Here is a 55,698-nt window from a genome sequence, read left to right as displayed (position 1 = left end):
CATCGTGGAGCTAACTAGCACCTTTGCGGTGGCTAGGATGCTTGAGCGCGATGATTTCGAAAAAAGATATAAAAGCGGCGCCTCGATCTCGATTAGCGAATTTTTATATCCGCTCCTTCAGGGCTACGACAGCGTCGCGATGAAATGTGATATCGAGATGGGCGGTACGGATCAGAAATTTAACCTTTTAATGGGGCGAACCTTGCAGCGAGTTTACAACGTCGGCAAGGAACAAGCCGTCATAATGATGCCGCTTTTAGAGGGGCTTGACGGCGTAAATAAAATGAGTAAGAGCTTAGGCAACTACATCGGCGTGACCGACGAGCCAAACGATATGTTTGCTAAAGTTTTGAGCGTGAGCGACGAGCTGATGTGGCGCTGGTACGAGCTTCTAAGCGAAAAAAGCACGGAAGAAATCGCAAATTTAAAAGCAGACGTAGCTAGCGGCAAAGCTCACCCAAAAGCCGTAAAAGAGGCTCTCGCGCTAGAAATCACGGCTAGATATAATGGCGAAGCGGCGGCAAAAGAGGCGAAGGCTGAATTTGACCGCGTGCACTCGCAAAATTTGATCCCGACCGAGATGGACGAGTTTGAGCTCTCGGCTCCTGTTTGGATCGTGCAGGCGCTCACTCACTGCGGACTATGCGCTAGCAGCTCTCAGGCGCGCCGAGACATCGCGGCAAACGCCGTCAGTCTAAATCAAGAAAAGATTGCCGACGAGCAGCTAAAGCTGGGCGCTGGCGAATACGTCTTGCAGGTCGGCAAGCGTAAATTTGCAAAACTAAAGGTAACCTGATGCAACCCGTAAAAATCGGAAAATACGATATAAAATACCCGATAATCCAAGGCGGAATGGGGCTTGGTATCAGTTGGGATAGACTCGCCGGAAACGTCAGCCTAGAAGGTGGCCTAGGCGTCATAAGCTCGGTAGGAACGGGCTACTACGAAGGACGAAAATACATCACCAAAGAGCTAAACGCCAAGCCGTACGGCAGCGGAAATTTCTACTCGCGAGAGGGGCTAAAAGCCGTCATTGATAACGCGCGTAAAATTTGCGGCGACAGGCCTCTTGGGGTAAATATCCTATACGCAAGCAACGACTACGAACGCATCGTAAAAGACGCCTGCGACCACGGCATAAACGTGATCATCACGGGCGCGGGGCTACCTACGAATCTGCCTGAATTTACCGTAGATTACCCGGACGTGGCTTTGGTGCCTATCGTGTCCTCGGCAAAGGCGCTAAAAATCATCTGCAAACGTTGGCAGGGGCGCTACGGTAGGCTTCCAGACGCGGTGGTGCTCGAGGGGCCTCTTAGCGGCGGGCACCAGGGATTTACCTACGAGCAGTGTATCGATCCCGCGTACAGCCTGGAAAATTTGATAACGCCAGTTAGCGAAGAGATAAAGCAGTGGGGCGATTTTCCGCTATTTGCCGCGGGCGGCATCTGGGATAAAAACGACATCGATAGGGCTATTTCGCTTGGCGCAAACGGCGTGCAGATGGGCACTCGCTTTATCGGTACGCACGAGTGCGACGCTAGCGAAGAGTTTAAGCAGGTACTCCTTGCGGCTAAAAAAGAGGACATCGAGCTAATCAAAAGCCCCGTAGGCTACCCAGCGCGCGGCGTCAGGACAAATTTAATAAATCTAGTCGATAAACGCCAAGGGCCCAAAATCAGCTGCGTAAGCAACTGCGTAAGCCCGTGTCAGCGCGGCAAAGAGGCTAAAGAGGTAGGATACTGCATCGCGGATCGCCTCTACGACGCATTTGAGGGGCGCAAGGAGACGGGGCTGTTTTTCACGGGCGCAAACGGCTACAGGCTGAACGAGATAATAAGCGTGAAAGAACTATTTGAAAAACTGATAAATGGCGAAGATAGTTAAATTATTTTTAATACTTCTATTTTTTTTGAATAGCGCGGTTTGCGCAAGCGCTTTATCGAGTTTAGATAAATTCGATAAAAATTTTGATAGCGCAGCCAATAAAGAAAAGATCGCAATGCATCAAGAGCTAAGGACTCTTTACGTAAAATCCATAATGGAAAATAACGTAAATTTAAGAGTCCAAAGCCTAACTAGACTAATAAAAAGCTCAAAAGCCCTAGGGCTAGATACCAAACCGTATGAAAAAGAGCTCGCGAGCATACCGCAGTCTGCAAAGCCAAGCGAAGAAAAACCAAAACAAGAAATAAAGCAGGTCAAAAAAGAACAACAAAAACAAGAGCCAAAGCAAAAAGAAGTAAAGCTAAGTCAGCTTTCCTCCGCTCCGTTGGCCGTTCAAAATACTAAAACCGTCAAAAATCAAACTTTGCAGCTTCTAGAAGCTTTGGACAACGACGGAAATTTCGAGCTAAAATTTAACCGCCAGCTAAACGGCAATGATATTAAAAAAACCGACCTTAATCAAAAAGGTTCTTATAAAACGATTTATGAATTTAAAGGAATTTGGAGCGGCGGAAAACTGCAAAGATTTAAGAACTACTTGGTGGACGAGATCCGCATAAGTCAGTTTGACGAAAAAATCGTTAGGGTGGTATTCGTAAGTCAATTCGAGCCAAATTTAAAACTTAGAGTCGATAATCAGTCTTTAATTTTCTCAAAGGCTAAGCCCACGCAAAGCCAAAATTTAACGAGTCAAAACAGTAAACAAAAAAATCATCAACCGTCTATCAAGCAAGAGCTCCCCAAAATCGCTGCAAATTCGAAATCTGAAATAACTCAAATACAACAGCAAAAAGCAACTCAACACCAAGCTCAAAATCAAAAGCTCGCTCAGCAAAAGCAAGAAAAAGTTGCCGCGCAGACCAAGACGGATGCTAAAAAAACCCAAAGCACCACCGAAAAGGATGAGCAAGAAATCGTGTTAGCACCGGTAAAAACGGCGGCCACTAAAAAAACCACAAGCGCTAAAGGCAAGGTTGTCGTCCTTGACGCAGGGCACGGCGGCGACGATCCGGGGGCTATAAACGGCTCTCTAAAAGAGAAAAACATCGTGCTAAGCATCGCGCAAAAGGCGGGCAAGGAGCTGCAAGAGCGCGGCTATAAGGTTTATTACACGCGTAGCAAGGATAAATTTATCAACCTTCGCGACCGCACGAAATACGCCAACGACAAAGCTGCTGACCTCTTTATCTCCATCCACGCAAACGCCGCGCCGAGCAAAACCAAGGCGGCGACTATGCGCGGCATAGAGACGTTTTTCCTCTCGCCGGCTCGTTCCGAGCGTAGCAAAAACGCCGCTGCCCTGGAAAACAAATCCGACATCGAGGAGATGAACTATTTTTCTAAGCAGACATTTTTAAATTTCCTTAACCGCGAGAAAATCATCGCCTCAAACAAGCTCGCCATCGACGTTCAGCGCGAAGTTTTAGCGCGAGCAAAATCAGTTAGTTCAAAGGCTTCCGACGGCGGCGTTCGCGAGGCGCCTTTTTGGGTGCTAGTGGGCGCACTGATGCCTGCGGTGCTGCTTGAGGTCGGCTACATCACTCACCCTAGCGAAGGCGATCTCATAAATAACTCAAAATACCAAGATGCCCTAGCCAAGGGGCTCGCGGACGGCATTGACGTCTATTTTTCAAACCAGCAATGAAAAGCGCGCGAGTCGTTTTAAATGGCGGCATCCCGTTTAGCCCCGAATTTGACGACATTTACTTTAACGCAGACGACCCTATCGGCCAGAGCGAGTATGTTTTTAACTCCGTTTTTGACGAAATTTGGAACAAAAAGAGCGAATTCAACGTGCTTGAGACGGGATTTGGCGCAGGGTTAAATTTCCTCTGCGCTTTTAAAAGATTTAAAAATACGGATAAATTTTTAAATTTCGTCAGTATCGAAAAAACGCCGATCTCCAAAAATGATCTGGCTAAAATTTACGCGAATTTTAGCGAGCTAGCGAACGTTTCGGGCGAGCTTTTGGAGGCCTACCCGCCTCCTATTCGCGGATTTCATAGATTAAATTTAGCTCCAAACGTCACGCTTACGCTGTGCTTTGGCGACGTGGCCGAGGTTTTGGACGAGCTTAGTTTTAATGCGGACGCCGTTTTTATGGATGGCTTTGCTCCCGCTAAAAACGAAGCGATGTGGAGCGAGCTGGTTTGCGCTAAAATCGCAAATTTATGCGCTTTGGGCGCTAGCGTTTGTACGTATTCGGCCTCGGGCGCGTTAAAAAGAGCCCTGCAAAATAGCGGCTTTGAGGTAAATTTACTAAAAGGCTACGGCAAAAAGCGAGAGATGTTGCGCGCTAAATTTACCGGCGAGCGGCAAGCTGAGAATGAAATTTGGTTTAGCAGATTTGATCCCGCCGCCAGGATCGTTCCAAAGACGGCGCTAGTGATCGGCGGCGGCGTGGCTGGCTGCGTTTGCGCGTTTAAGTTGCGCGAGCAAGGTTTAAAGGTCACGATCGCCGAAAAGCGCGGCGACATCGCGCTAAACGGCTCTGGAAATCACTGCGGGATTTTGATGCCGCTTATCACGAAACCAACCGTAAATTTAGGCCGCATGCATATGAACGCCTTTTTGCAGGCAGCGCGCTTTTACGGCCAAAACCTCGGCGCCCGGGAGATAGAGTTTTGCGGCGCGACGGACTACGCATACGAGCAAAAGACGCTAGAGCGCTTTTACGAGTGGCGCGAATTTGACGCGAACAACGGCGTTTTTGAGCTAAAATTTGATAACGAGCCCTATGCTAGCGCGTTTATATTTAGCGGCGCAAAAGCTCGCCCTAGAAAGATGTGCAAGGCGGCAAGCGCGGGTATAAAAACGCTTTTAAACTGCGAATTTGCGGGCTTTGAGACGCTTGAGGGCGGCGCGGTTAGGGCTCATTTTAAGGATGGGCAAAGCATCGACGCCGACGTGCTCGTGCTTGCTATCGGTAGCGAGAGTATGGAACTTTTTGCGGACTACGACATCAGGCTTAGCTCCGTGCGCGGCCAGGTCACGCATATCGCGCCCGCCATTTTGACGTCTACGCCTTTTAGCGCCAAAGGCTATGTTTGTCCGCCTGCCCAAGGCGTGCAGGTGATCGGTGCGACTTACGACAGAAATCTTTTTTTAGACGAGCCGCGTTCTAGCGACGACGAGAAAAATTTGGCCGACGTCGCAGAGTTTTTAGGCGACAAATTTGCAAAAAACGAGTGGCTAAATTTAAACGGAGCGCGGGAGCTAAATTTGACTATCGGCCCAGACGGCGATGCTGAAAATACGGATCGCTTGGAGGTGAACAAGGGCGGCGTAAATTTAAGCAAAAGCATGGATTTGCCGGCTAAAACCGCAGATGGCCCGGCACAGACGAATAGTGCGTCAAATTTGACCGCGCCTAAAAATAACTCAAACATCGCGGCTCAAATACCGCAAAATATCCGAATAGTCGGCTCAAAAGTCGGCTACCGCAGCTATAGCGGCGACCGTTTTCCGCTCATCGGACGGCTTTATGATGAGGATTTTTATAAAGATGCTTACAAGTCGCTGCTTTGGACTAAGGGCAAGTCTAATCCGCGTCCAAAATACGTACCAAACGTCTACGTTAGCACCGCTCACGGCTCGCGTGGGCTTTGTACGGCCGTGCTTGGCGCCGAGCTCATCTGCGACCTCGTTTTTGACCGCCCGCTTTGTATAGAAAAATCGCTTTTTGACGAGCTTCACTTGGCGAGATTTCTCGTTAGGAAACTTAAAAAAGGGCTGAAGTAAGCGCAATCTCAAATCTCTTAAAATTCTATTTGCGCGACGCTGCTTTATGTTCATAAACCAAATTTGTCAAATTTGGAATAATGGGCGCAATATTCGTATATGTAAAGGCAAAGTAGGGGCTCATTAAAGGAAGAGAATTTGACGCACTACCACATAGAAGCGGTAATGCAGACGAAGCGGTTTTTTAGAGAGCTATAAAAAGCCGTAAAATTTAGAAAAACATAAAAATCCCCAACGGCTAAAATAGGCGAGATTCGCCTATTTTTTACCGAAAAAGTCGCCTGCGATCCTAAAAATATCATCTACGATCGAGCCGTCTTTGTTCTGATCTAAAAACTGCGTGAGCATCGACATCATAGAGCCGCTATCTGCAGAGTCTTGCAAATTTGATGCTTTGAGCTGATTGTTTAGCATGCCCGCGATCATCGGCGCGATCATCGGTAGTAGAGTCTTGATAGAGTCTGCGCTGATGCCTAGCTGCGAGCCTACGTCGCTAGCTAGAGCCCTGCTGTTTTCTTTAGAGCCCGTTAGTACGCCTAGCAGCTCGTTGCCTTCGGCGACGCTGATGTTTTGCGGGGCGTTAGCCATCTCGCCAAGGTTTGAGCGGCGGATCATCTCGAGGAAATTTGACGAATCGGCGTCAGATTTAAAATTCTCGTTGGCTCTTTGCATGAAAATCGGCGCGACCTTAGAAATCACGGCCTCTACGTCGTTTGTGCTCAGTCCGCTTTTTTGCGACATCGCATCTAACATACCGCCGGAGTTGCCCAAAAGCAGCTTTAGTATATCCATTTATATCCTTTTTTGATTAAATTTTTACCGCCGCTTGTTTGGGTTTAACGAGGTGGCGGCCGACAAGCCGAGGGGGCTTATTTGTAGTTTTTGATCGCCGCGTCCAGGATCTCTTTTGCGGCGTTTGCATCTTTAAATTCTTTAACCTTGACCCATTTGTTAGGCTCTAAAATTTTATAAGTTTCAAAGAAATTTTTAATCTTATTTAGCGTGGCCTCAGGTAGGTCTTTGTAGCTTTTGATCGCGTCAAATCGCGGATCGATCTTGGTAACCGGTACGGCTAGTAGTTTCTCGTCCATGCCTGCTTCATCCTCCATCACGAGCACGCCGATGAGGCGGCACGGGATCACGCTACCTGCTTGCAGAGGGTATTCGTTTAGCACCAAGATATCGGCAGGATCGCCGTCTGCTGCGAGCGTGTTTGGCACGAAGCCGTAGTTTGCCGGGTAGAACATCGCCGAGTAGAGCACGCGATCGACTACGACCGCGCCGCTATCTTTGTCGATTTCGTATTTGATGTTCGAGCCGTACGGGATCTCGATCACGGCGTTGATTTTGTCCGGGTTTGAGCCTGCTTTGATTTTTGAAACGTCCATTTTAATCCTTTGTAAAGCTCCTATCACGCGGCGTTTTGTAGCAAAACGCTTTGAGATACTTGCCTTGAAATTTGAGTAAGAGATTATATAAAATCTCGGCTAAATTTGGAGTAAAACGAGAATCAGGGCAGGCTAAAATTTGATGGGCATTACGGCGGTAAATTTGATGCTAAAAAGTAAAAGGCCCAATATAAGTTAAAAACTTTCAAAGGAGTTTTTAACTATGATCCTATTGATAAAAAATAAGTATATAATCCGTTCCCGAATTTCAGAAAAGAAATTTAGAGAAATTCTCAAGTACTTTGCAGAGGATATAGAGGCTACTAAAATAGCAAATTTAACCGGGATTTATAGAATTTCCATTTATAAGACTCTAAAAAGCATTAGAGTTTTGATGTCTCAAGAGTGTGAAAAGATATCTAAGTTTTCAACAGGGAACTAGCGGAAACATTTTAACCGAAACAAGCCGAGATATTAAACTTTTATTTGAGAAACCAGCTTTGGATAAGCTCGGGGTGTTTTGTAGGGTGTATCATACAAGTTTTCAGGTGAAATTTCCAGCTCGCAAGCTCGCCTAGAAGCTCCGCTTTGAAATAGACGAAAGTTACTTTTACTTCGCTTTGCTCGTAACTGCGTCTTGAAAAGCTACAAGCGTAGTGAAGTAGAGCAGAACGGAGCTAAGAGAGTAAGAGGTAAGAGAGGTAGAGGAGCAAACGGAAAGCAACCGGTATTTCTATTTCGCTACGCTCGTAGCTGTAAACAGACGGAATGCTAAAGTGTGACGGTAAGGTCTATACCCAGATAGTTAAAAACTGCTCCGCAAGTTAACTGATACCGATACTGTCGGAGTTTAGCGATCTGGACGAGAGTGTAATTTACTCTGATTGTTGGAAGGCTTATGATGGATTAGTAGATTATGGAGCCAAAGCTCACTACAGAGTAAAATACTCAAAGAATGAATTTTAAGCTACGCTACGCTTGCTACTTTGCAAGACGCTAATGGTAAAAACCATATAAATGGCATAGAAAACTTTTAGCTGCGACTTCGTCTTGCTACTGTAAGCAGATGGGGATATGCTAAACATAGACTAGCTAAATTTAAAGGAATAAAGAAAGAGAATTTTCTGTTGCACCTAAAGGAATCTGAATTTAGATTTAATAACAGTAAAGATACAAAAACTTTCTATCATATTTTACTAAAGATGATAAGAGAGAATCCGCTTAGCTTATCTTGAGCCAAGTAAAATTTGTAAATTTTGGGGAATTAAAATTTGGGGAAAATTTAAGGCGGCGAACCGCCCCTAGAATTATTTGATTATTTCGATACTTTTTACGTCGATAGAGGTTTTCATAAAATCTTTATCGACCTCGCCGTAGATGCGCACGGGCGTATTTTCATCGTCGGTTACGCCTCTCCAGTCCTTGTGATTGATCTCAACTTCGATCGTGTCGCCGTTTTTATCGACGAACTGATAGTGCTCAGGGCGAAACTCGGATACGATCTTGCCTTCAAGCACGACGCGGAGCGTCATCGGGTAGCGCTAGGGCTTGCTTTACCGTGCTTGCGCTCAAGGGGCCTTTGCCGACGAAGCCGCCTTGATTTGCTGCGTTTTGTGCGCTTGAGCCAGTAAATCCGCCTGCTGCAAACATCGCACTAGCAAGAGCCGCTGATAAAACTATTTTCTTAAACATTACGTATCCTTTAAAATTTGATGTGATTTTCGTGAAATCATAGTGCGGATTTTAATGATATTTCGTGAATTATTTGTTAATTTGTATTTATGGGAAGCTTAAATTTAGAGCCTGGCTTGAGGCTCTAAATTTAATATTTATAGGCTATTTACGAGGGCTTTGACGTCGGCCACGATAGGCTCGATCGCACGCTCGCCGTTTACGACGTGAAGCAGACCTTTTTCTTTATAAAATTTGCGTATAGCCTCGATCGGTTCTAGATAAACTTTAATGCGATTGTTGAAGACTTCGTTGTTGTCGTCGGCTCCGCGTGCTCGTCCGAGTACTCTCTCGCGTGCGACGGCTTCGCTAACGTCCACTTCGATCACGCCTTTTAGTGCGATCTCGTTTTGCGCAGCTAGCACCTTGTCTAGCTCGGTCATCTGCTCGACGCTACGTGGATAGCCGTCGATGATGACGTTTGATTTGTCCGAGCTTTTGATCGCCGAAACTATCGCGTTTACGACGACGTCAAGCGGGACCAGGTTGCCTTTTGAGATGAAACCGTCGATTAGCTTGCCTAGCTCTGAGCCGCTGGCAACCTCTGCGCGTAGTAGATCGCCCGTTGAGAAGTGCGCAAATTTGGCGTCCTCTTGTGCGATTAATGACGCATCGGTGGTTTTGCCGGAGCCTGGAGCGCCGATGATTAAAAATAGTTTTTTCATAAATTTTCCTTTAAACGGCTTGCCTTTTTCTGCTTATACTTCGCTCGATTTTAAATTTTAAGCTCGATGAACTACGTGTTCTATCTGCATTAAAAATTAAAATCCGCCTCGTCTAAGCGAAAAATACTTCGCCTTTTCTTTAAAATAAAAAATAAAATTCAATAAATTTGTAGCGGAAGTATCGCCAAGCTAGACTAGGCGGTTTTAAAATTTAAGCGTGCGCTAGGCGTGTAGCCTGCGGAGCGTAAAATTTTAAAACCAACGACGTATAGCGCGGCGAGACGATGCTTCATACTTATTTTTCTTTTTCTCGCAGCCTTAGTCCCAGCTCTCTTAGCTGCTCACCGCTAGCTTCGCTCGGCGCTTTCGTTAGTGGGCACTGAGCGCGCTGGGTTTTAGGGAAGGCGATGACGTCGCGGATCGAGCTGGTTTTGTTTACTAGCATATTTAGCCTGTCAAAGCCGATCGCTATACCGCCGTGAGGAGGCGCGCCGAAGCTTAATGCGTCGAGCAAGAAGCCGAATTTCTCGCGTTGCTCAGCCTCGTCGATACCAAGCAGTTTAAATACCTTTTGCTGAACATCGTTTTTGTGTATCCTCACGCTGCCGCCGCCAAGCTCGTAGCCGTTAAGCACGACGTCGTGAGCGACCGATAGGATATCCTCGAGATCGGGCTCGTCGATGTTTTTAGGCATGGTAAACGGATGGTGCATAGCTGAGTAGCTGCCGTCGTCGTTTTGCTCAAACATCGGGAAGTCAAGCACCCATAAAAACTCCATTTTGTTTTGGTCGATGATACCCATTTGTTCGGCGAGGAAAATCCTAAATCGACCCATGTAGTCAAGCACGACTTTTTTCTTGCCGGCGCCGAAAAATACGACGTCGCCGACTTTTAGCTCGCAGCGAGCGACGATCTCGTCAAGGTCGCTTTGCTCGAAAAACTTGCAAAGCGGTCCTTTTAGCCCGTCCTCTTTCATCTGGAAGTAGCCAAGGCCCTGAGCGCCGAATTTGCGGACGAATTCCTCAAAACGGTTCATCTCGCGCTTGCTAAAGATATTATCGCCGTTTGGCACTTTTAGCGCTTTGATGCGGTTTTTCTTAGGCTCGCTTGCGATTTTGCTAAATATTTCATTGCTAGAGCGCGCGAAAATGTCGACAACGTCGATCATCTTTAGATCATAGCGCAGATCTGGTTTGTCGCTGCCGTAGCACTCGGTCGCCTCTTTGTAGCTCATGCGTCGGAAAGGTATTTGGATATCGTATCCGCATGCGGCAAATACGTCTTTTAGCATATTTTCGGCCATATTTAGGATATCTTCTTGTTCGATGAAGCTCATCTCAATATCTATCTGCGTAAATTCCGGCTGTCTATCGGCGCGCAAGTCCTCGTCGCGGAAGCATTTTGCGATTTGGAAATATTTATCAAAGCCAGAGCACATCAAAAGCTGTTTAAAAAGCTGTGGGCTTTGCGGCAGGGCATAAAACTGGCCCGGATATACGCGGCTAGGCACTAGATAGTCTCTTGCGCCTTCAGGCGTTGCGCGCGTTAAAATCGGCGTTTCAAACTCGATAAAGCCCATTTTATCTAGGCTGTTTCTAGCTGCGATCGCCGCTTTTGAGCGCATTTTAAAGATATTTTGAAGTTTTTCGTTTCTAAGGTCCAAAAATCTATATTTTAGTCTGATGTCCTCGTTTACGCTCTCGTCGCCGATGACGAAAGGTAGCGCCTCGCTCGGGTTTTCGACGATCACTTCGCTAGCGATTACTTCGATCTCGCCCGTTTTTAGGCGCGGATTTACCAGGCCTTCGCCGCGAGCGCGGACCTTGCCTTTTATCCTTAGCACGTACTCGTCGCGAACGTGCGACGCGGCCTCGTGAGAGCTCTTGCTATCTGCCGGATCGCAGACGATCTGGATCAGTCCCGTGCGATCGCGCAGGTCCAAAAATATAACGCCGCCGTGGTCGCGGTAGGTGTTTACCCAACCGCAAAGCGTAACTTCTTTGCCTATGTCGGCACTGCTTAAATCAGTGCAGTAATGGCTACGCATTTTCACTCCTTTTGCTGTTTTTAACGCGCCCATTATACTAGAAATTTGCTTTTTCCCAGCTTTTTTAAAACAAAATGTGATAAAATCCGCTCTATGAAAAAAGAGAATTTATTACTTCCGACTAAGGTAAAAAAAGTCGGCCTAGTCGCGAAAATCAATGGAAATTTAGTTAAAAACGCGCGAATCCTGCGTGAGATTTTAGCTCGTTACGGCGTTCAAATTTTGTTTGAAAACGCGGCGGCTAAACATTTAAATTTAAAAGAGGGCTCAAATTTACAAGGATTTGAGGTTTGCGAGCTAGCGCATGAGTGCGATTTTTTGATTTCGCTCGGAGGCGACGGCACGATCATCTCACTTTGCAGAAACGCGGCCGAGATTTCGCCCTTCGTGCTAGGCATCCACGCGGGCAGGCTTGGATTTTTGACCGATATCACGATGAATGAATGCGAGAAATTTTTCGCCGAGTTTTTTGAAGGCAAATTTGAGGTTGAGACCCCTTTTATGCTTGATGTTTTTTTGCACAAAAAAAGCGGCGAAATTTTACACAAAATCGCATTTAACGATGCGGTAATCGTGGGCGAAAAGGTAGGTTCTATGACGCATGTGGAGGCCTTTTGGAACGAAAAATATTTTAATGCGTATTTTGGCGACGGCGTCATCGTCTCTACGCCCGTTGGATCAACCGGATACAACATGAGCGCTGGCGGAGCGATAACATATCCTTTGAGCGAGGTGTTTTTGGTGACGCCCGTTTGTTCGCACTCGCTCACGCAGCGCCCAGTAGTGCTTCCGCGCGGATTTGAGATCAAATTTAAAACCGCGAGCGCGGCGGTGCTGGTTATCGACGGGCAGGAGCGGTACAAAATGGGCGAGCTAGAGAGCGTGAGCATGACGCTAAGCGCGAGCACGGCGCGACTAATCCGCCACGTCGGGAGAGATTATTTTCAAATTTTAAAAGAAAAGCTGCATTGGGGTTATAATGATTGAGCGGATTTTGATAAAGCAAAATTTGAGTTTTGAAAACGTCGAGTTAAATTTCGGGCGCGGGCTTAGCGTCTTTACAGGCGTGAGCGGTGCTGGCAAATCAGTCCTGATGGGCTCGATAATGGCGGTTTTGGGGCTAAAGGACAGTGAGGCAAAGCTCATCGAGGCCGACGTCTCGCATAAATTTGACCTTGAGGAATTTGGCTTAGAGAGCGAGGAGATAAATACCTTTAAGCTTTTTCGGGACAAAACGACGCGGTATTTTATAAACTCACAAGCCGTTTCTAAAAAAAATCTAGCCAGCATCGCTAAAGAGCATGTCAAATACCTATCTGCAAAGGAAATAAACGAATTTGAAAACGATAGATTTTTAAATTTGCTAGATGCTTTGCAGGCGAAAAAAGATGCTAAATTTAACGAAATTTTGAGCGAATTTAGGCTCAAATTTGATGAATTTAGCCAAATTTCTCGCGAGCTAAAAAAAATAATCGATGAAGAAAAAAAAGTGGAGGAGCTAAAGGAATTTGCTTCTTTTGAAATCAATAAAATAGAAAGCGTGAGCCCGAAAATCGGCGAATTTGACGAGCTGATGGAGCTAAAAAAGCGCCTGAGTAAAAAGGATAAAATTTTAGAAGCGTGGAATAGGGCGGAGCAAATTTTTAATTTCGAACAGGCCGTGACCGACGCGCTAAACATCAGCGATATCGATAGCAGCTTTTTTGAAGAGGCGATGAACGAGCTGCGAGTGGCGCGCGAAAATCTAAACATGGACGAGCTAGAAGACGTGGATATCGAGGGCGTGCTAGACCGCATCGAGGCGATAAACTCGCTCGTGCGTCGCTACGGCGGCGAGGAAGAGGCTTTGCAGACGCTAAAAACTCGCAAGGCAGAGCTTGCAAGATATGAAAATATAAGCTTTGAAAAGAGCGAGCTGGAGCGTAAATTTAAACAAAACGAAACCGCAGTAAACGCGCTGGCAGACAAAATCAGCCAAGCTCGCGCGGCAAATTTAAAGGAGCTTGAGTCGCTCATAAATTCGTTTCTAAAAGAGCTTTATATGAGCGAGATTTCATTAAAGATAAATAGCAAAACCTTAGACGCCACCGGCAGGGACGAGGTAAATTTGAGCCTAAACGAGACGGCGCTAAAAAATCTAAGCTCGGGCGAGCTAAACCGCTTAAGACTAGCTTTTATCGCGAGCGAAAGCAAGATCACCGGAGGCGGCGAGGGCGTCATAATCCTAGATGAAATAGATGCGAATCTAAGCGGAAAAGAGGCGATGAGTATCGCAAACGTGCTGCTAAATTTGGCCGAATTTTATCAAATTTTTGCTATCTCGCATCAGCCGCAGCTAAGCTCTAAGGCCGATTCGCATTTTCTAGTAGAAAAACGTGGCGAAACTTCGATCGTAAGGGAGCTAAAAGGCGATGAGCGCGTAAGCGAGCTGGCCCGTATGATAAGCGGCGAACGCATCACCGAGGAGGCGATAAATTTTGCTCGCCAGCTTTTGGTTGTTTAAGTTTGGCTTAAAATTTAGGTTGAAAAAAGAAAAGTAATGGTATATTCTCGAAAATTTTTAGATGGGTATTTATGGAAAAAAGCAAAATTTTAATAGTAGAAGACAATAAAGCCTTAGCAAAGCTAATAGCTAAAAAGATGGAAGATAATACCGAGATGCAAGTAGACGTCGCTCACAGCTTAGCCGAAGCTCAGGCGTTTCTTACGAAGGCTAAGGATTATTTTATAACTTTGCTCGATTTAAATTTACCCGATGCTCCAAATGGCGAAGTAGTTGATTTCGTAGCGTCTAAGGGCTTACCGATTATAGTTTTAACGGGTAGTATGGACGATAAGACTAGAGAAACTTTTATGGACAAGGACATCGTGGACTACGTCTATAAGGGAAATATGAGCGACGTAAATTATATATTTCATATGATAGATAGGCTAAAAAATAACAAGCAGTATAAGGTCATGGTAGTAGAAGACGTAATGCAGACTAGAAATGACGTAAAAAAAATACTGCAAAATTTGCAGTTTCGAGTATTTACGGCGGCTCACGGTGAGGAGGCGATGAATTATTTTGCCGATAATCCCGATATAAAACTCGTGGTTTCTGATTACGGCATGCCGGTAAAAGACGGTTTGGCGGTTTTAAAAGAGCTAAGGGAACAAAAAGATAAAAACGAACTAGGCGTTATAATGATGACTAGCGCAAACGAAAACGTTAGCGGTGCGGTATTTTTGAAAAACGGAGCTAATGATTTTATCGCTAAGCCGTTTTTAAAAGAAGAGCTTATTTGCCGCGTAAATAATACTATAGAAAATATGGAAAATATCAATAAAATCGCAAATTTCGCCAATAAAGATTTTCTAACCGGATTATTTAATAGAAGGTATTTTTACGACGATATGCAAGAATATTTGGCTAGTTTGGAAGAAAATCCTATGCCTTACGCCGTAGCCGTGATCGACGTAGACGGTCTGAAAAATATCAACGATAAATACGGACAAGATAGCGGCGATAAAATTTTGAAACTACTGGCTAAAAAATTAATCGACGACACCAAAAGCAGCGATATAGCGGCTAGATTCGGCGGCGGAGAATTTTGCGTTTTATTAAAAAACGTATCGCAAGAAGACGCGGTTAAATTTTTTGTCGGATTAAGAGCCGCAATAGCAGCCAATCCGATAAATATTAAAAACGAACCGGTTAAAATTTCGGTCTCCATAGGCGTTACTTTCGGTAAAAGCGATTATAACGTCGACGAGATTTTAGAGCTTGCCGACGAGGCTCTTTACAGGGCTAAGCAAAACGGTCGAAATAGGGTGGAAATAGCCTGATGATAATAGACACGCACTGTCATCTGGACGATAAAAGCTTTGATAACGATCTCGCAAAAGTTATCGCAAATGCCCGAGAAAACGGCGTTGACGGAGTGCTAATACCGGGTGCTGATATTAATGATTTACCAAAAGCGGCTAAAATAACCCGCGAATTTGAAAATGTATTTTTTGCCGTCGGAGTTCATCCGTATGAGAAAGCGGGATTTGACGAAGAGGCTCTGCGTAAATTTGCGCGAGACGAAAAGTGTATAGCCGTGGGCGAATGCGGGCTTGATTATTTCCGATTGCCCAAAGACGAAAACGAAAAAGAGCTTGAAAAAGCGGAACAAAAGCGCGTATTTAGAGCGCAGCTTGATATGACCGTAGAGTTAAATTTGCCCGTTATTTTGCATATTAGAGATGCAAACGAAGATAGTTTTAATATCCTAAAAGAGTATGCAAGCAAGCTAGTTGCGGCGGTTTTACACTGCTATAACGCTTCGCCGTTGCTTTTAGAGCTTGCTAAAATGGGTGAATTTTATTTTGGCATTGGCGGAGTTTTGACGTTTAAGAATGCAAAGAATTTGGTTCAAATTTTGCCCCAAATTCCGCGAGATAGGCTACTACTTGAAACAGATGCGCCGTATCTAACGCCCGAGCCTTTTAGGGGGCGCAGAAACGAGCCTGCATTTACGCGATTAGTTGCGACGAAGATGGCTGAGATTTTAAATTTAAAAGAAGAAGAGGTAATGGAAATAACAACAAAAAGTGCAAAGAAAATCTTTACGAAATTTAACACGTAATCAAGGAGAAAAATGAAAATCTTTAGAGTAATAATGCTGTGTCTAGCATGTACGGGGTGGCTTTTTGCGACCGCGGCTAGCAGCGACGCAGAGCAAACCCAAAAGATGATATTAAAAGAATTTGACATAGATGCTAAATTTTTACAAAGCTCTCACTACGCTTCTATAAAAAATTCCATTAAAGATAGTAAAAGAAAAGAGTTTATAGATACCGTCAAAGGCGGCTATAAACATATCCCGATGCTTCAAAAGATTATAAAAGACTCAGGTATACCAGAGTCGTTTTTATATCTTGCTATGACGGAGTCCGGTTTTTCAAATCACATAGTTTCTAGCAAAAAAGCCATCGGAATTTGGCAGTTTATGGAGTCTACGGCAAAACTTTACGGTCTTAGAGTCGATAAATACACCGACGAGCGAAAAGACCCGATAGCGGCTACCGTTGCAGCTACAAAATACCTACAGAGTCTAAAAAATGACTTTGGTAAATGGTATCTTGCGATGATGGCTTACAACTGTGGCGACACTAGATTAAGGGAAGGTATTAAAAAAGCCGGAACTACCGATCTGGCAACATTGCTAGACGATAAAAAAAGCTATATTCCAAAAGAAACTAAAAATTTCGTCAAGAAAATTTTAGTCATTGCGCATATAGCAAAAGAGCAGGAAAATTTGCTGGCTAAAACGCAGGCCTTAAGTGGAACGAAAGGCATAGAACTATCAAAGATAGATGTCCCCGGCGGTACAACGCTAATGGAGGTAGGAGACAGCATAGGTCTTAGTCTAAAAAAGATGAAAGAGTACAATATGCATCTAAAATTCGTCTATACTCCACCTACGGAAAAACCTTATTATCTTTATATTCCATTAAACAAAAAGAAAATGTTTAGCGACAATTTCGAAGTAGCGCAAAATAGAAAATTTGAAATTTATACTGCCAAAGAGAACGATACGCTACTAACTATAGCGGAAAAAACCGGCGTAAATCATAAAATCATAAAAGAGTACAACGGACTTGCTTCAAACGAGATCAAGCCTAGTCAAAAGCTAGTTATCCCAAGTGAGCAAAACGTAAACTATCTAGCCGAGTATATGGTAAAAAGCGGCGATACGCTCGGAGAAGTTTCACAGAAATTTGACGTAGCGCTTGAGGATTTAAAAGAAGCCAATACTCTTATGAGCTCAAACAGCTCGATTGGAGCCAAACTTGCCGCAACCGAGTAGGGCTAAATTTATATTTTTTAGTCTATTTTTTGTATTTTTTATGAGCGGCTGTTCGTTCTTGACCTCGCCTTCCGGCGGGATTACCGCTAGCGGCGGCTCAAAAAAGAGCGGCAAAATAAACAGTTCAAAAGGTATACATGAAGCAACCATGCGCCCGTATACCATAAACGGAAAAACCTATTATCCGACCGTAGTCAAGGTCGGTGATAGGGCTAGCGGTATAGCCAGCTGGTACGGTCCGGATTTTCACGGTAAAAAGACGTCAAACGGTGAGACTTACGATATGCATGCTATGACGGCGGCACATAAGACTCTGCCGATGAATACGATGGTGCGCGTGACGAATATAAAAAACGGTAAAAACATCATCGTGCGTATAAACGACCGAGGCCCTTTCGTGGCAGGTCGCGTGATAGATTTGTCAAAAACCGGCGCGGTTAAGCTTGATGTATTTAACGCCGGCACGGCCCCCGTTTTACTAGAGGTTGTTGGCTTTAACGGCAACGTCGGCGGAGCTGTTGTAGCATCCTCTCAGCCTAGCTCAAAACAACCTAGCGGCTCGCTAAAAACGAGCACTCAAACTAAGGCGCAACCGCAACAACAGTCTTTTGTCGGCGGTATTTTTATGGTGCAAATCGGCGCATTTAAAAATTTAAGTGGCGCAAACGCTCATAAACGGCAGCACGCTGGACAATACGGCAACGGCGCCTATGATACTGTTATAAAGTCGTATGATCTTGACGGCGGTAAAATTTACAGGGTATTTATAAGCGGCTTTAGAAGCGAAGAAGAAGCAAAAGACTTCATAAGCGCAGGGCATATCTCGGGCGCATTTTTCGTGAGGGAATAAGATGCAAAGAAAGACAAAAGAGACGGATATCAGCCTAGAGCTTGAAATTTACGGCAGTGGCAAATCCGAGATAAGCACGGGCATAGGATTTTTTGACCACATGCTTGAGGCCTTTTGCAAGCATGCGCTTTTTGATATGAAGCTTGTTTGCAAGGGTGATTTGCATGTGGATTTCCATCATAGCGTGGAGGACGTGGGTATCGTTATCGGACTGGCTTTGCGCGAGCAAATTTATCCGCTTAGCGGCGTGGAGAGATTTGGCGAGGCGACGGTGGTGATGGACGAGGCGGCGGTAAACTGCGCTCTTGATCTTTCAAACCGTCCGTTTTTGGTATATGAAAGTATAAACGAGGGGAAAGTCGGCGAATTCGACATAGAGCTAGCGAATGAGTTTTTCCAGGCTCTAGCATTTAATGCCGCAATCACCTTGCATATCGCTAAAATCCGCGGACGAAACTCTCATCATATTTTGGAGGCCAGTTTTAAAGCCTGTGCCGTCGCGCTAAGAAGAGCTCTAGCCAAAAACGCTAGAGTCGGCGTGCCTAGCACGAAAGGCGTGCTATGATAGAGATTATATTTTTAGACGTCGACGGGTGCCTAACCGACGGCAAGATCGTTTATAGCCCAAACGGCGACGAGCTTAAATTTTTTGACGTTAAGGATGGATACGCTATCGAGAGCTGGCTAAAGCTCGGTAAAAAAGTCGCGATCATCACAGGCAGAAGCTCGCCTATCGTCGAAAAAAGGGCGCAGGATCTAAAGATAACGCACGTCTATCAAGGCATTAGCGATAAATTTGAAACCGCAAAACATATACTTAAATTTGAAGGACTCGAGTTTGAAAATGCAGCAGCAATAGGTGACGATTACAACGACTACAAGCTACTAAAAAGCGTCGGATGGAGCTTTAAACCGAAAAATGCGATCAAAGAGCTTGAAGTAAGAACGAGGCTCAACTATAAAGGCGGCAACGGCGCGGTGCGCGAGATGATAGAGATACTTATCCGCAGCGAGGGCTTAATGCAAGAGTGGGCTAAGCGTTGGTTATAAGGATTTTTTACCTAGTCGTCAGCATTTTTAGCGTGGCGATGGTTTATTTGGCGATTGAGGAGCCTTACTATAGCGAGCTCTTAAAGGGCGGCGAAGTGACTACAAACATGCAGATGAACGCAGTCACTGACTACGAGATGAATGCTACTGTAGTAAATGCTAGATATGAAGCCGATACGTGGAATAGATACTCGGAATTTGACGAATTTATCAAATTTAGAGCGGAAATCTTTAAAGATAACAAAGAGCATAACGTGAGCTCCGATAAAGCGTTTTATAACGGCGGTCGAATTATACTTCAGGGTAACGCGCGCTATGCAAATAATGAAAATTTGACCTTTTTATCAGAAGAGGTCATTTATAGTACTGCAACAAAAGTAGCTACTACGCAAACGCCTTTTACGCTAACGAAAAACGAGGATAAAATAGTCGGCAAAGCCCTGGTTTACGACTTTGAATTAAAAAAAGCTTATATCAAAAAGGCCTTTGCTTTGATAGAGCAAGATAGAAAAAGATAGGACGGAAAATGATAAATTTTGGTTTTAAAAAAGTGGCTTTAGTTTTGGCGCTTAGCGCTTTACCGCTTTTAGCAGAGCAGGTGGAGATCACAGCGGACGAGTTTTATGCTGACGAAGGCAAACAAATAAGCGAATTTAAAGGCAATGTAAATATTAAAAAAGGCAAGGATACGCTCACTGCAAATTTGGTAGTGATATATTTCGACAAAAAGCGAAATCCGCTAAAATATGTCGCTTCCGGTAACGCCAAATTTAGAGTATTTATCAAAAATAAAACATACGACGGTAGCGGTAGCGAGCTTATTTACGAGCCAACGCCGAATTTATATACGATAAACGGCAACGGCTTTTTGCACGAGATAGAAACCGATAAAAAAGTCTACGGCGAAAAGATCACAGTCAATCAAAACAGTGGCACATACAACGTAAACAGCGGCAAAAAAGAGCCGGTTAAATTTATCTTCCAGGTTGAGGACAAAAAGTGATCCGCGTTTTAAACGCAAAATTTCTAGTTTCAGCGCCCGACATCTCGCTAGCTCCGCCTGCAAACTCTAGCGAAGTGGCGTTTCTGGGGCGCTCAAACGTGGGCAAAAGTAGCCTCATAAACACTCTCGTAAACCAAAAAAGCCTAGCCAAAAGCAGCTCCACGCCGGGAAAAACGCGCCTCATAAATTTTTTCGAGGTCGAGTATGCGCGCGGCATCAAAAACGAGCAAGGCGAGCTAAGCGAGGAGAGGGCAAATTTGACCTTCGTTGATTTACCGGGCTTTGGATATGCCAAAGTGGCCAAAAGCATGCATGCGCAGTGGAGAAAAAATCTTGACGAGTACCTAAAATTTAGAGCCAACATCAAGCTTTTTGTGCATCTCATCGACTCGCGCCAGTTTGATATGCAGATAGATAAAGACGTAAACGACTATTTGCAAAGCTTCCTACGCCCCGATCAAAAGATTTTAAATTTCCTCACCAAATCAGACAAGCTAAATCAAAGCCAAAAAAGCGCGGTTTTAAAGGTCTATCCGGGCGCACATTTCGTTTCGGCGCTTAAAAAAACAGGCGTAGAAAAGGCAAACGAGCTTATATATCTAAACGCGCTGGGGCTGTAATGAAATCAAAAAGCCGCAGGCAAATTTTGGCATTTTTATCATCAAATTTTCTAACTAAATTTACAAATTTAAGCAGCCAAAAAGCTAAGTTTATAAATTTAGCTATAAATTTATAACCATGCAAACGAGTGCGGCGATGCGAAGACTGGGAGCAGAGAAGCGATTTTTAAAGCAGCTTGTTTGGGTTGCGTTTCTCATTTTTTATCAGAGCCTAACGACTATATTTGCGTACCTGCCGCCTCTTATCGGGATATTTTTTACCTATATGATTACGCTAACCTTGCAGAAACAAAAGACGCTCAAGGAGTTTGGCAAGGAGTGGTATTTTTGTCTGTTTTACCTCACTTTTGCCGAGCAGGCGCACGGGTTTTCGCTGTTTTCGGCGGTGATTGCGTTTATGCTTTTTTATCATTTTATGTCCGACTGGCTCATCGTTACGCTAAAATCAAGGGAGCTTTTGGCAGCGGGATTTGTCGCCAGCGGCTATGTTTGGACGTGCGCGACGAGCTCTTTTATATCTTACGCGGCAAATTTGCCTATACTCAAATTTGACTACGAGTACCTGATCTACGTCGGCGTGGAGTCCGTTTTGGCGGTAGTTTTGTTTAGGGGGCGCTTATGAGGATGCGCATAGTGTTTGGCATCATATTTAGCGTCTGGGTGCTTTTGCTGGTGCGAGTTTATTACCTTAGCGTCAAGTCAAACGATTTTTATGAGGAGATCGCCGAGCAAAATGCGGTAAAAACGCAATATCTAGCTCCCGTCAGGGGGCTGATTTTAGACGCCAAAGGCCGTCCGATGGCGGTAAATCGCCTCGGTTTTTCCGTCGCGTTAAAGCCGCATCTAAGCGGCAAGAGGGTGGAGATTTTAGACGCCGAGCTTGCAAATTTGCAAAATTTATTCGATGACTTAAATGTCACGAAGCTAAAACGCGAATACGTCAAGGCCGACTCGCCTTATAATCAAGACTTTATTCAGATTATCGATTTTATGGATTACGACAAGATGATACCGCGTATAGCCGAGCTCTCGCTGCGAGAAAATTTGGAGGTCAAGCCGGCATCCAAGCGCCACTATCCCTACAATAACCTAGCTTCGCACATCATCGGCTACGTCGGTCGCGCAAATCAGCAAGACGTCGAGTCTGATCCCGTCGCAAAGCTAACCAATCACACGGGCAGAAGCGGCACGGAGCGCTTTTATAACTCCGTTTTGCAGGGGCAAGAAGGCGTACGAAAGGTAAAGGTAAACGCACTAAATCAGGAGGTCGAGGAGATCTCGGTGAGCTATCCTCAAAGCTCGGACATCTCGCTCACGATCGACCTTGAGATGCAAAAATACATCGAGGAAATTTTCGGCGATAACGCGGGCGTTATCATCGTGATGGACGTGAGAGACGGCTCGATACTGGCTGCCGGTAGCTTCCCTGAGTATGATTTAAACCCGTTTGTTACGGGTCTTTCGCAGGCTAAGTGGGACGAGCTTGTTAAAAGTATCGATCATCCCTTTACAAATAAACTCGTAAACGGTCTTTATCCGCCGGGCTCGGTTATCAAAATGGGCGTGGCGATGGCGTTTTTAGACACCGGTAAGATGAACCGCTCCGATGGGTATTTTTGCTCTGGTTCGTTTGAGCTTGGAGGGCGAAATTTCCGCTGCTGGAACGTCTATGGACACGGTTTTATGGATATGAACTCGGCCATCCGCGAGAGCTGCGACGATTATTTTTATAAAGGCAGCTTAAAGGTCGGCATCGACGCTATAACCCCGGTTTTAGAGCGGCTGGGTTTTGGGCAAAAAAGCGGAGTGGACCTGCCTAACGAGTTTGTCGGTATCGTGCCAGGACGCGAGTGGAAGATGCAAAAATATGCTCAGCCGTGGTATCAGGGCGAGACGCTCATTACCTCGATCGGGCAGGGTAATTTTCTCGTGACACCGATGCAGGTGGTGCGCTATACGGGCATACTAGCGACGGGGAAAAATATCGTCCCGCATTTTTTACGTAGCGTAAACGGCGAGGAGGTTAAATTTGAGCCTACCGATGATATCCTCACGCCGTTTGAGAAAAAGCAGCTGCCCTACATCCAAAAGGCGATGTATGAGGTCGTAAATCATAAAAAAGGCACCGCGAATAAATATTTTAAAGAGGCAAAGCTCACTTTAGCGGCGAAAACGGGTACCGCGCAGGTCGTGGGCATCTCGCAGGCTGAAAAAAAGCGTATGAAAGAAGAGGACATGGAGTATCTGCGCCGCTCGCACGCGTGGGTCACGACCTATGGGCCTTACGAGGAGCCTAGATATGCCGTTACCGTTATTATCGAGCACGGCGGACACGGCGGTCTGGCTGCCGGACCTCTCACGGCTAAAATCTTTAATAAGCTACTAGAAATGGGCTACATCGATCAAAAATACGAAATCACCTCGCTAGCAGATACTGAAGCGGCAGCTGCGGAAAAAAAGAAGAAAAACTAAAATCCAGCCTTCAAATTTAAAGGAAAAATCCCGCTTTGTCGCGGTGTTACCGCGCGTTGCGTTCTTGTGACTTCTTGTTAATGCGGCGGCTGGCGGCTTAAATTTTATCGTATTTTTAAATTTATAGATTTTATGCATCCTTGCTTTTGTAATCGGTTAAATTTGAGCCGGGCTTGCGACGAATAAATTTATGAATTTTACGCGGTGTTACGATAGCGCGGATAAAACTACAATATGCGAGAGGCTTGGAAATTTGACGATTAAAAATGCGCAAAAATAAAAAAGCATCAAATTTGCAAATACCGACTCTAGCCTTCAAACATCTCCGAAAGCTCGTTTGTAGCGATATTTACGATTTTATTATTTGCGTCTAGTTCGATCAGATTTTGGGTTTTAAATTTCGCCAAGATCCTCGAAAACGTCTCTGGAGTAATGTTGAGGATGGAGGCGATTTTGATGTGTTTTAGCTCGTTAAAAAGATCGGCGTGATTAACGAGAAAGCTTGCGACCTTGGCCTCGGAGTTTAGCACGAGTTCTTGATGTATCAGCTCGCTTGCGATTTTTAACTTTTGCGAGAGCGATTTGATTATTTGTAGCGATACGCGCGGGTTTGATAAAAACTCGGCGTAAAATTTATCGTAGTCGATTTTTAGCACCTCGCCGCCCGTTAAAAATATCGCCGTCGCCGGAAATTTGATATTTTCAAAGTTGGCAAGCTCGGCTACGAAGCTAATCCCGTTAAATTGATGCATAAAAATCTCTTTGCCTTTGGGGCCTATTTTATAGAGCTTGAGAGAACCTTTTATAAGGAGGTGGAGCCACTTTGACTCCTCGCCCTCCATAAATAAAAACTCACCTTTTTTATATTTTTTTAGGATGCTGATATTTTCTAGCCTTTTTAGCTCGGCCTCGTTTAGCCCCTGAAAAAACGGGATTTGCTCTAGCATTTGTTATACTTATTTATTTTTTAAAAGATCTCTGATCTCGGTTAGAAGCGCGACGTCCTCAGGTATCGGCGCAGGCTCTTCGGCTTTTGGTTCCTCGGCTTTTGGTTTTTTGAGCGAATTTATAGCTTTAACGACGCAGAAAATACAAAACGCAATAATCGTAAAATCAACCATCGTTTGTATAAATGAGCCGTAGTTTACGGTTACGGCAGCCGTATCGCCGACTGCGTCTTTTAGCGTAAATTTTAAATCCGTAAAATTTACGCCACCGGTTAGTACGCCTACGATTGGCATGATAACGTCACCAACCAGTGAGCTAACGATCTTGCCAAAAGCCCCACCGATCACGACGCCCACGGCCATGTCGATGACGTTGCCGCGCATCGCGAATTCTTTAAATTCCTTAATGAAACTCATCTTTTTCCTTTGCATTTTAAAATTAGATATCAATTATATTTATTTTAGCTTCACAAAAGATAAAAAAGCCAAGTTAAATACTTAAAATGCTATAATCGCCCCTAAAAATCAATAAGGAAGCAAAAATGTATCGTTTTGCGCCGTCGCCGACAGGCGATATGCATCTGGGAAATTTGAGGGTTGCGATCCTAAACTACGTCTGCTCGCTTCAGGATAAAAGCGGCTTTATCATCCGCATCGAGGATACCGACAAGGAGCGCAATATCCCCGGAAAAGACAAGGAAATTTTAGAAATTTTAGAGCTTTTCGGTATCAAATGGGACACGCTTTATTATCAAAGTAAAAATTTGAAATTTCACCGCGAATTTGCGGCAAAGCTTTTGATAGATAAAAAGGCGTTTTCGTGCTTTTGCACCGAAAGCGAGCTTGAAGCCAAAAAAGAAGCCGCAAAGGCTAGAGGCGAAGCCTATCGCTACGACGGCACATGCGAGCACCTAAGCGACAACGAAGTGCTAAACAACCAAAAGCCTTTCGTCGTGCGTATGAAAAAGCCGCTAGGCACGATGAAATTTAAAGACGCGATAAAGGGCGAAATCAGCTTCGAGCCTGAAAACGTCGATAGTTTTGTGATTATGCGTGCCGATTTTACGCCGACGTACAACTTCGCCTGCGCGGTAGATGATATGCTAGAGGGCGTCACCTTCGTCATCCGCGGCGAGGATCACGTCAGCAATACGCCAAAGCAAGACCTCATCCGCGAGGGCCTAGGCTACACGCAAAAGATAAACTACGCTCACCTGCCTATCATCCTAAACGTCGAGGGCAAAAAAATGAGCAAACGCGAGAACGAAAGCAGCGTAAAATGGCTACTCTCGCAAGGCTTTATGCCTGAAGCTATCGCAAACTACATCGTTTCGCTAGGCTACAAGGCTCCGGTTGAGATCTTTACGATAGAAGAGGCGGCGCAGTGGTTTGATATCTCGAAGGTTTCGGCGTCTCCGGCCAAATTTGACGTCAAGCAGCTTGAGCACATCAACCGCGAGCACATAAAAAGAGCAAGCGACGAGAGACTAGCCGCGCTAATGGGCATAAAGCCAGAATTTGCGGCGATAGCTAGATTTTACACTCAAGAAAGTAGCCTTATAACCGAGATAAAGGCCAAGGTCGATGCGATTTTCGCGACCAAATTTATCCCAGATGAGTTTAAGGCGGGTTGCGAGGCGATAAAAGCTGCTGTAAATTCGCTAAATTTGAGCGAATTTGATGAATTTAACGAGCTAAAAAAAGCCCTAATGGACGCGACCGAACTAAAAGGAAAAGGCTTTTTTATGCCGCTTAGGATTTTGCTCACGGGCGCCGAACACGGCCCTGAGCTTAGCGAGCTATATCCGCTCATCAAACCGTATCTAAAGGAAATTTTACGATGATATTTTCTGTATTTTTAGAAGCAGTCGGCAGTATCTTGCATATCGTTATCAGCGCCTACACGTGGATCATCATAGGCGCAGCGATCATAAGCTGGGTACGCCCTGATCCCTATAACCCTATCGTACAGCTGCTCTACCGCCTCACCGAGCCCGTCTATGCCGCTATCCGCCGCGTGATACCGACGGTTTTTGGCGGTATAGATATAGCGCCTATTATCGTGCTTTTGTCGCTTCAGTTTATAGATAGATTTTTCGTAAGGCTTATGTTTGCGTACGCTGCTTAAATTTATCCTGCCCGCGATTTTTGCGGCGGCGGCGTTTGGCGGAGTTAAGAGCTTTGAGGAGATAAAAGACGAACCTAAGGGGCTTGCTAAGGATTACTACTTTTACCGTCTTTTAACCGAAGGCGACTACACTAAGGAACAGGCGCAAATTTTAAATAAAGACGTCTTTCGCCGAGCGGGCGTGCTAGCAAAGAAACTGGCTGAAATTTTGCCGCCTAAAAAGACCAAAGGAAACTGCGATAGCGTAAGCGCGAAAAATATCCTAGACGCAAACGTAACCTGCCAAAAACAGCGCCTGCGAGTGCCTTTTATGATGAAGCTAAAAAAGGAGACGAGGCAAAAGCTGGCGGATAAATTTAAAGACTCCGATCCGCTTCTTTATCGCCGTCTTAGCTCGCTAAACGAGAAGCACCCCGAGGATGAGTTTGCCAAATTTAACGATACGGACGCGTTTTTGGTTTATTTTAACCAGTCTTCGCATAAGGATAAATTTGATAAGATATTTGACGCAAATTTTATAAATTTGCTTGCGACGAAAAAGGAGTTTCACGCTCTGGCAAACGATTTGATAATCGATAAAAAATCGGCCAAATTTAGACAAAATTTTCTAGCGATAAAAGAAACGGAGCTCGCGGGCAAGGACGCCTTTATGCTTGGTATCAACGCGGTTTTGTTAAATTCGCCAAAAGACGCGGCTAGGTTTTTTACTAGAGCCGAGGCTGCCTTTGAGAGGCAAGATCGCAAGGACAATGCCGTATTTTGGCTATATCTGCTAAGCAAGGACAGAAGCTATCTTGATAAGCTAAATCAAAGCCGCGACGTAAATATCTATACGCTTTATGCAAACGAACTAACGGGCGCAAGTGCTGCCGCAAACATCGTCTCGCCGACGCCTACGAAAGAAAAGGTAGCTGACTACGACATAAAAGATCCGTTTTTGTGGCAAAAGACCTTTAAAATGATAAAAGAGATGAGTGCGCAGGACGCAGCAAAGCATTCTGAAACCTTTAACACCAAAGAGACGCTAGGTCAGTACGCCTACTTGATGGAAAAGGCAAGCGGATACAAGGATAGCTACTTCGTCATGCCGTTTGTAGATGAGCTAGAGGACGTAAACGCGACTAGAAAGGCGCTACTTTACGCGATCGGCAGGCAAGAAAGCCGCTTTATCCCAGCCGTCATCTCGACCTCTTATGCGCTTGGTATGATGCAGTTTATGCCGTTTTTGGCTAATCACATCGGCAAAAAAGAGCTTGCGATCCCAAATTTCGATCAGGACGATATGTTTGATCCGCGCCTTGCCTTAAAATTTGCGGACCACCACTTAAATTATTTGGAGAAATACCTCTACCACCCGCTTTTTGTAGCTTACGCGTATAACGGCGGTATCGGTTTTACTAAGAAAATGCTTCAGCGAGGCGACCTTTTTAACGAAGGCAAGTATGAGCCGTTTTTATCCATGGAGCTAGTACCTTTCGCCGAGAGCCGCGACTACGGCAAAAAGGTACTCGCAAACTATGTTATCTACCTAAGGCTTCTCCGTTCCAGTACATCGATTTCGACACTTTTTGAAAGCTTAAAGACGCCTTCTTTGACGGATAAATTTCGAAAGTAAGGTTGATTTTATCGCTTTTGATATCTGGGGTGCTGACCTCGAAATACTGCGCCCACGGCACCTCAAAGCTCACTTTTTGCAAAAGCGGATCGTTTGCGGCTAGGCGTCTAACCATGATGCCTCGCTGCAAACCGTTTGCCGCGAAGCTCTCCTCTAAAATTTTAACCTCTTTGGGATGCACGGCTACGACGAATTTCTCTCTTTTTTGTTCGTCGATTAGCTCGCTATAGATTGGGTTTAGATAGGTTGCTACGATTAGGATATTCGTATCGGCATCTATGATCTCAGACTTGCTCGTGTAGGCCAAAAGCTCGTTTTTTAGCGGTTCGTGGATATACTTTTTATCCGCGCAACCGACTAGCGCCAAAATAAAACTTAAAAAAAATACGCTCTTTTTCATTTTAATACCTCTTTAAATTTGGTGCTATTTTAGATAAATTTTGCTTTTAAAAAGCCTAAATTTGCTATAATCCGCGTAAATTTCAAAAATTCGGAGAAAAATGAAAAAAGCGGCGATGGCGTTTTCCGGACCTTCAAATAGCGGTAAAACTACGCTTATTTTAAAGGTTGCCAAAAAATTTATCGATGACGGGCTAAAAGTCGTAATCATCAAGCACGATCCGGGCGACAAGGCGAGGTTTGATGTCGAGGGCAAGGATAGCTACAAATTTAGTCAAATAGGCGCCGAGGTCGCGGTCATGAGTCCGACGCGCACGACCTTTTTCTCGCAGGAGAGCAAGAGCTTGGACGACGTCGTAGCGATGGCTGGCGAGTTTGATTTGCTACTAGTTGAGGGGCTAAAGACCCTGCCGCTACCGCGCATTAGCGTGTTTAAGGACGAGATAAACGAGGATTATCTTAGCTTTTCAAACGCGATCGCAAGCTATAAAAAAGACTACGAGATCGATAAGCCAAACTTCGATCTAGACGATATGCAGGCTATCTGCGAGTGGATACTAAAAAACGCAAAGGTGTTAAAATGAACGAAATTTTCGAAACGATTAAAAAGATCGCCGTAAAAATCGGCGAAGAGATAAAATACGCCGATCTAGGCTACACCGACCACGCCAACGCCACTGGCGACACGCAGCTAAAACTAGACGTGAGGAGCGACGAGATCATCACGGCCGAGTTTGCAAATTTAGCCTGCGTAAAAGCGCTCGTTAGCGAAGAAAAAGAGGATATGCTGGCGCTAAACGAGAGTGCGAAATTTATCGTCGCATACGATCCGCTAGACGGCTCTAGCCTGGTGGACGTAAATTTTTCCATCGGCTCGATTTTTGGCATTTACGAAAATGAACTAACTCCGCAAAATCTAAAAGCCGCAGCCTACGTCGTTTACGGCCCGCGCCTGGAGCTCGTGCTTTGCGAGGATGGGACGGCTCCGGCACTTTACCGCCTAGGCAGGGACGGCGAGTTTAAATTTATCAAAAATCTAGCGCTCGCGCAAAAAGGCAAGCTAAACGCCACCGGCGCGACGCAAAAGGGCTGGAGCGAAACTCACGCTAAATTTATCCGCGAGCTGTTTTTGCAGGGGTACCGTCTTAGATACTCAGGCGCCATGGTGAGCGACCTGCATCAAATTTTACTAAAAGGCGGCGGGCTATTTAGCTATCCTGCCACGACGGATGCGCCAAAGGGCAAGCTAAGAGCGCTATTTGAGGTGCTGCCGTTTGCCTTCATCTACGAGCGCGCGGGCGGGGCGACTAGCGACGGATACTCGGGAACGCTTTTTGATATGAAAGTGGAAAAAATCCACCAAACCACGCCTTGCTTTTTCGGCTCCAAAGATGAGATAAATTTACTGCATAAATTTTACGGAAGCGCAAAATGAGCGAACACGCAGCAGACGCAGCTCAAAAAGACGAATTTGAGCTGGAGCTTGATCGCCAAAGAGAAATTTTGCAAGCTTGCCAGAGCGAAAAAGGGCTAAGTTCGTGCTTTGCTTGCGAGGCGATGTTTGAGTGTAAAACCCGCAAAAACTACGTAGATGCCGTATATAGCTCGATGTCTAAAGGCGACGGCGGCGGATTTGATTTTTAAATTTAAAAAGGAAAGATATGAACACGACTTATATTACGACTCCAATTTATTACGTAAACGACGTGCCGCACATCGGACACGCCTACACGACCGTGATCGCGGACACGATGGCGAGATTTGCTAGGCTAAAGGGCGATGACACGTACTTTATGACCGGCACCGACGAGCACGGACAAAAGATCGAGCAAGCCGCCGCAAAAAAGGGCTACACGCCGCAAGCCTATGCCGATGAGATAAGCGCGAAATTTAGGGAGTTGTGGGATAAATTTGAGATCAGCTACGATCATTTTATCCGCACGACCGACGACTATCACAAGCTCACTGCGCAAAACGCATTTCTTAAAATGTATCAAAAAGGCGACATCTACAAGGGCGAGTACGAGGGGTACTACTGCGTTAGCTGCGAGAGCTTTTTTACGCAGACGCAGCTTTTAGAGGATGAGAGGTGTCCGGATTGCGGCAGGCCGACGAATTTGGTGAAAGAGGAGAGCTATTTTTTCAAACTTTCAAAATACCAAGATGCGCTGCTAAAATGGTACGAGGAGAACGAGGACTGTATCGTGCCGCGCGGCAAGAAAAACGAGGTCGTGAACTTCGTAAAAGGCGGTCTGCGCGACCTCTCGATCACGCGCACGAGCTTTGAGTGGGGCATCAAGCTGCCTGCGAGCCTAAACGAGCCAAAGCATGTGATGTACGTCTGGCTGGATGCGCTCATCAACTATCTCAGCACGCTTGGTTACACGCGCGGCGACGATAAGATGCGCTACTGGAAGGGTGCTACGCATATCGTCGGCAAGGATATTTTGCGCTTTCACGCGGTGTACTGGCCTGCGTTTTTGATGAGCCTTAATCTGCCACTGCCTCGCTGCGTCGCTGCTCACGGCTGGTGGACTAGAGACGGCGAAAAGATGAGTAAAAGCAAAGGCAACGTCATCAACCCAAGCGAGGTCGCAGACGCGTACGGACTGGAAAATTTCCGCTACTTTATGCTACGCGAAGTGCCGTTTGGGCAGGACGGCGACTTCTCGCAAAAGGCGATGATCGAGCGCATAAACTCCGAGCTTAGCAATGATCTGGGCAATCTTTTAAGCCGTATAGTGGGCATGAGCGAAAAGTACTCGGACTTTGAGATAAAGGGCGAAAATTTACGCAAATTTTACGGCGAGGTTTTAGATAGCGGCAACGAACACCTGCAAAACGCTATCAAAAATTTAGAGAGTTTCGCCACGAACCGCTACCTCGAGGAGCTCTTTAAAGCGCTAACGCTTGCTAACGCGAGCATAGCTAAATTTGAGCCGTGGAACCTAATGAAAAACGGCAAAAAAGACGAAGCAAACGCGCTCGTATCGCTGTGTGCAAACCTGCTAGCTCGCGTGGCCGTCCTGCTAAGCCCCGCGATGCCAAGAACCTGCGAAAAGATCGCGCAGACGCTAGGTTTTGAGATATCGACGGCTACCTATGAAAAAATAATCTTAAACAACGAAATTTTAGACTTTAAAGCGCAAAAAACGCAGCCGCTTTTCCCAAAAATCGAAAAAGAGCTGATGGCGACTGCGGTGCCGAGCGTGAGCGAACCTGCCAAAACCGCCCCTGTGCCGCAAGAAAAATCGGACGCGAAGATAAAAATCGACGACTTTAAAAAATGCGTCATAAAAGTAGGCACGGTGCTTGAGTGCTCAAATATCGAAGGCAGCGAGAAGCTACTCAAATTTAAGATCGATCTGGGCGAAGAGCAGCCGCGTCAAATTTTATCGGGCATAGCTAAATTTTACGCTCCGGCGGATCTCGTCGGCAAGCAGGTCTGCGTGCTGGCAAACCTAAAACCCGCTAAAATTTTCGGCCATATATCAGAGGGCATGATTCTTAGCGCCGAAGACGGGTCGCTGTGCCTCATCGCGCCGATGGCTGCGGTCAAAAACGGCTCAGAAATAGGTTAAAACGGCGTGAATATCGAAAACCTAAGGCGCCTCATCAACGGCGAAGCGCTAAATAAACCAAGCATCAGCGCCGTGGAGGGCTTTGCGTTTGAGAGTAAAAACGTGCGCCAGGGCTACGCCTACATCGGGCTTGGCGCAGGCGCGGACGAGATAGCCGCGGCCGTCGCAAACGGCGCCTATGCCGTACTCGTCGAGCAAAGATGCGAGGTCATCGATCCCGAGGTCGCTTTTATCAAAGTCGATAGTCTGAGCGCCGCGCTGATGCGGCTAATGCGCTTTGAGGCTAGTTACAAAAATCTCAAATTTTGCTCAGTTAATCCCGTACAAAAGGCCCTGCTCGCGCGCATGAGCCTAGGCAAAAACTCTGACGGCAACGTAGCTAGCTTGCTGCCTGAGGATGCGACGCGGCTTTTTATAAAGATAATGAAAGCGGGCGCGGGGGATCTGTTTTTCACCGACGATCTTAAAATTTTATCCAAGATCGCGCCGCTTTACGACACAGTTTTTAGCGATGTGGACGCGGTTTGCGCGCAGGGCGGCTCGCTATTTGCCTCTAGCGTCGTTTGCGATGGCGTTTACTATCCAAACTTAAATTTCCCTAAAGTTTTTACGCACTATCTTTTCGGACTTTTGAGGTATCTGATCCGTGCAGGATTTTCTTTTAAGCTCGGCGACACGCGAAATTTGGGGCACTTTGAGCCTATTTTTATAAATAAAAATTTTCACGTCGTACCTTTTGGCGCGAGCTCTCAAGCCTTGATCGCTGAGTGCGACGACGAGCTTTTTGATATGGAGGCGGCGTTTCTAGCGCGAAATTTTAGCGGCGGTATCGAGATCTGCGTGCCGGAGGATTTTGCGGAAAGCGCGGCGGCTACGATGAGATTTAAGGAGCTTGCCGAGCTAAAAAATCTTTCAAATTTTCACTACGCGCTCGTTAAATGCCAAAAAGAGGAGCTTGAAGCGATGTTAAATTTGAGCTCGCCCGAGCCTGATTTGTTCGGCGAAATTTTATAATAATCTCAAATTTAGCGCGTATTTTCGCCTTTATCTGCTACAAATTTGATCTAATTTTTAAACCATTTGCTTACTAGCCGCAAATTTACCGATAAATTTAAAGGAAAAATGCGTAAATTAGTAGAGCTTGCCTTGCGAGTTTTTAAGTAAAGCGTCCAAATAGTGCTTCCCTACGAGGCGTGCCGCGGTCGCTTTGCGCAGGCGGCTGGAGTATCGGCACAGATGCGAGAGAAATTTAAAGTAGGCGTTTTGTTTTCCGTCCTTAAAAGTGGATATTGTCAAAAACACCTTACGTCTAAAATTCGTAAAACCGCCACAGCGATCAAATTTGCTAAATAAAAAACGGCGGCATGACGGTTGCCGCGTTTTGGCGGATAAATTTATTTCGCATTAAATTTGCGGATGGGCTATGCCGATTTTTAGAAATTTTAATTCAAATTTACGTATTTTATCCTATCTTTTTCGCCCGCAAGCTCAAACCCTCGCAGTCTCAGACGGCAGCTATCGCATTTGCCGCAAGCCTTGTCTTCGCGCTCGTAGCAGCTCCAGGTTAGCTCTAGCGGCGAGCCAGCCTGGAGCGACTTGCGCACGATGTCGGCCTTGCTTAAATTTACCAGCGGCGTGACGATTTGTAGACTAAAACCCTTTGAGGTGCCGGCGTTTACGGCGCTTTCTATCTTGGCGATAAAGTCCGCCGTGCAGTCAGGGTAGCCCGAGCCGTCCTCCTCGACGATGCCGATGTAAAGCGCCTGCGCGCCCTCTTTTTCGGCTAGTGCGGCGGCGATAGAGATAAAGATACCGTTGCGAAACGGCACGTAGGTGCTAGGGGTGTCGGGATTGGCGCCGTCTTTGCGGATGGCTAGGCTCTCGTCCGTTAGTGCGTTGCCGCCGATACTTGCTATGAAACTAGCGTCTAAATTTACCTTTTTTAGCGCGCCGATGCGCTCGCAGATCTGCTCAAATGCTAGCTTTTCGCGCTCCATCGTTCGCTGTCCGTAGTCAAAATGCAGCGCGATGATCTCATAGCCTGCGCGCTTGGCGAGGACGGCGCAGAGGGTGCTGTCCATGCCGCCGCTCATTATGCAAACCGCTTTTTTCACTTTTTCTCCTTTTTAGTCGGCTTGTCTCGCGAGCGCTTTTCCGAGATTTCGCAAAATTTTCGCTCCGCAGGCTATATGCCTAGCGCACGCTCAATTTTGCTTCAAAGCTCGAAAAATCATCTCGCGATACTTCGCCTTATCGTCTTACGTTCAAATTTATAAATTTCAACCTCAAATTTGACTCACCGAGACCCGCACCCTGAAAATGTCAAATTTTATTCAAACTAGCGACGCTTTGCGCCAGCAAAGCCGTGTCGCCACCTCTCACGTCGTAGGGGTTGGGGGGGGATTGTTAAAGGGGAAGGGAGCGACTTCGTAATTCAAGCCCCTTCCCCCTTAACAAACAAAAGCTAGTTTTATTAAGATCAACCCAAATTTTTGCTAAAATCATACTCAAATTTTACTAAAGGAAAGCCAAAAATGATACTTTGCGAGGACGATTATCCGAGGATTTTGGATCAAATTTGCGACTATTTGACCGCGGGCGAGGTGGAGCTTAGCTTCGTTGACGCCGAGGAGATGAAGGAGATAAACGTCCGCCAGCGCGGCATCTACGAGACTACGGACGTGCTGAGCTTCCCGCTTGAGATGCAGCTGCACGCGCCGCTTGGCTGTATAGTGATAAACACTGAGCTAGTCGCAGCCAAAGCCGCCGAGCTAGGTCACTGCGAGGATGACGAGACGGCGCTGCTTTTCACGCACGGGCTACTTCACGTGCTAGGCTACGATCATGAGAGCGACGCGGGCGAGATGAGGGCCAAAGAGTGCGAAGTGATCGAGAAATTTAACCTGCCAAAGAGTCTCATCGTGCGAACGCAGGACGCTGGCGATGAGTGAGCTAAATTTGACGCGCAAGGCGCTGGACGATGAGCTGGCGGATTTGCCTGAAAATGTCAAGCTCGACGACGGTGAGGTGGTGCTATATAAATATTTATGCTCTATTAGATTTTTTTGCGTGTTGAAAATTATTGCTTTTACCTTATGTGTGTGGGCTTCATGCGCCTTATTTTTAGAGAGCGGAACGCTTATGAAAATAGGCTGGGTGATTTTTGTTATCGCTTTGTTGGTGGCAATATATTACGAGCTTATGAACTTTATCCACGAGGGATTTTACGTGACAAATAAACATTTGATCACTTATAACGGTAGAAAAATAAATTTGAATGATATATGGTTTTTTAAGGGCGGTTCTGCTGTTTATCGTGAAATTTGTTTTTATAAAAACAAAAACAAATTTATACAAGAGTGTTCATATTCCAACAAAGACGATGATTTGGATGGCTTTTTGACGGCTTTGTATGAGGTTTCGGGCAATAGATATATTTTACAATTCGGCTCAGAAAAGATCAGTGCAAATGCCTTAGAATCTGACGGTAGAACGCTGATAAAGTTGATTGAGGAGTAGTCAAATTTAACCGCTTTTGTGCCAAATTTACAAACTAAATTCGTCTCGGACGGTAAAATTCGACGTTCGTCTCGTCGCAAATTTTATAAAGTTAAGTCCCATAAATTTTATCTCAAAACGCATCCCGCAAAGCCGTAAATTTATCGCCGAAATGTCCAAATTTGCAAAATAAAGAACAAGCGCAGTCAAAACCAAAGCAACGAAAATTTAAATCTAACGGAGTAAATCGCCGTTCGTGCGCGTCGCCTTCACTGCGTAAAACCGCCGTCAGTAACGCGCTCATCGTTGCTTAAATCATAGAGCGAATTTGTTGCTTATGCGCGCCGCTTATCTTAAACAAATATTTGGCTACGCATTTTGCTGCGCCCGAAATATCCGCTCTTAAAATCCCAAATCGTCCGCCGCCGCGCTTAATTTTCCTTAAATTTGCCGCGCGCAGTGGTTAGATATTTAATAATTTTGGCTAAATTTACGAAATGTTTTATGTTTTATCGTCTTTAATCATTATTTTTATGAATTACGTTTCTTATCGCGGGCTTTTTGCCGATGCCGCGCTCAGTCCGCTTGCCGTGCATAAAAGGGCGCTTGGGCTATTTTTCCTGACGCTTGCCATCGGCGGCGTCGCGCTTGCTTTTTCGCTGCGGTTTAACTTTTTGGGTCCGAGCCTTCGCATCGCCTGTTCGCTGATGCTGGCGCTGACGTTTATTATCTTTTCGTTCGTGCTTTTTACGAACGTCATCTCGCTCGCGGTTCGTCCCGTAACCAAGCGCGCGTTTAGTGAGAGCAGGCGTAAATTTTTGCGCCTTTACCTTGACGTCACGATACTTATTTTGGCGTTTAGCTACTTTTTTAGAGGCATCTTTAACGCCGTAAAATTGCCAGAAGTAAAAGCGCAGGATATCGAGCTAAAGGGGCTAAAGGGCGAGCTAAAGATCGCGGTTTTAACTGATATCCATCTGGGTGATTTTTTGGGAGCGGACTTTGCGCGGGCGGTAACTAGGCGCGTAAACGAGCTTGACGCCGATGCGGTCGCGATCGTGGGCGATATTGCGGATCTGTCGCCGCACCGTTTGGCCGAGTTTATCGCGCCATTTAACGAGCTAAAGAGTAAATACGGCACCTTTTACGTACCGGGCAATCACGAGTACTATAGCGGCATCGACGGCACACTAAAAGTGATCCGCGAGACGACGAATTTTAAAATTTTAGGCAACGAAAATGCGCGCGTAGGCGGAGTAAATTTAGCCGGCGTTTATGATATCATCGGTTTTAGATTTAAGGCGTACGAGCCCGATCTAGTCGCAGCTCTAGGCGGTCGCGACGTAAATTTGCCTACCGTTTTGCTCGCTCATCAGCCTAAATTTTTAAAGTACATGGACGAAAGCGCGCCCGTGGATCTGGTCGTGAGCGGACATACGCACGGCGGGCAGATTTTCCCATTTTCGCTACTAGTAAGGCTAGATCAAAAATACGTCGCAGGGCTATATAGCGCGAACAAAAATACGCAAATTTACGTTAGCCGAGGCGCCGGGTTTTGGGGGCCGCCGGTGCGCGTGATGGCGCCTAGCGAGATTTCGTTATTAAGACTAAAAGGAGTTGTATGAGGGGACTTATTTCTAGGATATTCGGGTTTGTGGCGGCGGTTAGATTTCCGAGATTTTTGCAAACATTTATCAACGAAAAATACGTAAGCGGCTTTAAAATCGACATGAGCGAGTTTAAGCAGCCTAGAGAGTACGAGAGCCTGACGGCGCTTTTTACCCGCGAGCTACAGTGTCCGCGAAATTTTGACGTTTCGCCGCAGGTCTTTATCAGTCCTAGCGACGGCACGTGCCTGGAGCGCGGAGTTAGCAAGGAGCTAAAAGCGATCAGCGTCAAGGGCCGCGAGTACGGTATAGCAGAGCTTCTGGGCGACAGTATGGACCGCAGTGAGCGAGACGCCGAGCTAGAGTACGTAAATATTTATCTCAGCCCACGCGACTACCACCGCTACCACGCGCCTTGCGATATGAGGATCTTATCCGCGCTTTATGTACCTGGCGAGCTATATAGCGTGGCCGTCAGCGCGCTGCTAAAGGTGCCAAATCTTTACGCCAAAAACGAGCGCGTGGTGCTAAAATGCGAGCTTGCAAGCGGCAAAAAGATGTGGTTGGTCTTTGTCGGCGCGCTAAACGTGGGCAAGATGAAATTTGACTTTGACGCGCGCATACAGACTAACGCCTGCGCCGGCAACGTCGCACTCTACGAATACGAAAATTTAAGCGCGAAAAAGGGCGAGCAGCTGGGGATGTTTGAGCTGGGCTCTACGATCCTAATCCTTAGCGAGCAGGGCGCGGTCAAATTTGATCTAGCAGCCGAGCAAAAGCTAAAATATGGCGACAAAATAGGAACTATCAACTAAGGAGGCGTGATGGGAACGCAACTAGTCGAACAAAATGAGCTAAAAGAAACGCTGGAACTAAAAGAACGTATCGAAAACAACACCGTCGTAGAACTCTGGGAAAACAGCGAGGACTACGAGCGCCTAGCCAACGCGACGCGCAAGACCATGCGATACATCAACGACGAGCAGATAAAGAGCTTTGCCGATGCGCTAAATCAAACGAACGAAAAGATCTTAAATTTGACCTTTGAGGGCGTGAAAAAGCATCACGAAAAGAAATTTGAGCAGATCAGAAAAAAGCAAAAACTCTACGTCGCTTCGGCCTTTGCCGTCGGCGTTTTGGTCGGCGCTGTTTGCGTCTGGGCAGCGTTTAGGATCTTTGCGGCGTAGATTTTTTGCGCTCGGCCGCTTGTTACGCTTGCGCGTTGTAAATATTATATTGCGCGGTTTTTTGGCAAATTTGACTTTTAAATCGCGCGACTGCTTGCGGCTTGGACGCGAGGGCTTAAAATTGACGCTTTTGATTTTTGGGTTTGCTTGGGTATTTGGCTTTAAATTTGAGCACGGCAGCTTTTGAAATTTGCGTGTAGTTGCGGGTTTGGAGTTAAATTTGATTTCGGGCGGCGGTTGTAAATTTGATCTTTTTTCTGCGGCGATCATCAAGCTCGTCTCAACTTTTTATTCGGCGGATTGAACTGCTTTTTTGTTTATAAAATGCGTTATAGGTTTATAAAATTTGCATCTTAAATTTAGCCGCCGACTTGCATATCTGTGCAAAAAGCTAAATTTTTATTTTCCTCGTGGCGTGGCGGATTATTTGCTGCGTGTTTTTATTTTGCGAACTTTGCCAGCGCACGAGCAGCTCTTTTGCGGCGGCAAAATTTACCTTTAGATAGTCCGCGACGTTGTTTGCGACCGAGCGCTGCACGAAGCGCACCTCGTCCTCTTTAAGTATCTCCAGTACCGCAAAAACCGGGCGCGGATCGCTAATGAAAAGCTCCAGCTTGCTAGCCCACGGCAGCTTTGGTCGTAGACCTTCAGACGCCAGCCTGCGCATATGAAAATTTGACGAGCGCGCCCACTGCGTCATGGTTTTGAGCGAGTCTTGCGGGTATTTTTTGATAAACGCGCGCACCGCATACTCGCCCGTGCCGCGCTTTGTGATTTCCTCAATCGCGCTCATCGAGGTTTCAAAGTCGTCTAGGCCGTAAATTTCGACGTATTTTGCCAGCGGCAAAGTCCAGTAAAAGTGCTTAAACATGCCCGTTTCGTTCGGGTTTTCTTCGCCTAAAATCGCGACCAAAATCTCCGCCGCGCGCTTAAAATCCGGCGGCAAAAGTTCATTTAGCGCGTTTGCGTGCGCCAAAATCCTTTGCGAATAACCGAGATTCGGCGTGCTCTTTGCGATTTGCTCGTAGTAGCTCTGCGCGTCAAATTTAGGATAAACCGCCTTTATCTTTTGCGATAAAATTTGCGCCAAATTTTCTCCAAAATGTACCGCCAGTCCGCCGTTTTCCATATTTTTCCTTTGAGTAGTTTTTTGAAAGGCGCAAAATTTAACGCCGAATATCAAAAAAGCGGCGGCGTCAAATTGTAGCCGTTACGCTTGTCAAATTTGACCGCCCGCGCAAGCAAAGCGTCAATTTTGTCGCAGTTTGCGGACTAAATTTTAAAAATTAGCTCGCAAAAAATGGCGCTAAATTTAGCAAAAACTAAAAATAGCGCCCGAAATTAAAATTATTTACACTCGACTTGCGGCATCTGCGCTAAAAATATCGGCAATTTTTGCTTGATTAGTGTGTGAAATTTGCTTCTATCGGCGATATTTAGAAACTTTAGCGCGTAGTGCGTGACTCTAAGCCCGCAGTTAAGGCTCTTGACGTGGATTAGATTGATCTCGTAGTTGTTAAAATCCGGGTTGCCCGCGATCGGATAGTAGATCGTGTAAGCTTGATACTCTTTATCGTTTATAAACTTAAAATCATACTCCGCTTTGCCAAACTTCCCGCTTTTTAACGCGGTCATAAAGGTCTTTTGATATTCGTTTATATCGGCGTTTTCATCGACGGTGACGCTTACTAGTTTGGTCCATTTAAAGCCCACTTTTTCGTTTGGTAGATAATACTCGGCCGTTCTTGCGTTTTTTTGCTTTAGGATAAATTTATCGCCGTCTACCGCTATCTCGTTTGGCAGATTTACGCTATCTAGCGCGCTTTTTGGTAGCTCTATCTGCGTGGTTTTAGGCTGGGTGCAGCCGCCCAAAAATAGACAAACGGCCGCAACGGCGGCAAACGAAACTTTTTTAAAACTCATGTTTTTCTCCTTTATCGGTTGATTTTTTTAAACTCCATGCACTTTTTAGCTAGCCCCGCCTCGCACTCTTTTTCGTGCAACTTTTGCGCCTTTTGGCGTAGCGCGGCGGCTTGTTTTTTGTCGCTGCGCTCAAGACGGCGCGCTATATTTAGGCACCCGCGCGCATCGTCTGCCTCGCAAGCCTCGCTAAAAAGACTTGCAGCTTCGCTTTCGTCCGCTTTTATCGCTTCGCCTATGCCTCTTTCGTAGATCGCGCCTAGATTCGTGCAGGCCGGTTTTAGCCCGTTGTAGCAGGCGATCCCGTAAAAGTTAAAGGCTCTTGCTGTATCTTGTGGCACGTCCGCTCCCTCAAAATACGCGTCCGCTAGACTCTCGCAGGCATCTAGTCGCCAAAGTAGGCAGGCCTTTTCAAAAAGCTCTAGCGCGTGCGGAACGTCCTTTTTTACGCTGCGCCCATGAAAAAACATCTCGCCAAGCTCGGCGCAAGAAGCTCCAAAGCCGCCTTCGCAGGCCTTCTCGTGAAATTTAACCGCCTGCTCGCTATCTTGCCGCGCTCCGCCTAGCCCTTTTGCATAGAGCTCTCCTAGCGCCGCACAACCGTTTGCTACATCCCTGTCGCACGCCTCTTTGCCTAGTTCGTAGGCTGCCTCAAACTGCCCGCTTTGATACTGCGCCCAGCCGCCCTGTAGCTCGTCTAGACGCTCGCTGCCACTGCATTTGTAGGCATTTGCGGTGCAGGCTTTGTCGTAGTAGGATCTAGCGGCCTTGATATCCTGCGCAAAACCCGCCTCGCCGTCCTCGTAAAGCCTACCCAAAGCTTCGCACGCTTCGTAAATTTTACCATCGCAGGCAAGCGAGTAAAATTTGAGCGCGTTTTTCGAGTTTTTCGCGGCTTCGTCGTTTTTGCCCATTGCGCCGTCCGCGTACATGCCGCCTAGATAGTAGCAAACTACCGCGTATCCGCGCTCACAGGCCTTTACGTAGAGCTCTAACGCTTTGCTTTCATCTGGTGCGACGCCGATGCCTGCTTCGTAAATTTGAGCTAGATTATAGCAGCTTAAACCAAATCCTTTTTCGCAGGCTCGCTCAAAAATCGCGGCGGCTTTGGCGTGTTCGCCGCTGTTTTGATGGAGTGAGGCTAAGCTGTCGCAGCCTGATAGCTCGCCTGCGTCGCAGGTTTTTGGTAAAATTTGCTAGCCTTTGCGTCATCTTGTTCTAAGCCTTTGCCGCTTTGATATAAAAACCCAAGCCTTGCGCACCCGCGCGTCTCGCCTGTTTCGCACGCTTTTTGCCAAATTTGAGCCGCTCTTTGCTCATCGCCCGCGTCGTAGGTGGTTTGACCTTCGCTCGTCAAATTTGCGAGAGCAAAATTTAGTACAAAAAGTAGTAGTAAGACCGGTTTTATCATTGCGCTCCTTTGTTAAATTTTACTAGTTTTGTTTTTCAAATTTGACCTATTTTGCTTCTTTGTAGAGCTTGCATACAACTTTATTGATAGGTTATAGCATCTGGGCGCGCTACCTAAGCGGTGCGACGATGTGCTAAAGCGACGCAATCTTGGTGTCCTTTGAAAATTATTTGAGTATGGAGTAAATTTAATGCGGTTACGCAAACGGCTATGATCTTTTTCAAATTTTTTCCTTAAATTTAGTGCGAGTCGAATTTGAGCGGCAAAAACCGCGCCGAGCTAAATTTAACCGCGCTCTTAATGGCTAAAATAAATTTTGCGGAGCAGTATCGGCGCGAAAAGGCGTCAAATTTATTTTGCCAATATTTGGGTTCATGGCCGCACGGCATAAAGCAAGAGTAGTCAAATTTGGCCAAAAACCACTCGGCTATAAAGCCAAATTTGACCGATTTTGCGCCTTAAACGTTAAATCTAAAATGCATCACGTCGCCGTCTTGCACGACGTAGTCCTTGCCTTCTAGGCGCATTTTGCCCGCCTCTTTGGCCGGATTTTCGCCGCCGCACGCGATGTAGTCCTCGTAGCCGATGACCTCGGCTCTGATAAATCCCCGCTCAAAGTCGTTGTGGATGACGCTGGCGGCTTTTGGCGCTTTCCAGCCTTTTACGATCGTCCACGCGCGCACCTCGACGACGCCCGCGGTAAAGTAGCTGATCAAATTTAGCTTCGCAAATGCCGTTTTAATGATTTTTTCCAGACCGCTTTCATTTGTGCCGAGCGAGCTTAAAAACTCATGCGCCTCTTCGTCGCTAAGCCCCACGAGCTCCTCTTCGATCTTGGCGCAAAGCTTAATAACCTCATGTCCCGAGCGCGCGGCAAACTCACGGAGCGCCTGTACGTATTTATTATCCTGCGCGATGCCGTCCTCATCGACATTCGCGCCGTAGACGACCTCTTTTGCGCTGAGCAACCTTAGCTCTTTGTTTAAATTTATAAACGCGTCGTCGTCCTTGCCGCCGAAGCTGCTCGCGCTTTTGCCGTCGTTTAGGTGGGCTAGCAGCGCATTTGCCGTCTCTAGCGCCTCTTTCGCGCCTTTTGCGTTTGCTTTGGCTTCGCGGGTTAGACGCTCGATTTTTTTATTTAGCTGCTCGATGTCGGCGAGGATGAGCTCGGTCTCGATGATCTCGACGTCCCTGACGGGATCGACGCCGCCCTCTACGTGCGTGATGTTTTCATCCTCAAAGCAGCGCACGATGTGTAAAATCACCTCTGTTTCGCGGATGTTTGAGAGAAATTTATTTCCTAGCCCTTCGCCCGCGCTTGCGCCCTTTACGAGCCCCGCGATATCGACGAATTCGATAGTTGAATACTGGATTTTATTTGGATTTACGATTTTGGCTAGCTCGCCTAGGCGCTTATCGGGCACTGGCACGACGGCTTTATTTGGTTCGATCGTGCAGAACGGATAGTTCGCGCTCTCGGCGTTTTGCGCCTTCGTTAGTGCGTTAAAAGTGGTTGATTTGCCTACGTTTGGTAGTCCTACGATACCTACTGCTAGTCCCATTATAGCTCCTTTGCTATAGCGCATAGATAATAAAGATTCATTCGCACGCCAGCTCCCGTCGCGCCCGCTTGGTTATATCCCCAGGCTTTTTCGGTGTAAGCCGGGCCTGCGATATCTTGATGTATCCACTTGTCTTTAAATTCGTCTTTTATAAATTTATCTAGGAAAAGTCCCGCCGTGATCGCGCCGCCGTAACGACTGGATCCCGTGTTGCTGACGTCTGCGATCTGACTTTTGATTAGCTCGCGTAAGTGCGGGTTAAACTCCAAAATCGTATTTAGCTCGCCGCTTTTTGAAGCTTTTGCTTTAAATTCAGCCTTTAGCTCCTCATTGTTGCCCATTATGCCGCTTGTGTATTCGCCAAGGCCCACCACGCAAGCGCCAGTTAGCGTCGCCATGTCGATTAGCACGTCTGGTTTAAAATCCTGCGCGTAGCTAAGGCAGTCGGCAAGTACTAAACGGCCCTCGGCGTCGGTGTTGCGCACCTCGATGCTAACGCCGCTGCGAGATATCAGCACGTCGTCTGGTTTATAGGCGTTGCCGCCGATCATATTTTCGGTCGCGCCTAAAATAGCGTGAATTTCAAACGGCAAATTTAGCTCCGCCGCGCCTTTAATTATACCCATTGCCGCAGCCGCGCCGCTTTTGTCGGCTTTCATCGTTAGCATATAATCAGCCGGCTTTAGGCTAAGTCCGCCGCTATCGTACGTTAGCCCTTTGCCGACGAAGATTACGCGTTTTTTTGCGCCTTTTGGCTTGTAGATAAGGTGGATGAGGCGAGGTGGATGGATGCTGGCTCTGTTTACCGCTAAAAATGCGTTCATCTTTTCTTTTTCGAGGAATTTTTCGTCGTAAATTTTGCAGCTTAAATTTGGGTAGTTTTTGGCTAGATTTTGCGCCTCTTCGGCCATTTTTTGCGGAGTGTAGATTTCAGGTATTTCGTTTACGATATCTTTGGTAAAATTTGTCGCAGAGGCGATTATCTCGCCGTGAGTAAAGCCGTCCTTTGCGTCGTTTTCGCGGACGTCCTTGTCGTTATACTCCTCAGAGCTAAAAATAATATCTTTTAGCGCGTATTTTTCTTTTTTTTCTTTGTATTTGTTAAATTCGTAAGCGCCCAGCAAAAAGCCCTCGGTTAGAGCTTGAAAGCTCATTTTTTGGCAACCTGCGACGTATGAGGCTAGCTTTAGGCTTTTGATGTTTAGCGATTTTACGGCGTTATAGGCCTTTGCCGCAGCTATGCGAAGCTCGTCATAGCCAAGCTTATTTAGCGGGACGTAAACCCTGCCGCTTTCAAGTAAAAGCAAGACGCTCTCGCCCTTGTAGTTGGCAAATTTAAACGCCTTTTCGTCTTTTATAAATTTATGTTTTAGGTTTTTATCTACGACGAAAATTAGCTCCAAATCAGCCTTGATTTCGTTTAGTTTTTTATTAGTGAGTTGAAACTGCACTTCTGTGTCTCCTATCGTTTAAAATTTTATTTTCTATGCGCCTAAAGCCGTAGAGCAAAATGCCCAAAAATAGCGCCACTACCGGCACGGCGACGTACCAGTGCTCTTTTGCTTTGTGCAGTATGTCAAGTATGTGCTCGCCTAAAACCCATGCGGGGATTATCGTGATCGCAGCCCAGCACCACGCGCTTATTAGATTGATGAGCGCGTATTTTTTCGCACTGTATCCGGTTAAGCCTATGGTCATCGGTATGATGACGCGAAAGCCGTACATATAGCGCTGAATAAAAATGATCGGCCAGCCGTATTTTTTTAGCATTATGTGCGCGATGGCGAATTTACGGCGCTGCGTATGAAGTTTTTTAGCGATATATTTTTTGTTGTAGCGGCCTAGATAAAAGTAAATTTGATCCCCGACAAAGCCGCCCAGACCTGCTACGAAGATGGCCGGCGCGATATGCATATGCGTTTGATGAGAGAGGATTCCCGCCATTATGAGCGCCATTTCGCCTTCCATTATGCACCAGACGAAAAGTATGATGTAGCCGTACTCGATGAGTAGTTTTGTAAAAAATTCTTCCATCATAGCTCCAAAATGCTGTAAATTTTAGTTAGCGAGCGTAAATTTGCGCTACCGCCAAGATCCTTTAAATCAATCAAAAAGCAGGCCTCTACGCAAACGGCGTTTGTTTGATTGATTAGCTCGACGCTAGCCTTGGCCGTGCCTCCCGTAGCGATTAGATCGTCGATTAAAAGCACTTTTGCGCCCGCTTTTTCGCCGAATGCGTCAACGTGAATTTGCACCTCATCCACGCCGTATTCTAGGCTATATTTTTGCGAGATCGTGATGTAGGGTAGTTTTTTAGGCTTTCTAATCGGCACGAAAGGCAGTCGCAGCCTAGCTGCCAAGGCCGCTGCGAATATAAATCCGCGCGACTCGATGCCGGCTATAAAATCGATATCGGCGTCCTCGTATCTGACAACTAGATGATCCATTAAAAAATTAAACGCCTCTTTATTATTCAGTAGCGTCGTGATATCGCGAAATACTATGCCAGGTTTTGGAAAATCGTTTATGCAGCGGATAGAATTTAATAAAAACTCCTTCCCCGCTTTGTCTAGTTCTTTCATTTTTTGCCTTTAAATTTGATTTATAGTAGCGCTTCGATTTTGCCCTCTAGTTCGCGGATACGCTGGCGGAGTTTGTCGTTTTCTAGGCGGTACTGCGAGTTTCTGGTGCGAAGGGCGTTGGCATCGTTTTTGACTTTATTGAGTTCGTCTGTGAGGATGTCGATGTTGCCAAGACCGCGCTGTAGCTGGACTTGCAGCTTGCGGATGACGACTTCGGTATCTTGGAGATTGTTTTTCATAAAATCGCGCGTCGCGCGCTCTTTTTTAAGCAAGGTTTTAAAATAAAACACCATAACGGTGAGATAGATACAAATGCATATCAAAACGGTAAGTACGAGCCAATCAGTCATTTCTCGCCTCCTAGCTTTTTCACGCGTCTTTCGTGCCTGCCGCCGGCAAATTCGGTAGCGAAAAAGGCTTTTATCATATCTGCCGCAACCGCGTCGCCGATCGTTCTAGCGCCCATGGCTAGTACGTTTGCGTCGTTGTGCTCGCGCGCTAGTTTTGCCGTTGTGACGTCGTGACAAAGCGCGCAGCGAACGTGCGAATGGCGGTTGGCCGCGATACTGATGCCGATACCCGTGCCGCAGATTAGCACGCCGTATTCGTTCTCGCCGCGTAAATTTTGCGCCATAAGCTCGGCAAAATCTGGATAATCGACGCTATCTTTGCTATGCGTTCCTAGATCGCATACGTCAAAACCTTCGTTTTTTAAAAGCCCGCAAATTTGCGCCTTAAGATCAAAGCCCGCGTGGTCGCTCGCGATAAAAATTTTGTCTATTTTCATGAAATTTCCATAAGCTAAAAAATGCTTAATTATAGCAAAAAAGCATTAAAGTAAAATTTCGCCGCAAGCCTTTAGGAGCGAAATTTAGGCTAAATTTTAAAATTTGCCGTTTACAAAAACATCCTCATGATCGCCACGGCATATCGTATCGGCTCGAAAAAATAATCCTTTAGCGGCGAGATCACGATGATAACTAGCGCGATAAAGCCGTATCTTTGCATGCTATTTAGCCAGTTTGCCGCGCCGTGAAGCCCAAAAATGCGTAAAAGATACTCAAGCGCCTTTGAGCCATCAAGAGGCGGGATGGGATAGAGGTTAAAGAGGGCTAGGACTAAATTTACGGCTGCAAGCATAAATACAAACTCCGCTACCGCGCCGTCAAAACCTATAAATTTAAATAGGCAAAACGCTAGCGCAAAAAGAGCAAGGTTGTATGCGATACCCGCAAGCGCGACGATGATAGCGGCCTTGTAGCCGCCGTTATAAAGCACCGTGCGTAAATTTATGGGTACGGGTTTAGCCCAGCCAAACGTCACTCCCGTGCTAAGATACATGAGTGCCGGCACGACGATAGTGCCTAGCGGATCGACGTGTTTTATGGGATTTATGCTGAGCCGCCCTAAATTTTTAGCGGTTAGGTCGCCAAATTTAAATGCCGCGTATCCGTGCGCGATCTCATGCCCGACGACGGAGATAACGAGTACGGCGACTAGGATCGCAACTTGAGCGAAGTCGATGCTATCAAGGTTCATTCGATCTTGTTTCCGTCGTTTTTAGCTTCGGCTCTGGCGGCGTCTAGCAGCTCGGGCGAGTTTTGTATAAAGTCCACGCTCTTACCGACTCTATTCCATCTGATTTTGTATTCGTCATCCCAGCTAAAATATACGAACCACGGCTTGCCGACTATGTTTTTATAAGCCACGGGCCCCCAAAAGCGGCTGTCGTTTGAGTGGTCGCGGTTATCGCCGATCATGAAAAACTCGCCCTCTGGAACCTGAAAATAAAATGCGTTAAACGGATAGTTGCCTACGCTTGGTAGCTCGTTTACGATAACGGGTTGCATGGCGAATTTGCTCGAGTTTAGGTAGTTTACGGCTAGTTCAAATAAATTTACCTTCTCGTCGTAGTGGATGCCGCCGAATTTATATGGCTCGCGTACGAAAAGCTTGCCGCCAAATTTTACTATATCTTTTTCGTCAAAATTTGCCTTTATAAACTCCTCGCCCTCGTGCGGGTGCAAAAATAGCGCCTTTTCGGTGAAAATCACTTCATCGCCGCCGACCGCGAAATTTCGCTTGACGTAGTGGATCTTTTCATCGTGCGGATAGCGGAAAACTACGATATCGCCGCGCTGCGGCTTTGCTCCTTCGATGAGGTGGCCGTTACCGTTAAAATCGGGCAAAACCTTAACCTCGATCCACGGAATGCGCGGGGTCGAGATGCCGTAGCTAAATTTTTTAACGAAAAGATGATCGCCGACTAAAAGCGTATCCTTCATTGAACCTGATGGTATTACGAAGGCCTGCGCGACAAAGAAAATCACGAGCAAGACGATGATGACCGTGCCCGTCCAGCTGTTTGAAAAATCTAAAAATTTATTAAACGCTTTTTTCAAAATTTATGCCTTTTTCGCGCGGTTTTTGGCTGATTTTATGGTGTTAGATAGCAACATCGCGATAGTCATCGGACCTACGCCTCCGGGAACTGGAGTTATAAACGAGCATTTTGGAGCTACTTCGTCAAATTTGACGTCGCCTTTTAGCTTGCCGTCGTCCATGCGGTTTATGCCTACGTCGATTACGACGGCACCCTCTTTTACCATATCAGCCGTTACGAAATCAGCCCTGCCAATAGCCGCTACTAGGATGTCGGCGTCCGCGCAAATTTCTTTTAAATTTCGTGTTTTGCTATGCGTCACGGTTACGGTCGCGTTGGCGTTTAGCAGTAGATTTGCCATCGGTTTGCCCACGATGTTGCTACGTCCGATCACGACGGCATTTTTGCCCTCTAAATTTATATCGTACGCTTTAAAAATTTCCATTATGCCTAGCGGCGTGCACGGTACGAACCCGTCAAGTCCGCTAGCTAGTTTACCGACGTTTATCGCGGCAAAGCCGTCCACGTCTTTTTCGGGGCTAATGGTTTCTAAAATTTTATTCGTATCTATGTGCTTTGGTAGCGGCAGCTGCACTAATATGCCGTCGATGCCGTCGTCTAAATTTAGCACGTCTATTAGCGCGATTAGCTCGCTTTGCGTCGTAGACTCTGGCAAGCGGTGCATAACGCTTTTTATCTCGCATGCTATGCAGGCTTTTTCTTTTGCCGCGACGTAGGTTTGGCTGGCTTTATCCTCGCCGACCAGTATCACCGCAAGCGCCGGCTCTATGCCTTGATTTTTCAAATTTAACGCTTCGTTTTTTACTCTTTCCTTTACTTGTGCGCTTACGTTTTTGCCGTCTAATATCGTCATTTTCGTCCTTTATTACTTTTTAATCGCAAAGATTGTATGATAGCTAATTTTAGATTAAATTTACGAAAAAGCGAAAGAATTTATGAAAATTTGGCTGATTTTTTGGTTGCTTTGCGGCGCGGCGTTTGCGAGCGATTTTATCACGAAAAACGAATACGCAAAGATGCTCTATCAAAACCCGCGCGGCATCGGCTGCGACAAGTGTCACGGCAAGGGCGGCGAGGGCTCACTCATATCAAAATATAGACATTTCGATAAAAAAACCAAGCAGGTCATCGACGACGAGCTAAGAGCGCCCAGGATAAACAATCTTGATTTTGAGGCGTTTAAAGAGGGCGTGCTAAGCGCTAGAAGCGTGATGCCTAGCTACTTTCTTACCGACGAAGAGATAAATTTGCTTTACGAATACGTTATAAATTTCAACAAGGATAAAAAATGACTAACAAAGAAGCTTTCGGGCTAGCTAAAAAATATATCCCGGGCGGCGTGGATTCGCCCGTTCGCGCGTTTGGCAGCGTAGGCGGCGAGCCTTTTGTAGTAGATCGCGGCGAGGGCGCGTATCTGGTCGATATCGAGGGAAACCGCTATCTGGACTTCATCCAGAGCTGGGGACCGCTTATTTTCGGGCACTGCGATCCCGACATCGAGAGTGCGGTGATAGCGACGGCTAAAAAGGGACTAAGCTTTGGCGCTCCATCAAATTTGGAGACGAAGCTAGCCAAACTAATCTGCGACGAGTTTAAAAACGTCGAAAAGGTGCGTTTTGTTAGCTCTGGCACGGAGGCCACTATGAGCGCTATCCGCGTGGCGCGCGGCTTTAGCGGTAAGGACGGGCTGATAAAATTTGAAGGCTGCTATCACGGACACAGCGACGCGCTTTTGGTAAAAGCAGGCAGCGGCGCGACGACCTACGGCAACGCTTCTAGCGGCGGCGTGCCGGCAGACGTGGTGAAGAACACGTATCTAGCGCGCTACAACGATATAGAAAGCGTGCGGGCGATATTTGAGGCAAATCCGGGCAAAATCGGCGCGCTAATCATCGAGCCGATCGCGGGAAATATGGGTCTAGTGCCTGCTGATAACGAGTTTTTGAGCGAGCTTAGACGCCTTTGCGACGAAAACGGCGCAGTGCTGATTTTCGACGAGGTTATGAGCGGATTTCGCGCGAGTAGGCATGGATCGTTTGAATTTAACGGCATAGAGGCTGATCTCGTGACCTTTGGTAAGGTTATCGGCGGCGGTTGCCCTGCGGCGGCGTTTGGCGGAAAGGCCGCTATCATGGACTGCCTAAGCCCCGAAGGCGCGGTGTATCAGGCAGGCACGCTAAGCGGCAATCCCGTAGCCATGGCCGCCGGCATCGCAAGCCTAAGTAAAATTTTCGCCGACGATGAGCTTTACGACCGCCTAAACAAACTAGCCGTACTGTTCGCTCACGGGCTAAAAAGCGTCGCCACGAAGCACGGCATCGCTCTGCAAACGACGGTGCGAGGCTCAATGTTTGGCTTTTTCTTTACCGCAAGCGAGGTTAAAAACTACGACGACGCGTTAAAAAGCGATACCAAGCTTTACGCCAAATTTCACGCCAAAATGCTTGAAAAGGGCGTCTATCTAGCGCCTAGCCAGTTTGAGACGGGCTTTATCTGCGACGCGATGAGCGAAGAGGATATCAAATTTGCCATTAAAGCCGCGGACGAGAGCTTTGCCGAGATAGCTGCGGAGAGCGCTAGCGAGAACGAGGAGATGCGCGAGGTAAAAGCAAGGATCGCCGATCTAGAAGAGCGTCTAAAAGAGGCCAGAAAAGAGCGTGAAGCGATACAAGAGCGTATGAAAAACAGCTGGGGATTTGCCTAATGGCGAAGATAAATTTAGGCGACGTCGTAAAAGGCGCCGAGCAGCTAAGTCTGGGCGTTTCTATCGTCGTGGCGCTTGCTATCGGGGCAGGGTTTGGCTACTGGATGATGAAGGAAACGGGCTGGACGTGGACGCTGTTTGCGGGCGTCGCCGTCGGTATCGCCGCAGCCGCGCTAAACGTCAAAAAGGCCTACGACGCGCAGATAAAAAGCCTAGATGAACTAAAAGACAAAGGTAAATTTAAACCCGCAAAAGACGACGATGACGAGGACGATGAGTGAATTTTAAGCTCCTTGCCGTTTACGGCGCGTTTGAGGCTTTGCTTTTGCTGGGCTCGGCGGTATTTGGCCGCGCGTGGTTTTACAGCTCGCAGGTTGCGTTTGCGGGCTCGCTTTTGGTGTTAGCCGCGACCTTTAGAGCCTACAAAAAGCGCGTGCAAAACGGCGTGCGAGACTATGACGCCTCCGCAGAGGACGATATAGATGAGTGGGGCGAAAATCACGAGGAGTTTCCCGATCGCCCCGGTGAGGCTAAATTTGACGGGCATGACCCGCACCGCGAAGATGCCAAGTGTCTGGACGCGTCAAATTTGGACGGCTCGGTAAAAGCAGATGCGAAATTTGACCAAGCGGCGGAGTTAAATTTAAGCGGCGAAAACGTGCTGGTTAAATTTGACGCGGCAACAGGACAAAACAAAGCCGCGCAGGGCAAATTTGACGAGCAAAATTTAAGCGGCACAAGCCAAAATAGCGGGTCAAATTTGAGCGCGGCAAGCGAGTCAAATTTGAGCGAATCAAATCAAGATAGCGAAGCCAAGCCATCAAAAAAGCAAAATTTTGCGCGTAATTTAAAGCAAAATTCGCCCAACTATTTCACCGCCTTCGTGCCTTTTCGGCTGATCGCGTATGCGGTTTTGGTCGTCGGATTTTTGGCGCTAAAAAGACAAGACAATCTTGATATCGCCGCGTTTTTGATCGCGCTTGCGGCGATGCCCGCGGGCGCTTTGATATATGGAGTAAAAAGCAATGAGAAATAGCTCGATAATAACGATCAGATCGATGTTTGCACTATTTGTGGGGATGGCGTTTTTGTTTGTGGGAAACGGCCTCATCATCAGCTCTGCGGGCGTCGAGCTAAAAAAAATGGGCGCGGACGAGCTAGAGACGGGATTTGTCATCGCAGTATTTTTCGTTGGAGCTATGGCGGCTACGATATTTTCGCACAAAATCGTCTCAAAAGTCGGCCACATCAGGAGCTTTGGGATATTTGCGTCGCTTTTTGGTATCGCGGCGATGTTTCACGACCTTAGCCAAAATCTCTACTTTTGGGCGTTTTTGCGCGGGTGTTTGGGATTTTGCTACTACTCGATTTTAATGATAATCGAAAGCTGGCTCAACGCGCGCGCTAGAAACGAAGTGCGCTCGCGAGTACTGGCATTTTACGAGATCACGTTTTACGTATGTTTTGGGCTGGGTATCCTCGTGCTATCGCTAAATTTATCCACTTCGCACGTGCTTTTGCTTAGCGCGGCGTTTATTTTGTTTTCGAGTATTCCTTTAAATTTAATCCGCATCAAAGAGCCGCCGATCCCCGAAAAAAAGAGCGTCTCGATCCCGAGGGTCTTTGCGCTCGTGCCTTTGGCGCTCATCACCAGCATCGTCGCCGGCATCCTTATAAACGGCTTTTTTACGATGGCTAGCGTTTATATCCTGCTGCAAGGATACGGCGCGAGAGAGGTTTCTTTTTTTATGACCGTCGCGATGGCGGGCGGCTTTATCGCTCACTCTCTCATCGGCGGCTTTTCAGATAAATTCGGCCGCCGCCCTGCGATAATGTGCTGCGCGGGCGTGTCGCTGTGTGCGGCTATTTGTTTTTTGGCGCTTAAGCCCTCTATCTACGCGCAGTACGTTTTATCGTTTTTTTTGGGTTCTGGCGCTTTTTGCCTCTACGCGTTATCGCTTGCTCGTGCCAACGACGTTTTAAAGCACAAAAACCAAGGCATCGAAGTAGGACGCGCGGTGCTTTTTAGCTACTCTTTCGGTTCGCTTCTTTCGTCCGTGATAATGGGTGCTAGTATGCAAATTTTAGGCTTTGACGGCTTTATGTGGGTTTACGTGGCATTGCTTGCGTTTCTCATCGCGTTTTGCCTCACACAAAAGACCGTTCCGCTTGAAAGCAGAAGCGACTTTGAGCACAGCCCCGGCACGATGGCAAATAGCTAATGAAAATCTCAAATTTGACGATATAGCCGTATGGAATCAGTAAATAACGCTATAAGCTCGCAAATCGCGACCCAGGCCGCAGTCAGCGGCGCGCTACCCAAAACCGGCGGCGTAGGCGGCCCAAGCGCCGGACAGACGGGTCAGGCGGGCGAAACTAAAAATCTTTTTAAAAATCAGCACGCGCCTGCGCAAAATTTGGACTCCGAGGCCGCGGATAATGCCGTAAAGGATCTAGATAAGCTCGTAAATAAGCTTTTAAACGAGCTAAAATCAAGCCCGACGCAGGCCAAAGAGCTAGCCGCGCAGGCTAAAAATCTCCAGCTCTCGCCAAATCTCACAAAAGATATGAAAAGCCTCGTCGCACTTGCCGAAAACGAGCCTGATCTAAAGGAATTCGCGCTTAAACTAAAGGAGTTTTTAAAGCCCGTCGCCGATCTAAAAAACGCGCCGCTAAATGAGCAGATAAAAAACTCGGGCATCATGCTGGAGGCAAATTTAAAAGACGCGCTAAACGGCAAATTTAATCTACCCAGCGCGATAAATAAGCTGTTTGGCGATATTAAAAATCTCTCAAATCAGCAGCTTTTGGATCAAATTTCAGCTCTAGCTAAGGATGACAGCCTAAGCACGAACGAGAGCTTTGCGAGGCTTGATCAAATTTTGCAAAACGCCAAAACCGCAGCCAAAGATACGCTAGCGAGCTCGCCGTTTAAACAGCTTTTTGAGATCGCGGATAAATTAGAAAACGCGGCTAAATTTATGGATAAACAAGCAAACGCCATGAGCGGTAGCGGACTAAGCCTAAACGAAAAAACGCTAAACGCCGAGCTAAATAAAATCTCGCAGCTGCTGGCAAACGCGGGCAAAAAAATGCAAAATTTAAACAGCGAAAAGCTAAGTCAAAACAGGGGCTTTGCTCTAAATTTCGCCGAGCTAAAAAGCACGATAAAAGAGCTAACGGACGAGCTTGGCGCGCTTGCTGGCTCGCAGGATAAATTTAACGATTTCGCGCAAAAAATCGTCCGAGACGGCGCGGAAGGAAGCGATGGCGCAACGCTGCAAGACAAGCTGCAAAATGCGGCTAGAAAGCTAAATTTTGCCCTGCAAATCGCCGACAAAGCGGGCTTTGAAGCAAAAAATAACTTAGATGAAGTCGGCAAGCTAATCAAGCAGCAAAATATCGCTCGCGGCGAGCTTGGCGCCGTGACGCCAAAAAGCGCCGAAGAGACGGCAAAGGTGCTGCAAAACGACGTAAAAAGCGCGCTTTTAAACATGCAGTCAAAGTCTCCCGACGCTAGCCCCGTAAAAGACGCCGCCTCAAAGCTGCTAGCTCAAATCGAGATGCACCAGTTAGCCTCCGCGGTCGCAGGCGGCGTGCAGACCTATCTGCCCTACGTCTGGGAGGGCGTAGAGGGCGGAAATATCAGGTTTAAGCAGGGCAAAAAGCAAAAGCACTACGCGCAAATCGATCTAAATTTTCAAAATTTCGGGCAAATCAATATCATGGTGGCACTCAGCGAAAACAAATACATCGACCTTGCGATCGCGACGCAAAAAGAGGAGTTTAAGGATCTGATTTTAAGCGGCGCGAAGGAGCTAAAAAGGGCTATCGGCGAACAGGGGCTGATAGTGTCGAATTTTAGCCTAAAAACCATGCCAAAGCTGCGTTTTAGCGGCGTTTACGGCGGTCTGGATAAGCTTGATATGGGCTTTGATAAAAAGGCGTAAATTTGGCGAAATTACAAAAAACTAAAAAGGCCGTGGCTCTTGGCTACAACCGTCAAAAGGATAACGCTCCAAAGGTGCTAGCGACTGGCTCTGGCGAAGTGGCGAAAAATATCATAAATCTAGCCAAATCTCACGATATACCGATCAAAGAGGACGCCGATCTAATCGAGGTTCTAAGCAAGGTCGATCTAAACGAGGAAGTCCCGCCAAATCTCTATAAAGCAGTCGCCGAAATCTTTAGCTTTTTATATCAAATGACGAATAAAAAATAGGGCGCCTACGGCAAAGTAGAAGCGAGAGCAGGTTGTCTTCAAGCGCAAATTTGAGCGCGAACTAGGAAATTTAAATGAAAAAGACGGTCGGAATAATAGTGATTTTAGCCTTGCCTTTGTTGATCTTATTTTCGGCTCTGATTTTTGCTAGCGGTAACGCGTCAAAAAGCGCAAACTATCCGAAACACGCGCTAGAAAAAGCGGTAACTCACGATAAAAAAGAGCCTCATCTAAAAAAGATAAAACCGTCAATCATAAAGTAAAATTTGACGGAAAGTTTGTAGCTAAACGTAGCAAATAAAGCAAAAGCGATAAAATGCGTTTCGTGCGGTCAAATTTGAGTACAAGCACAGCAAGGCGCGCATAAAATGAAAGCGAGCTAAATTTGAGCATATATGTTCTGTATAAAAGCCGCGACCTAGACCGCCGATGTCTCGGTAAAATTTAACCAATTTCGCGCCATTTCTGGAATCGTCAAAATCTCACCCACATTTCATCGTAGCGTCTAGTTATCGTAAAATTATTTGCATTATTTTATGTATTTTTGCCTTATAGCTAAATTTAATATAAATAAAGATAA

Annotated in this window: 61 protein-coding genes and 2 pseudogenes (1 of these 63 running past the window's edge); 40 read left to right on the top strand and 23 right to left on the bottom strand. The window is 46.4% G+C overall.

Going from position 1 to position 55,698, the window contains the following annotated elements:
- The 4 genes in view from tyrS to mnmC are tightly spaced (each overlapping or abutting the next) and all read left to right on the top strand, a layout consistent with a single transcriptional unit that may run on beyond the window.
- Positions 1-796, top strand: the 3' portion of a protein-coding gene (gene tyrS, locus Q0394_RS10380) for a tyrosine--tRNA ligase (protein WP_298947459.1). It extends 413 nt beyond the left edge of the window; the window shows 796 of its 1,209 coding nt (coding positions 414-1,209); its start codon lies beyond the left edge, outside the window; its stop codon occupies positions 794-796.
- On the top strand, positions 796-1,887 hold the full coding sequence (locus Q0394_RS10375; protein WP_002948452.1) for a nitronate monooxygenase family protein: 1,092 nt from the start codon (positions 796-798) through the stop codon (positions 1,885-1,887). The genes tyrS and Q0394_RS10375 overlap by 1 nt, the downstream gene beginning before the upstream one ends.
- Positions 1,871-3,592, top strand: coding sequence for an N-acetylmuramoyl-L-alanine amidase (locus Q0394_RS10370; RefSeq protein ID WP_039895192.1), 1,722 nt, complete (start codon positions 1,871-1,873; stop codon positions 3,590-3,592). Before Q0394_RS10375 ends, Q0394_RS10370 begins: the two co-directional genes overlap by 17 nt.
- Positions 3,589-5,688 carry a bifunctional tRNA (5-methylaminomethyl-2-thiouridine)(34)-methyltransferase MnmD/FAD-dependent 5-carboxymethylaminomethyl-2-thiouridine(34) oxidoreductase MnmC gene (gene mnmC, locus Q0394_RS10365; protein ID WP_298947457.1) on the top strand — a complete coding sequence of 700 codons (2,100 nt, stop codon included), beginning with the start codon at positions 3,589-3,591 and terminating at the stop codon, positions 5,686-5,688. The genes Q0394_RS10370 and mnmC overlap by 4 nt, the downstream gene beginning before the upstream one ends.
- 258 nt (positions 5,689-5,946) lie before the next feature.
- Here mnmC and Q0394_RS10360 read toward each other — a convergent pair whose 3' ends face one another.
- On the bottom strand, positions 5,947-6,480 hold the full coding sequence (locus Q0394_RS10360) for a DUF937 domain-containing protein (protein ID WP_002948457.1): 534 nt from the start codon (positions 6,478-6,480) through the stop codon (positions 5,947-5,949).
- Positions 6,481-6,557: 77 nt separating this feature from the next.
- Positions 6,558-7,076 carry an inorganic diphosphatase gene (ppa, locus tag Q0394_RS10355; RefSeq protein ID WP_002948463.1) on the bottom strand — a complete coding sequence of 173 codons (519 nt, stop codon included), beginning with the start codon at positions 7,074-7,076 and terminating at the stop codon, positions 6,558-6,560.
- A 223-nt stretch (positions 7,077-7,299) separates the two neighbouring features.
- On the opposite strand from ppa, the pseudogene Q0394_RS10350 reads away from it, so the two are divergent.
- A pseudogene (locus tag Q0394_RS10350) lies at positions 7,300-7,506 on the top strand (IS1595 family transposase); the annotation flags it as partial.
- A gap of 228 nt (positions 7,507-7,734) precedes the next feature.
- Positions 7,735-8,311: pseudogene (locus Q0394_RS10345) on the top strand (transposase); the annotation flags it as partial.
- Between the two features lie 72 nt (positions 8,312-8,383).
- Here the strand turns inward: Q0394_RS10345 and Q0394_RS10340 are convergent.
- The 4 genes from Q0394_RS10340 to aspS form a co-directional block, all read right to left on the bottom strand.
- Positions 8,384-8,608, bottom strand: a complete 225-nt coding sequence (locus Q0394_RS10340; RefSeq protein ID WP_298947455.1) for a NirD/YgiW/YdeI family stress tolerance protein — start codon at positions 8,606-8,608, stop codon at positions 8,384-8,386.
- The gene (locus Q0394_RS10335; RefSeq protein WP_298947453.1) at positions 8,586-8,768 is read right to left on the bottom strand and encodes a hypothetical protein; all 183 of its coding nucleotides are present in this window, start codon (positions 8,766-8,768) and stop codon (positions 8,586-8,588) included. The genes Q0394_RS10340 and Q0394_RS10335 overlap by 23 nt, the downstream gene beginning before the upstream one ends.
- A 137-nt stretch (positions 8,769-8,905) precedes the next feature.
- Complete coding sequence (locus tag Q0394_RS10330; protein ID WP_298947451.1) at positions 8,906-9,472, bottom strand: adenylate kinase; 567 nt, start codon at positions 9,470-9,472, stop codon at positions 8,906-8,908.
- Positions 9,473-9,767: 295 nt separating this feature from the next.
- Positions 9,768-11,519, bottom strand: coding sequence for an aspartate--tRNA ligase (gene aspS, locus Q0394_RS10325; protein WP_298947449.1), 1,752 nt, complete (start codon positions 11,517-11,519; stop codon positions 9,768-9,770).
- A gap of 93 nt (positions 11,520-11,612) precedes the next feature.
- Here aspS and Q0394_RS10320 point away from each other — a divergent pair, with 93 nt between their 5' ends.
- The 13 genes from Q0394_RS10320 to mrdA all read left to right on the top strand — a co-directional run bounded on the left by Q0394_RS10320 (position 11,613) and on the right by mrdA (position 23,351).
- Positions 11,613-12,506 (top strand): NAD(+) kinase, encoded by an 894-nt coding sequence (locus Q0394_RS10320; RefSeq protein ID WP_298947447.1) that lies wholly within the window; start codon positions 11,613-11,615, stop codon positions 12,504-12,506.
- The gene (locus tag Q0394_RS10315) at positions 12,499-14,022 is read left to right on the top strand and encodes an AAA family ATPase (protein ID WP_298947445.1); all 1,524 of its coding nucleotides are present in this window, start codon (positions 12,499-12,501) and stop codon (positions 14,020-14,022) included. Before Q0394_RS10320 ends, Q0394_RS10315 begins: the two co-directional genes overlap by 8 nt.
- A gap of 71 nt (positions 14,023-14,093) precedes the next feature.
- On the top strand, positions 14,094-15,347 hold the full coding sequence (locus tag Q0394_RS10310) for a diguanylate cyclase (RefSeq protein ID WP_298947443.1): 1,254 nt from the start codon (positions 14,094-14,096) through the stop codon (positions 15,345-15,347).
- On the top strand, positions 15,347-16,132 hold the full coding sequence (locus tag Q0394_RS10305; protein ID WP_298947441.1) for a TatD family hydrolase: 786 nt from the start codon (positions 15,347-15,349) through the stop codon (positions 16,130-16,132). Before Q0394_RS10310 ends, Q0394_RS10305 begins: the two co-directional genes overlap by 1 nt.
- A 12-nt stretch (positions 16,133-16,144) precedes the next feature.
- The gene (locus Q0394_RS10300; protein ID WP_298947439.1) at positions 16,145-17,356 is read left to right on the top strand and encodes a lytic transglycosylase domain-containing protein; all 1,212 of its coding nucleotides are present in this window, start codon (positions 16,145-16,147) and stop codon (positions 17,354-17,356) included.
- Positions 17,340-18,206 carry a septal ring lytic transglycosylase RlpA family protein gene (locus Q0394_RS10295; protein ID WP_298947437.1) on the top strand — a complete coding sequence of 289 codons (867 nt, stop codon included), beginning with the start codon at positions 17,340-17,342 and terminating at the stop codon, positions 18,204-18,206. The genes Q0394_RS10300 and Q0394_RS10295 overlap by 17 nt, the downstream gene beginning before the upstream one ends.
- A gap of 1 nt (position 18,207) precedes the next feature.
- Positions 18,208-18,771: an imidazoleglycerol-phosphate dehydratase HisB gene (hisB, locus tag Q0394_RS10290; RefSeq protein ID WP_298947435.1), complete on the top strand. Its 564-nt coding sequence runs from the start codon at positions 18,208-18,210 to the stop codon at positions 18,769-18,771.
- Complete coding sequence (locus Q0394_RS10285) at positions 18,768-19,256, top strand: HAD hydrolase family protein (RefSeq protein WP_298947433.1); 489 nt, start codon at positions 18,768-18,770, stop codon at positions 19,254-19,256. Before hisB ends, Q0394_RS10285 begins: the two co-directional genes overlap by 4 nt.
- Entirely contained in the window at positions 19,247-19,774 is a 528-nt protein-coding gene (gene lptC, locus Q0394_RS10280) for an LPS export ABC transporter periplasmic protein LptC (protein ID WP_298947431.1), read from the top strand. Before Q0394_RS10285 ends, lptC begins: the two co-directional genes overlap by 10 nt.
- Before the next feature lie 8 nt (positions 19,775-19,782).
- Complete coding sequence (gene lptA, locus Q0394_RS10275) at positions 19,783-20,259, top strand: lipopolysaccharide transport periplasmic protein LptA (RefSeq protein WP_298947429.1); 477 nt, start codon at positions 19,783-19,785, stop codon at positions 20,257-20,259.
- Positions 20,256-20,879: a ribosome biogenesis GTP-binding protein YihA/YsxC gene (gene yihA, locus Q0394_RS10270; RefSeq protein ID WP_298947426.1), complete on the top strand. Its 624-nt coding sequence runs from the start codon at positions 20,256-20,258 to the stop codon at positions 20,877-20,879. Before lptA ends, yihA begins: the two co-directional genes overlap by 4 nt.
- Before the next feature lie 136 nt (positions 20,880-21,015).
- Entirely contained in the window at positions 21,016-21,501 is a 486-nt protein-coding gene (locus Q0394_RS10265) for a hypothetical protein (protein ID WP_298947424.1), read from the top strand.
- Positions 21,498-23,351 carry a penicillin-binding protein 2 gene (mrdA, locus tag Q0394_RS10260; RefSeq protein WP_298947422.1) on the top strand — a complete coding sequence of 618 codons (1,854 nt, stop codon included), beginning with the start codon at positions 21,498-21,500 and terminating at the stop codon, positions 23,349-23,351. The genes Q0394_RS10265 and mrdA overlap by 4 nt, the downstream gene beginning before the upstream one ends.
- Positions 23,352-23,659: 308 nt before the next feature.
- On the opposite strand, the gene Q0394_RS10255 is transcribed toward mrdA, so the two are convergent.
- Both Q0394_RS10255 and mscL read right to left on the bottom strand, forming a co-directional pair.
- Complete coding sequence (locus tag Q0394_RS10255; protein WP_298947420.1) at positions 23,660-24,298, bottom strand: Crp/Fnr family transcriptional regulator; 639 nt, start codon at positions 24,296-24,298, stop codon at positions 23,660-23,662.
- A gap of 9 nt (positions 24,299-24,307) precedes the next feature.
- Entirely contained in the window at positions 24,308-24,715 is a 408-nt protein-coding gene (mscL, locus tag Q0394_RS10250; protein ID WP_298947418.1) for a large-conductance mechanosensitive channel protein MscL, read from the bottom strand.
- 125 nt (positions 24,716-24,840) lie between these two features.
- Between mscL and gltX the strand changes: the two genes are divergently transcribed.
- Genes gltX through Q0394_RS10235 form a run of 3 tightly spaced genes read left to right on the top strand, consistent with a single transcriptional unit; the run spans position 24,841 to position 28,041 of the window.
- Complete coding sequence (gltX, locus tag Q0394_RS10245; RefSeq protein WP_298947416.1) at positions 24,841-26,142, top strand: glutamate--tRNA ligase; 1,302 nt, start codon at positions 24,841-24,843, stop codon at positions 26,140-26,142.
- Complete coding sequence (locus Q0394_RS10240) at positions 26,139-26,426, top strand: YggT family protein (RefSeq protein ID WP_297940707.1); 288 nt, start codon at positions 26,139-26,141, stop codon at positions 26,424-26,426. The genes gltX and Q0394_RS10240 overlap by 4 nt, the downstream gene beginning before the upstream one ends.
- Positions 26,410-28,041, top strand: a complete 1,632-nt coding sequence (locus Q0394_RS10235) for a lytic transglycosylase domain-containing protein (protein WP_298947415.1) — start codon at positions 26,410-26,412, stop codon at positions 28,039-28,041. The genes Q0394_RS10240 and Q0394_RS10235 overlap by 17 nt, the downstream gene beginning before the upstream one ends.
- Here Q0394_RS10235 and Q0394_RS10230 read toward each other — a convergent pair.
- Positions 27,947-28,441 carry a hypothetical protein gene (locus Q0394_RS10230; RefSeq protein ID WP_298947413.1) on the bottom strand — a complete coding sequence of 165 codons (495 nt, stop codon included), beginning with the start codon at positions 28,439-28,441 and terminating at the stop codon, positions 27,947-27,949. The two genes, Q0394_RS10235 and Q0394_RS10230, sit on opposite strands and share 95 nt — an antisense overlap.
- Before the next feature lie 100 nt (positions 28,442-28,541).
- On the opposite strand from Q0394_RS10230, the gene mobB reads away from it, so the two are divergent.
- The 5 genes from mobB to Q0394_RS10205 are packed head-to-tail and all read left to right on the top strand — an operon-like array spanning position 28,542 to position 33,035.
- Positions 28,542-29,024, top strand: a complete 483-nt coding sequence (gene mobB / locus Q0394_RS10225) for a molybdopterin-guanine dinucleotide biosynthesis protein B (protein ID WP_298947411.1) — start codon at positions 28,542-28,544, stop codon at positions 29,022-29,024.
- Positions 29,021-29,875 (top strand): class 1 fructose-bisphosphatase, encoded by an 855-nt coding sequence (locus tag Q0394_RS10220; protein ID WP_298947409.1) that lies wholly within the window; start codon positions 29,021-29,023, stop codon positions 29,873-29,875. The genes mobB and Q0394_RS10220 overlap by 4 nt, the downstream gene beginning before the upstream one ends.
- Positions 29,872-30,084 (top strand): hypothetical protein, encoded by a 213-nt coding sequence (locus Q0394_RS10215; protein ID WP_298793191.1) that lies wholly within the window; start codon positions 29,872-29,874, stop codon positions 30,082-30,084. Before Q0394_RS10220 ends, Q0394_RS10215 begins: the two co-directional genes overlap by 4 nt.
- Positions 30,085-30,101: 17 nt before the next feature.
- On the top strand, positions 30,102-32,021 hold the full coding sequence (gene metG, locus Q0394_RS10210) for a methionine--tRNA ligase (RefSeq protein ID WP_298947407.1): 1,920 nt from the start codon (positions 30,102-30,104) through the stop codon (positions 32,019-32,021).
- A 6-nt stretch (positions 32,022-32,027) separates the two neighbouring features.
- The gene (locus Q0394_RS10205; protein WP_298947405.1) at positions 32,028-33,035 is read left to right on the top strand and encodes a ferrochelatase; all 1,008 of its coding nucleotides are present in this window, start codon (positions 32,028-32,030) and stop codon (positions 33,033-33,035) included.
- Positions 33,036-33,463: 428 nt separating this feature from the next.
- Here Q0394_RS10205 and queC read toward each other — a convergent pair whose 3' ends face one another.
- A complete protein-coding gene (gene queC / locus Q0394_RS10200) occupies positions 33,464-34,135 on the bottom strand; it encodes a 7-cyano-7-deazaguanine synthase QueC (RefSeq protein ID WP_298947403.1) in 672 nt (223 codons plus the stop codon).
- Positions 34,136-34,555: 420 nt separating this feature from the next.
- Between queC and ybeY the strand changes: the two genes are divergently transcribed.
- The 5 genes from ybeY to Q0394_RS10175 all read left to right on the top strand — a co-directional run bounded on the left by ybeY (position 34,556) and on the right by Q0394_RS10175 (position 38,313).
- Positions 34,556-34,972 (top strand): rRNA maturation RNase YbeY, encoded by a 417-nt coding sequence (gene ybeY, locus Q0394_RS10195; protein WP_298791689.1) that lies wholly within the window; start codon positions 34,556-34,558, stop codon positions 34,970-34,972.
- Positions 34,965-35,540, top strand: a complete 576-nt coding sequence (locus Q0394_RS10190) for a hypothetical protein (RefSeq protein WP_298947401.1) — start codon at positions 34,965-34,967, stop codon at positions 35,538-35,540. The genes ybeY and Q0394_RS10190 overlap by 8 nt, the downstream gene beginning before the upstream one ends.
- Before the next feature lie 512 nt (positions 35,541-36,052).
- Positions 36,053-37,144, top strand: coding sequence for a metallophosphoesterase (locus tag Q0394_RS10185; RefSeq protein ID WP_298947400.1), 1,092 nt, complete (start codon positions 36,053-36,055; stop codon positions 37,142-37,144).
- The gene (locus Q0394_RS10180) at positions 37,141-37,941 is read left to right on the top strand and encodes a phosphatidylserine decarboxylase (RefSeq protein WP_298947399.1); all 801 of its coding nucleotides are present in this window, start codon (positions 37,141-37,143) and stop codon (positions 37,939-37,941) included. The genes Q0394_RS10185 and Q0394_RS10180 overlap by 4 nt, the downstream gene beginning before the upstream one ends.
- A 9-nt stretch (positions 37,942-37,950) precedes the next feature.
- Complete coding sequence (locus tag Q0394_RS10175; RefSeq protein WP_298947398.1) at positions 37,951-38,313, top strand: hypothetical protein; 363 nt, start codon at positions 37,951-37,953, stop codon at positions 38,311-38,313.
- A gap of 391 nt (positions 38,314-38,704) precedes the next feature.
- Here Q0394_RS10175 and Q0394_RS10170 read toward each other — a convergent pair whose 3' ends face one another.
- The 13 genes from Q0394_RS10170 to folD all read right to left on the bottom strand — a co-directional run bounded on the left by Q0394_RS10170 (position 38,705) and on the right by folD (position 49,045).
- On the bottom strand, positions 38,705-39,442 hold the full coding sequence (locus Q0394_RS10170; protein ID WP_298947396.1) for a DNA alkylation repair protein: 738 nt from the start codon (positions 39,440-39,442) through the stop codon (positions 38,705-38,707).
- A gap of 218 nt (positions 39,443-39,660) precedes the next feature.
- Positions 39,661-40,236, bottom strand: a complete 576-nt coding sequence (locus tag Q0394_RS10165) for a hypothetical protein (protein WP_298947394.1) — start codon at positions 40,234-40,236, stop codon at positions 39,661-39,663.
- A gap of 11 nt (positions 40,237-40,247) precedes the next feature.
- Positions 40,248-41,165, bottom strand: coding sequence for a tetratricopeptide repeat protein (locus Q0394_RS10160; protein ID WP_298947392.1), 918 nt, complete (start codon positions 41,163-41,165; stop codon positions 40,248-40,250).
- 209 nt (positions 41,166-41,374) lie between these two features.
- Positions 41,375-41,644 (bottom strand): sel1 repeat family protein, encoded by a 270-nt coding sequence (locus Q0394_RS10155; protein ID WP_298947390.1) that lies wholly within the window; start codon positions 41,642-41,644, stop codon positions 41,375-41,377.
- A gap of 458 nt (positions 41,645-42,102) precedes the next feature.
- Complete coding sequence (ychF, locus tag Q0394_RS10150; RefSeq protein ID WP_298947388.1) at positions 42,103-43,206, bottom strand: redox-regulated ATPase YchF; 1,104 nt, start codon at positions 43,204-43,206, stop codon at positions 42,103-42,105.
- The gene (locus Q0394_RS10145) at positions 43,206-44,657 is read right to left on the bottom strand and encodes a leucyl aminopeptidase (protein ID WP_298947386.1); all 1,452 of its coding nucleotides are present in this window, start codon (positions 44,655-44,657) and stop codon (positions 43,206-43,208) included. Before Q0394_RS10145 ends, ychF begins: the two co-directional genes overlap by 1 nt.
- Positions 44,638-45,240: a DedA family protein gene (locus tag Q0394_RS10140; protein WP_298792679.1), complete on the bottom strand. Its 603-nt coding sequence runs from the start codon at positions 45,238-45,240 to the stop codon at positions 44,638-44,640. The genes Q0394_RS10145 and Q0394_RS10140 overlap by 20 nt, the downstream gene beginning before the upstream one ends.
- Positions 45,240-45,788 (bottom strand): adenine phosphoribosyltransferase, encoded by a 549-nt coding sequence (gene apt, locus Q0394_RS10135; protein ID WP_298947384.1) that lies wholly within the window; start codon positions 45,786-45,788, stop codon positions 45,240-45,242. Before apt ends, Q0394_RS10140 begins: the two co-directional genes overlap by 1 nt.
- Positions 45,789-45,808: 20 nt before the next feature.
- Entirely contained in the window at positions 45,809-46,138 is a 330-nt protein-coding gene (locus tag Q0394_RS10130) for a protein-export membrane protein (RefSeq protein WP_002953464.1), read from the bottom strand.
- Positions 46,135-46,575, bottom strand: coding sequence for a ribose 5-phosphate isomerase B (rpiB, locus tag Q0394_RS10125; protein WP_298792683.1), 441 nt, complete (start codon positions 46,573-46,575; stop codon positions 46,135-46,137). The genes Q0394_RS10130 and rpiB overlap by 4 nt, the downstream gene beginning before the upstream one ends.
- 110 nt (positions 46,576-46,685) lie before the next feature.
- Positions 46,686-47,327 (bottom strand): site-2 protease family protein, encoded by a 642-nt coding sequence (locus tag Q0394_RS10120; protein ID WP_298792685.1) that lies wholly within the window; start codon positions 47,325-47,327, stop codon positions 46,686-46,688.
- The gene (gene lepB, locus Q0394_RS10115; protein ID WP_298947382.1) at positions 47,324-48,190 is read right to left on the bottom strand and encodes a signal peptidase I; all 867 of its coding nucleotides are present in this window, start codon (positions 48,188-48,190) and stop codon (positions 47,324-47,326) included. The genes Q0394_RS10120 and lepB overlap by 4 nt, the downstream gene beginning before the upstream one ends.
- 3 nt (positions 48,191-48,193) lie before the next feature.
- Positions 48,194-49,045 (bottom strand): bifunctional methylenetetrahydrofolate dehydrogenase/methenyltetrahydrofolate cyclohydrolase FolD, encoded by an 852-nt coding sequence (folD, locus tag Q0394_RS10110; RefSeq protein ID WP_298947380.1) that lies wholly within the window; start codon positions 49,043-49,045, stop codon positions 48,194-48,196.
- Positions 49,046-49,127: 82 nt separating this feature from the next.
- Between folD and Q0394_RS10105 the strand changes: the two genes are divergently transcribed.
- The 8 genes from Q0394_RS10105 (at position 49,128) to Q0394_RS10070 (ending at position 55,381) form a co-directional block, all read left to right on the top strand.
- Positions 49,128-49,484, top strand: a complete 357-nt coding sequence (locus tag Q0394_RS10105; RefSeq protein ID WP_298947378.1) for a c-type cytochrome — start codon at positions 49,128-49,130, stop codon at positions 49,482-49,484.
- Entirely contained in the window at positions 49,481-50,896 is a 1,416-nt protein-coding gene (gene hemL, locus Q0394_RS10100; protein WP_298947376.1) for a glutamate-1-semialdehyde 2,1-aminomutase, read from the top strand. The genes Q0394_RS10105 and hemL overlap by 4 nt, the downstream gene beginning before the upstream one ends.
- On the top strand, positions 50,896-51,177 hold the full coding sequence (locus Q0394_RS10095) for an AtpZ/AtpI family protein (RefSeq protein WP_298947374.1): 282 nt from the start codon (positions 50,896-50,898) through the stop codon (positions 51,175-51,177). The genes hemL and Q0394_RS10095 overlap by 1 nt, the downstream gene beginning before the upstream one ends.
- Positions 51,174-51,932 (top strand): potassium transporter TrkA, encoded by a 759-nt coding sequence (locus Q0394_RS10090; protein WP_298947371.1) that lies wholly within the window; start codon positions 51,174-51,176, stop codon positions 51,930-51,932. The genes Q0394_RS10095 and Q0394_RS10090 overlap by 4 nt, the downstream gene beginning before the upstream one ends.
- Positions 51,922-53,118, top strand: coding sequence for an MFS transporter (locus tag Q0394_RS10085; protein ID WP_298947369.1), 1,197 nt, complete (start codon positions 51,922-51,924; stop codon positions 53,116-53,118). Before Q0394_RS10090 ends, Q0394_RS10085 begins: the two co-directional genes overlap by 11 nt.
- Before the next feature lie 30 nt (positions 53,119-53,148).
- Complete coding sequence (locus Q0394_RS10080; protein WP_298947368.1) at positions 53,149-54,846, top strand: flagellar hook-length control protein FliK; 1,698 nt, start codon at positions 53,149-53,151, stop codon at positions 54,844-54,846.
- Positions 54,847-54,848: 2 nt separating this feature from the next.
- Complete coding sequence (locus Q0394_RS10075) at positions 54,849-55,118, top strand: FlhB-like flagellar biosynthesis protein (protein WP_298947366.1); 270 nt, start codon at positions 54,849-54,851, stop codon at positions 55,116-55,118.
- 74 nt (positions 55,119-55,192) lie between these two features.
- Complete coding sequence (locus Q0394_RS10070; RefSeq protein ID WP_298055420.1) at positions 55,193-55,381, top strand: hypothetical protein; 189 nt, start codon at positions 55,193-55,195, stop codon at positions 55,379-55,381.
- The last annotated feature ends 317 nt before the right edge of the window (positions 55,382-55,698 follow it).

The organism is uncultured Campylobacter sp. (assembly GCF_938039205.1).
Lineage (GTDB): Bacteria > Campylobacterota > Campylobacteria > Campylobacterales > Campylobacteraceae > Campylobacter_A.
The sequence above is the reverse complement of the archived record's forward strand: the minus strand, read 5'-3'. Positions and strand labels throughout refer to the sequence as shown.

Excerpts from the sequence above, each read along its gene's own strand:
- Q0394_RS10375 (WP_002948452.1), top strand. The coding sequence starts at position 796 with ATGCAACCCGTAAAAATCGGAAAATACGATATAAAATACCCGATAATC.
- Q0394_RS10370 (WP_039895192.1), top strand. The coding sequence starts at position 1,871 with ATGGCGAAGATAGTTAAATTATTTTTAATACTTCTATTTTTTTTGAAT.
- mnmC (WP_298947457.1), top strand. The coding sequence starts at position 3,589 with ATGAAAAGCGCGCGAGTCGTTTTAAATGGCGGCATCCCGTTTAGCCCC.
- Q0394_RS10360 (WP_002948457.1), bottom strand. The coding sequence starts at position 6,480 with ATGGATATACTAAAGCTGCTTTTGGGCAACTCCGGCGGTATGTTAGAT.
- ppa (WP_002948463.1), bottom strand. The coding sequence starts at position 7,076 with ATGGACGTTTCAAAAATCAAAGCAGGCTCAAACCCGGACAAAATCAAC.
- Q0394_RS10340 (WP_298947455.1), bottom strand. The coding sequence starts at position 8,608 with ATGACGCTCCGCGTCGTGCTTGAAGGCAAGATCGTATCCGAGTTTCGC.
- Q0394_RS10335 (WP_298947453.1), bottom strand. The coding sequence starts at position 8,768 with ATGTTTAAGAAAATAGTTTTATCAGCGGCTCTTGCTAGTGCGATGTTT.
- Q0394_RS10330 (WP_298947451.1), bottom strand. The coding sequence starts at position 9,472 with ATGAAAAAACTATTTTTAATCATCGGCGCTCCAGGCTCCGGCAAAACC.
- aspS (WP_298947449.1), bottom strand. The coding sequence starts at position 11,519 with ATGCGTAGCCATTACTGCACTGATTTAAGCAGTGCCGACATAGGCAAA.
- Q0394_RS10320 (WP_298947447.1), top strand. The coding sequence starts at position 11,613 with ATGAAAAAAGAGAATTTATTACTTCCGACTAAGGTAAAAAAAGTCGGC.
- Q0394_RS10315 (WP_298947445.1), top strand. The coding sequence starts at position 12,499 with ATGATTGAGCGGATTTTGATAAAGCAAAATTTGAGTTTTGAAAACGTC.
- Q0394_RS10310 (WP_298947443.1), top strand. The coding sequence starts at position 14,094 with ATGGAAAAAAGCAAAATTTTAATAGTAGAAGACAATAAAGCCTTAGCA.
- Q0394_RS10305 (WP_298947441.1), top strand. The coding sequence starts at position 15,347 with ATGATAATAGACACGCACTGTCATCTGGACGATAAAAGCTTTGATAAC.
- Q0394_RS10300 (WP_298947439.1), top strand. The coding sequence starts at position 16,145 with ATGAAAATCTTTAGAGTAATAATGCTGTGTCTAGCATGTACGGGGTGG.
- hisB (WP_298947435.1), top strand. The coding sequence starts at position 18,208 with ATGCAAAGAAAGACAAAAGAGACGGATATCAGCCTAGAGCTTGAAATT.
- Q0394_RS10285 (WP_298947433.1), top strand. The coding sequence starts at position 18,768 with ATGATAGAGATTATATTTTTAGACGTCGACGGGTGCCTAACCGACGGC.
- lptA (WP_298947429.1), top strand. The coding sequence starts at position 19,783 with ATGATAAATTTTGGTTTTAAAAAAGTGGCTTTAGTTTTGGCGCTTAGC.
- Q0394_RS10265 (WP_298947424.1), top strand. The coding sequence starts at position 21,016 with ATGCGAAGACTGGGAGCAGAGAAGCGATTTTTAAAGCAGCTTGTTTGG.
- mrdA (WP_298947422.1), top strand. The coding sequence starts at position 21,498 with ATGAGGATGCGCATAGTGTTTGGCATCATATTTAGCGTCTGGGTGCTT.
- Q0394_RS10255 (WP_298947420.1), bottom strand. The coding sequence starts at position 24,298 with ATGCTAGAGCAAATCCCGTTTTTTCAGGGGCTAAACGAGGCCGAGCTA.
- mscL (WP_298947418.1), bottom strand. The coding sequence starts at position 24,715 with ATGAGTTTCATTAAGGAATTTAAAGAATTCGCGATGCGCGGCAACGTC.
- gltX (WP_298947416.1), top strand. The coding sequence starts at position 24,841 with ATGTATCGTTTTGCGCCGTCGCCGACAGGCGATATGCATCTGGGAAAT.
- Q0394_RS10240 (WP_297940707.1), top strand. The coding sequence starts at position 26,139 with ATGATATTTTCTGTATTTTTAGAAGCAGTCGGCAGTATCTTGCATATC.
- Q0394_RS10230 (WP_298947413.1), bottom strand. The coding sequence starts at position 28,441 with ATGAAAAAGAGCGTATTTTTTTTAAGTTTTATTTTGGCGCTAGTCGGT.
- mobB (WP_298947411.1), top strand. The coding sequence starts at position 28,542 with ATGAAAAAAGCGGCGATGGCGTTTTCCGGACCTTCAAATAGCGGTAAA.
- Q0394_RS10220 (WP_298947409.1), top strand. The coding sequence starts at position 29,021 with ATGAACGAAATTTTCGAAACGATTAAAAAGATCGCCGTAAAAATCGGC.
- Q0394_RS10215 (WP_298793191.1), top strand. The coding sequence starts at position 29,872 with ATGAGCGAACACGCAGCAGACGCAGCTCAAAAAGACGAATTTGAGCTG.
- metG (WP_298947407.1), top strand. The coding sequence starts at position 30,102 with ATGAACACGACTTATATTACGACTCCAATTTATTACGTAAACGACGTG.
- ybeY (WP_298791689.1), top strand. The coding sequence starts at position 34,556 with ATGATACTTTGCGAGGACGATTATCCGAGGATTTTGGATCAAATTTGC.
- Q0394_RS10190 (WP_298947401.1), top strand. The coding sequence starts at position 34,965 with ATGAGTGAGCTAAATTTGACGCGCAAGGCGCTGGACGATGAGCTGGCG.
- Q0394_RS10185 (WP_298947400.1), top strand. The coding sequence starts at position 36,053 with ATGAATTACGTTTCTTATCGCGGGCTTTTTGCCGATGCCGCGCTCAGT.
- Q0394_RS10180 (WP_298947399.1), top strand. The coding sequence starts at position 37,141 with ATGAGGGGACTTATTTCTAGGATATTCGGGTTTGTGGCGGCGGTTAGA.
- Q0394_RS10175 (WP_298947398.1), top strand. The coding sequence starts at position 37,951 with ATGGGAACGCAACTAGTCGAACAAAATGAGCTAAAAGAAACGCTGGAA.
- Q0394_RS10170 (WP_298947396.1), bottom strand. The coding sequence starts at position 39,442 with ATGGAAAACGGCGGACTGGCGGTACATTTTGGAGAAAATTTGGCGCAA.
- Q0394_RS10165 (WP_298947394.1), bottom strand. The coding sequence starts at position 40,236 with ATGAGTTTTAAAAAAGTTTCGTTTGCCGCCGTTGCGGCCGTTTGTCTA.
- Q0394_RS10160 (WP_298947392.1), bottom strand. The coding sequence starts at position 41,165 with ATGTACGCGGACGGCGCAATGGGCAAAAACGACGAAGCCGCGAAAAAC.
- Q0394_RS10155 (WP_298947390.1), bottom strand. The coding sequence starts at position 41,644 with ATGATAAAACCGGTCTTACTACTACTTTTTGTACTAAATTTTGCTCTC.
- ychF (WP_298947388.1), bottom strand. The coding sequence starts at position 43,206 with ATGGGACTAGCAGTAGGTATCGTAGGACTACCAAACGTAGGCAAATCA.
- Q0394_RS10140 (WP_298792679.1), bottom strand. The coding sequence starts at position 45,240 with ATGGAAGAATTTTTTACAAAACTACTCATCGAGTACGGCTACATCATA.
- apt (WP_298947384.1), bottom strand. The coding sequence starts at position 45,788 with ATGAAAGAACTAGACAAAGCGGGGAAGGAGTTTTTATTAAATTCTATC.
- Q0394_RS10130 (WP_002953464.1), bottom strand. The coding sequence starts at position 46,138 with ATGACTGATTGGCTCGTACTTACCGTTTTGATATGCATTTGTATCTAT.
- rpiB (WP_298792683.1), bottom strand. The coding sequence starts at position 46,575 with ATGAAAATAGACAAAATTTTTATCGCGAGCGACCACGCGGGCTTTGAT.
- Q0394_RS10120 (WP_298792685.1), bottom strand. The coding sequence starts at position 47,327 with ATGAACCTTGATAGCATCGACTTCGCTCAAGTTGCGATCCTAGTCGCC.
- folD (WP_298947380.1), bottom strand. The coding sequence starts at position 49,045 with ATGACGATATTAGACGGCAAAAACGTAAGCGCACAAGTAAAGGAAAGA.
- Q0394_RS10105 (WP_298947378.1), top strand. The coding sequence starts at position 49,128 with ATGAAAATTTGGCTGATTTTTTGGTTGCTTTGCGGCGCGGCGTTTGCG.
- hemL (WP_298947376.1), top strand. The coding sequence starts at position 49,481 with ATGACTAACAAAGAAGCTTTCGGGCTAGCTAAAAAATATATCCCGGGC.
- Q0394_RS10095 (WP_298947374.1), top strand. The coding sequence starts at position 50,896 with ATGGCGAAGATAAATTTAGGCGACGTCGTAAAAGGCGCCGAGCAGCTA.
- Q0394_RS10085 (WP_298947369.1), top strand. The coding sequence starts at position 51,922 with ATGAGAAATAGCTCGATAATAACGATCAGATCGATGTTTGCACTATTT.
- Q0394_RS10080 (WP_298947368.1), top strand. The coding sequence starts at position 53,149 with ATGGAATCAGTAAATAACGCTATAAGCTCGCAAATCGCGACCCAGGCC.
- Q0394_RS10070 (WP_298055420.1), top strand. The coding sequence starts at position 55,193 with ATGAAAAAGACGGTCGGAATAATAGTGATTTTAGCCTTGCCTTTGTTG.